52 protein-coding genes, 2 tRNA genes, 1 other RNA gene and 1 riboswitch (2 of these 56 only partly in view) are annotated in these 57,529 nt (G+C 69.1%); of the genes, 18 read left to right on the forward strand and 37 right to left on the reverse strand.

Annotation, left to right across the window (positions count from 1 at the left end):
* Both E6A26_RS11355 and def read left to right on the forward strand, forming a co-directional pair.
* Positions 1–64, forward strand: a tRNA-His gene (locus tag E6A26_RS11355); it begins 9 nt to the left of the window's first position.
* 98 nt (positions 65–162) lie between these two features.
* Positions 163–735, forward strand: coding sequence for a peptide deformylase (gene def, locus E6A26_RS11360; protein WP_136611316.1), 573 nt, complete (start codon positions 163–165; stop codon positions 733–735).
* 101 nt (positions 736–836) lie between these two features.
* On the opposite strand, the gene E6A26_RS11365 is transcribed toward def, so the two are convergent.
* The 3 genes from E6A26_RS11365 to rnpB all read right to left on the reverse strand — a co-directional run bounded on the left by E6A26_RS11365 (position 837) and on the right by rnpB (position 3,193).
* Positions 837–1,046, reverse strand: coding sequence for a hypothetical protein (locus E6A26_RS11365; protein WP_136611317.1), 210 nt, complete (start codon positions 1,044–1,046; stop codon positions 837–839).
* A gap of 33 nt (positions 1,047–1,079) precedes the next feature.
* Entirely contained in the window at positions 1,080–2,561 is a 1,482-nt protein-coding gene (locus tag E6A26_RS11370) for a glyceraldehyde-3-phosphate dehydrogenase (RefSeq protein ID WP_136611318.1), read from the reverse strand.
* Between the two features lie 242 nt (positions 2,562–2,803).
* Positions 2,804–3,193: RNase P RNA component class A (rnpB, locus tag E6A26_RS11375), an RNA gene on the reverse strand.
* Between the two features lie 56 nt (positions 3,194–3,249).
* Here rnpB and E6A26_RS11380 point away from each other — a divergent pair.
* Positions 3,250–4,014, forward strand: a complete 765-nt coding sequence (locus E6A26_RS11380) for a YaaA family protein (protein ID WP_136611319.1) — start codon at positions 3,250–3,252, stop codon at positions 4,012–4,014.
* Positions 4,015–4,033: 19 nt separating this feature from the next.
* Here E6A26_RS11380 and E6A26_RS11385 read toward each other — a convergent pair whose 3' ends face one another.
* The gene (locus tag E6A26_RS11385; protein ID WP_136611320.1) at positions 4,034–4,768 is read right to left on the reverse strand and encodes a zinc ribbon domain-containing protein; all 735 of its coding nucleotides are present in this window, start codon (positions 4,766–4,768) and stop codon (positions 4,034–4,036) included.
* A gap of 43 nt (positions 4,769–4,811) precedes the next feature.
* A complete protein-coding gene (locus E6A26_RS11390; RefSeq protein WP_136611321.1) occupies positions 4,812–5,771 on the reverse strand; it encodes a Nif3-like dinuclear metal center hexameric protein in 960 nt (319 codons plus the stop codon).
* A 54-nt stretch (positions 5,772–5,825) separates the two neighbouring features.
* On the opposite strand from E6A26_RS11390, the gene msrA reads away from it, so the two are divergent.
* The 3 genes from msrA (at position 5,826) to epsC (ending at position 7,997) form a co-directional block, all read left to right on the forward strand.
* Entirely contained in the window at positions 5,826–6,350 is a 525-nt protein-coding gene (msrA, locus tag E6A26_RS11395; RefSeq protein WP_136611322.1) for a peptide-methionine (S)-S-oxide reductase MsrA, read from the forward strand.
* 87 nt (positions 6,351–6,437) lie between these two features.
* Entirely contained in the window at positions 6,438–7,370 is a 933-nt protein-coding gene (cysK, locus tag E6A26_RS11400) for a cysteine synthase A (RefSeq protein WP_136611323.1), read from the forward strand.
* 48 nt (positions 7,371–7,418) lie between these two features.
* Complete coding sequence (epsC, locus tag E6A26_RS11405; protein ID WP_136611405.1) at positions 7,419–7,997, forward strand: serine O-acetyltransferase EpsC; 579 nt, start codon at positions 7,419–7,421, stop codon at positions 7,995–7,997.
* A 56-nt stretch (positions 7,998–8,053) separates the two neighbouring features.
* Here epsC and E6A26_RS11410 read toward each other — a convergent pair whose 3' ends face one another.
* Positions 8,054–9,805: an LssY C-terminal domain-containing protein gene (locus E6A26_RS11410; RefSeq protein ID WP_136611324.1), complete on the reverse strand. Its 1,752-nt coding sequence runs from the start codon at positions 9,803–9,805 to the stop codon at positions 8,054–8,056.
* A 143-nt stretch (positions 9,806–9,948) separates the two neighbouring features.
* Between E6A26_RS11410 and E6A26_RS11415 the strand changes: the two genes are divergently transcribed.
* A complete protein-coding gene (locus E6A26_RS11415; RefSeq protein WP_136611325.1) occupies positions 9,949–11,598 on the forward strand; it encodes a purple acid phosphatase family protein in 1,650 nt (549 codons plus the stop codon).
* Between the two features lie 84 nt (positions 11,599–11,682).
* Here the strand turns inward: E6A26_RS11415 and gndA are convergent, their stop codons facing one another.
* The 3 genes from gndA to E6A26_RS11430 form a co-directional block, all read right to left on the reverse strand.
* Positions 11,683–13,122: an NADP-dependent phosphogluconate dehydrogenase gene (gene gndA / locus E6A26_RS11420; protein ID WP_136611326.1), complete on the reverse strand. Its 1,440-nt coding sequence runs from the start codon at positions 13,120–13,122 to the stop codon at positions 11,683–11,685.
* 221 nt (positions 13,123–13,343) lie between these two features.
* On the reverse strand, positions 13,344–14,111 hold the full coding sequence (locus E6A26_RS11425; RefSeq protein ID WP_136611327.1) for an SDR family oxidoreductase: 768 nt from the start codon (positions 14,109–14,111) through the stop codon (positions 13,344–13,346).
* Complete coding sequence (locus E6A26_RS11430) at positions 14,108–15,070, reverse strand: NAD(P)-dependent oxidoreductase (protein ID WP_136611328.1); 963 nt, start codon at positions 15,068–15,070, stop codon at positions 14,108–14,110. Before E6A26_RS11430 ends, E6A26_RS11425 begins: the two co-directional genes overlap by 4 nt.
* A 39-nt stretch (positions 15,071–15,109) precedes the next feature.
* Here E6A26_RS11430 and E6A26_RS11435 point away from each other — a divergent pair, with 39 nt between their 5' ends.
* Positions 15,110–16,195 (forward strand): D-2-hydroxyacid dehydrogenase, encoded by a 1,086-nt coding sequence (locus E6A26_RS11435; protein WP_136611329.1) that lies wholly within the window; start codon positions 15,110–15,112, stop codon positions 16,193–16,195.
* Between the two features lie 193 nt (positions 16,196–16,388).
* Here E6A26_RS11435 and E6A26_RS11440 read toward each other — a convergent pair whose 3' ends face one another.
* The 5 genes from E6A26_RS11440 to E6A26_RS11460 form a co-directional block, all read right to left on the reverse strand.
* Entirely contained in the window at positions 16,389–17,747 is a 1,359-nt protein-coding gene (locus E6A26_RS11440; protein ID WP_136611330.1) for an MFS transporter, read from the reverse strand.
* A 156-nt stretch (positions 17,748–17,903) separates the two neighbouring features.
* A complete protein-coding gene (locus tag E6A26_RS11445) occupies positions 17,904–18,701 on the reverse strand; it encodes an IclR family transcriptional regulator (RefSeq protein WP_136611406.1) in 798 nt (265 codons plus the stop codon).
* Positions 18,702–19,065: 364 nt separating this feature from the next.
* Positions 19,066–19,138, reverse strand: a tRNA-Val gene (locus E6A26_RS11450).
* A gap of 43 nt (positions 19,139–19,181) precedes the next feature.
* A complete protein-coding gene (locus tag E6A26_RS11455) occupies positions 19,182–19,661 on the reverse strand; it encodes a peroxiredoxin (RefSeq protein ID WP_136611331.1) in 480 nt (159 codons plus the stop codon).
* On the reverse strand, positions 19,658–20,071 hold the full coding sequence (locus E6A26_RS11460; protein ID WP_234865381.1) for a DUF3052 domain-containing protein: 414 nt from the start codon (positions 20,069–20,071) through the stop codon (positions 19,658–19,660). The genes E6A26_RS11455 and E6A26_RS11460 overlap by 4 nt, the downstream gene beginning before the upstream one ends.
* Before the next feature lie 282 nt (positions 20,072–20,353).
* Here E6A26_RS11460 and aceE point away from each other — a divergent pair, with 282 nt between their 5' ends.
* The 6 genes from aceE (at position 20,354) to fabF (ending at position 28,292) form a co-directional block, all read left to right on the forward strand.
* On the forward strand, positions 20,354–23,095 hold the full coding sequence (gene aceE, locus E6A26_RS11465; RefSeq protein ID WP_136611333.1) for a pyruvate dehydrogenase (acetyl-transferring), homodimeric type: 2,742 nt from the start codon (positions 20,354–20,356) through the stop codon (positions 23,093–23,095).
* Between the two features lie 152 nt (positions 23,096–23,247).
* Positions 23,248–24,486 (forward strand): PucR family transcriptional regulator, encoded by a 1,239-nt coding sequence (locus E6A26_RS11470; protein ID WP_136611334.1) that lies wholly within the window; start codon positions 23,248–23,250, stop codon positions 24,484–24,486.
* 110 nt (positions 24,487–24,596) lie between these two features.
* Positions 24,597–25,550, forward strand: a complete 954-nt coding sequence (locus E6A26_RS11475; RefSeq protein WP_211129092.1) for an ACP S-malonyltransferase — start codon at positions 24,597–24,599, stop codon at positions 25,548–25,550.
* Positions 25,547–26,608, forward strand: a complete 1,062-nt coding sequence (locus tag E6A26_RS11480; protein WP_136611336.1) for a beta-ketoacyl-ACP synthase III — start codon at positions 25,547–25,549, stop codon at positions 26,606–26,608. The genes E6A26_RS11475 and E6A26_RS11480 overlap by 4 nt, the downstream gene beginning before the upstream one ends.
* 108 nt (positions 26,609–26,716) lie before the next feature.
* Entirely contained in the window at positions 26,717–26,962 is a 246-nt protein-coding gene (locus tag E6A26_RS11485; RefSeq protein ID WP_136611337.1) for an acyl carrier protein, read from the forward strand.
* A 94-nt stretch (positions 26,963–27,056) separates the two neighbouring features.
* On the forward strand, positions 27,057–28,292 hold the full coding sequence (gene fabF / locus E6A26_RS11490) for a beta-ketoacyl-ACP synthase II (RefSeq protein ID WP_136611338.1): 1,236 nt from the start codon (positions 27,057–27,059) through the stop codon (positions 28,290–28,292).
* Positions 28,293–28,443: 151 nt separating this feature from the next.
* Here fabF and E6A26_RS11495 read toward each other — a convergent pair whose 3' ends face one another.
* From E6A26_RS11495 to E6A26_RS11515, 5 genes are all read right to left on the reverse strand, one after another.
* Complete coding sequence (locus tag E6A26_RS11495) at positions 28,444–28,947, reverse strand: DUF3145 domain-containing protein (protein WP_136611339.1); 504 nt, start codon at positions 28,945–28,947, stop codon at positions 28,444–28,446.
* Positions 28,948–29,184: 237 nt separating this feature from the next.
* The gene (locus tag E6A26_RS11500; protein WP_407695379.1) at positions 29,185–30,120 is read right to left on the reverse strand and encodes a tyrosine recombinase XerC; all 936 of its coding nucleotides are present in this window, start codon (positions 30,118–30,120) and stop codon (positions 29,185–29,187) included.
* Between the two features lie 175 nt (positions 30,121–30,295).
* The gene (dprA, locus tag E6A26_RS11505; protein WP_327407533.1) at positions 30,296–31,345 is read right to left on the reverse strand and encodes a DNA-processing protein DprA; all 1,050 of its coding nucleotides are present in this window, start codon (positions 31,343–31,345) and stop codon (positions 30,296–30,298) included.
* A gap of 179 nt (positions 31,346–31,524) precedes the next feature.
* Positions 31,525–33,078: a YifB family Mg chelatase-like AAA ATPase gene (locus E6A26_RS11510; protein ID WP_136611341.1), complete on the reverse strand. Its 1,554-nt coding sequence runs from the start codon at positions 33,076–33,078 to the stop codon at positions 31,525–31,527.
* Positions 33,075–33,431, reverse strand: coding sequence for a YraN family protein (locus E6A26_RS11515; RefSeq protein ID WP_136611342.1), 357 nt, complete (start codon positions 33,429–33,431; stop codon positions 33,075–33,077). The genes E6A26_RS11510 and E6A26_RS11515 overlap by 4 nt, the downstream gene beginning before the upstream one ends.
* Before the next feature lie 237 nt (positions 33,432–33,668).
* On the opposite strand from E6A26_RS11515, the gene E6A26_RS11520 reads away from it, so the two are divergent.
* Positions 33,669–34,649, forward strand: coding sequence for a DUF998 domain-containing protein (locus E6A26_RS11520; protein WP_136611343.1), 981 nt, complete (start codon positions 33,669–33,671; stop codon positions 34,647–34,649).
* A gap of 57 nt (positions 34,650–34,706) precedes the next feature.
* On the opposite strand, the gene E6A26_RS11525 is transcribed toward E6A26_RS11520, so the two are convergent.
* The 11 genes from E6A26_RS11525 to E6A26_RS11575 all read right to left on the reverse strand — a co-directional run bounded on the left by E6A26_RS11525 (position 34,707) and on the right by E6A26_RS11575 (position 41,725).
* Positions 34,707–35,030 carry a DUF2469 domain-containing protein gene (locus tag E6A26_RS11525; protein WP_136611344.1) on the reverse strand — a complete coding sequence of 108 codons (324 nt, stop codon included), beginning with the start codon at positions 35,028–35,030 and terminating at the stop codon, positions 34,707–34,709.
* Positions 35,027–35,785: a ribonuclease HII gene (locus E6A26_RS11530; RefSeq protein ID WP_136611345.1), complete on the reverse strand. Its 759-nt coding sequence runs from the start codon at positions 35,783–35,785 to the stop codon at positions 35,027–35,029. Before E6A26_RS11530 ends, E6A26_RS11525 begins: the two co-directional genes overlap by 4 nt.
* A 1-nt stretch (position 35,786) precedes the next feature.
* Positions 35,787–36,542 carry a signal peptidase I gene (gene lepB, locus E6A26_RS11535; protein ID WP_407695380.1) on the reverse strand — a complete coding sequence of 252 codons (756 nt, stop codon included), beginning with the start codon at positions 36,540–36,542 and terminating at the stop codon, positions 35,787–35,789.
* On the reverse strand, positions 36,539–37,222 hold the full coding sequence (lepB, locus tag E6A26_RS11540; RefSeq protein ID WP_136611346.1) for a signal peptidase I: 684 nt from the start codon (positions 37,220–37,222) through the stop codon (positions 36,539–36,541). Before lepB (E6A26_RS11540) ends, lepB (E6A26_RS11535) begins: the two co-directional genes overlap by 4 nt.
* Positions 37,223–37,250: 28 nt before the next feature.
* On the reverse strand, positions 37,251–37,610 hold the full coding sequence (gene rplS / locus E6A26_RS11545) for a 50S ribosomal protein L19 (protein WP_136611347.1): 360 nt from the start codon (positions 37,608–37,610) through the stop codon (positions 37,251–37,253).
* Positions 37,611–37,847: 237 nt separating this feature from the next.
* Positions 37,848–38,645, reverse strand: a complete 798-nt coding sequence (gene trmD / locus E6A26_RS11550; protein WP_136611348.1) for a tRNA (guanosine(37)-N1)-methyltransferase TrmD — start codon at positions 38,643–38,645, stop codon at positions 37,848–37,850.
* Positions 38,645–39,301 carry a ribosome maturation factor RimM gene (rimM, locus tag E6A26_RS11555; protein ID WP_136611349.1) on the reverse strand — a complete coding sequence of 219 codons (657 nt, stop codon included), beginning with the start codon at positions 39,299–39,301 and terminating at the stop codon, positions 38,645–38,647. The genes trmD and rimM overlap by 1 nt, the downstream gene beginning before the upstream one ends.
* Before the next feature lie 122 nt (positions 39,302–39,423).
* Positions 39,424–39,666 (reverse strand): RNA-binding protein, encoded by a 243-nt coding sequence (locus tag E6A26_RS11560; RefSeq protein WP_136611350.1) that lies wholly within the window; start codon positions 39,664–39,666, stop codon positions 39,424–39,426.
* 1 nt (position 39,667) lies between these two features.
* Entirely contained in the window at positions 39,668–40,084 is a 417-nt protein-coding gene (gene rpsP, locus E6A26_RS11565) for a 30S ribosomal protein S16 (RefSeq protein WP_136611351.1), read from the reverse strand.
* A gap of 182 nt (positions 40,085–40,266) precedes the next feature.
* On the reverse strand, positions 40,267–40,728 hold the full coding sequence (locus tag E6A26_RS11570; RefSeq protein ID WP_136611352.1) for a hypothetical protein: 462 nt from the start codon (positions 40,726–40,728) through the stop codon (positions 40,267–40,269).
* Positions 40,729–40,831: 103 nt separating this feature from the next.
* Positions 40,832–41,725, reverse strand: a complete 894-nt coding sequence (locus E6A26_RS11575; RefSeq protein WP_136611353.1) for a VOC family protein — start codon at positions 41,723–41,725, stop codon at positions 40,832–40,834.
* A gap of 184 nt (positions 41,726–41,909) precedes the next feature.
* A riboswitch (TPP riboswitch) is annotated at positions 41,910–42,017 on the forward strand.
* 9 nt (positions 42,018–42,026) lie between these two features.
* On the opposite strand from E6A26_RS11575, the gene thiC reads away from it, so the two are divergent.
* The gene (gene thiC / locus E6A26_RS11580) at positions 42,027–43,796 is read left to right on the forward strand and encodes a phosphomethylpyrimidine synthase ThiC (RefSeq protein ID WP_136611354.1); all 1,770 of its coding nucleotides are present in this window, start codon (positions 42,027–42,029) and stop codon (positions 43,794–43,796) included.
* Between the two features lie 98 nt (positions 43,797–43,894).
* On the opposite strand, the gene ffh is transcribed toward thiC, so the two are convergent.
* On the reverse strand, positions 43,895–45,472 hold the full coding sequence (ffh, locus tag E6A26_RS11585) for a signal recognition particle protein (protein ID WP_136611355.1): 1,578 nt from the start codon (positions 45,470–45,472) through the stop codon (positions 43,895–43,897).
* Positions 45,473–45,691: 219 nt separating this feature from the next.
* On the opposite strand from ffh, the gene E6A26_RS11590 reads away from it, so the two are divergent.
* Positions 45,692–47,125, forward strand: a complete 1,434-nt coding sequence (locus tag E6A26_RS11590; RefSeq protein WP_234865396.1) for a glucose-6-phosphate dehydrogenase — start codon at positions 45,692–45,694, stop codon at positions 47,123–47,125.
* A gap of 92 nt (positions 47,126–47,217) precedes the next feature.
* On the opposite strand, the gene E6A26_RS11595 is transcribed toward E6A26_RS11590, so the two are convergent.
* From E6A26_RS11595 to E6A26_RS11605, 3 genes are all read right to left on the reverse strand, one after another.
* Positions 47,218–48,624, reverse strand: coding sequence for an ammonium transporter (locus E6A26_RS11595; protein WP_136611357.1), 1,407 nt, complete (start codon positions 48,622–48,624; stop codon positions 47,218–47,220).
* 673 nt (positions 48,625–49,297) lie between these two features.
* Positions 49,298–49,636 (reverse strand): P-II family nitrogen regulator, encoded by a 339-nt coding sequence (locus E6A26_RS11600; RefSeq protein ID WP_136611358.1) that lies wholly within the window; start codon positions 49,634–49,636, stop codon positions 49,298–49,300.
* Positions 49,633–51,018 carry an ammonium transporter gene (locus E6A26_RS11605; protein WP_136611359.1) on the reverse strand — a complete coding sequence of 462 codons (1,386 nt, stop codon included), beginning with the start codon at positions 51,016–51,018 and terminating at the stop codon, positions 49,633–49,635. The genes E6A26_RS11600 and E6A26_RS11605 overlap by 4 nt, the downstream gene beginning before the upstream one ends.
* Positions 51,019–51,222: 204 nt before the next feature.
* Here E6A26_RS11605 and E6A26_RS11610 point away from each other — a divergent pair, with 204 nt between their 5' ends.
* Positions 51,223–52,431, forward strand: coding sequence for an MFS transporter (locus E6A26_RS11610; protein ID WP_136611360.1), 1,209 nt, complete (start codon positions 51,223–51,225; stop codon positions 52,429–52,431).
* A 25-nt stretch (positions 52,432–52,456) separates the two neighbouring features.
* Here E6A26_RS11610 and E6A26_RS11615 read toward each other — a convergent pair whose 3' ends face one another.
* The 3 genes from E6A26_RS11615 to smc all read right to left on the reverse strand — a co-directional run.
* Complete coding sequence (locus E6A26_RS11615) at positions 52,457–55,081, reverse strand: Ig-like domain-containing protein (protein WP_136611361.1); 2,625 nt, start codon at positions 55,079–55,081, stop codon at positions 52,457–52,459.
* Positions 55,082–55,202: 121 nt separating this feature from the next.
* Positions 55,203–56,405, reverse strand: coding sequence for a signal recognition particle-docking protein FtsY (gene ftsY / locus E6A26_RS11620; protein ID WP_136611362.1), 1,203 nt, complete (start codon positions 56,403–56,405; stop codon positions 55,203–55,205).
* 45 nt (positions 56,406–56,450) lie between these two features.
* Positions 56,451–57,529 carry the end of a chromosome segregation protein SMC gene (smc, locus tag E6A26_RS11625; RefSeq protein ID WP_211129094.1) on the reverse strand. 2,503 nt of this gene lie beyond the right edge of the window, so only the last 1,079 of its 3,582 coding nucleotides appear in the window; its start codon lies beyond the right edge, outside the window — the gene reads right to left on this strand; the stop codon is at positions 56,451–56,453.

A 57,529-nucleotide genomic window follows, 5' to 3' on the forward strand; every position in this document is an offset into this window, starting at 1 on the left:
GCTCAGTTGGCAGAGCGTCTGGTTGTGGTCCAGAAGGTCGCGGGTTCAAACCCCGTTACTCACCCCGAAGTCGGGACCATCCCGCGCAAGAGGCCGCACGGTTCGCCGTGCGGCCTCTCGCGTTGGGAAACCCACTGATTCCGCACGAGCATGAGGGAGCACATGACCGTCCATCCCGTGACCATCTGGGGCGAGCCCGTGCTGCACCGCCGGGCCGTCGAGGTCGCAGAGTTCGACGACGCGCTGCGTGAGCTCATCGCCGACATGCACGAGACGAACGACGCCGCCAACGGCGTCGGGCTCGCGGCTCCCCAGATCGGCGTGGGCTTGAGGATCTTCGTGTACAAATACGAGAACGACGACGGCGTGGCCCCCCGGGGCGTCCTGGTGAACCCGCGCCTCACGCTCTCGAAGGTCCCGGGCACCGCCCCGGATCCCGAGGAGGACGAGGAGGGCTGCCTCTCCTTCCCGGGTGAGAGCTATCCCCTCAAGCGGGCCGAGTGGGCACGCGTTCAGGGCTTCGATGGCGACGGCGCGCCTCTCGACTTCGTGGCAACGGGCTGGTTCGCCCGCGTCATGCAGCACGAGTACGACCACCTCGACGGCAAGCTCTACGTCGACAAACTCCCCGACCGCTACGCGCGCAAGGCCAAGAAGGCGGCCAAGCAGCACGGCTGGGGCGTCCCGGGCCTCACGTGGACGCCGGGGGTCGACCCGGACCCCTTCGGCCACTGACGGGTTCTCCTCAGAGCCACCGACTCAGCGCCACAGACTTCCTCGAGCACGGCGAAGGGCGCCGCACCCCAGGTGCGGCGCCCTTCGCCGTCGTTCGTCCGCTACTGTTCCTTCGTCACCCGGAGGAGGTCCTCCTCGGCGATGCGGAGCAGTTCTTCGAGCTGCGCGACCCGCTCGGGTGTCACCTCGCCGACCGCGAGCTTGGCCCTCGCATGGTCCAGGAGGAGCCGCGCCTGTTTGGCGTTCGCCGTGGCCACGTCGAGTGCGTGTTCGAGGGTGCTCTCGTGCTCAGTTGCTTCCATATCCTGCATCTTGCTCCGCGTCAGGAGGCTAATCCAGTGACATCACCGAGTTGTTGCCAAAAGGACATCGGCGCCGCCAACGGCCTCCGACTTGGCCGGGAATGACGGCGCGTTGACGCCCGCCATCTCCTCGAGCACGCGGACCACCTGGCAGCTGTAGCCGAATTCGTTGTCGTACCAGACGTAGAGGACGAGGTTCCGCCCCGTGCTGATCGTCGCGAGCCCATCGACGATTCCCGCGCGCCGCGAGCCGACGAAGTCCGTGGAGACGACCTCCGGCGAGGCAATGTAGTCGATCTGCTTCCGCAGGTCCGAGTGGAGTGAGAGGTCGCGCAGGTACGCGTTGACCTCGTCCTTCGGGGCCTCGCGCTCGAGGCTGAGGTTGAGGATCGCCATCGAGACGTCCGGCGTGGGGACGCGGATCGCGTTGCCCGTGAGCTTGCCCGCGAGCTCCGGGAGAGCCTTCGCGACGGCCTTCGCCGCACCAGTCTCGGTCAGCACCATGTTGAGCGCTGCGGACCGGCCGCGCCGATCGCCCTTGTGGAAATTGTCGGTCAGGTTCTGGTCGTTCGTGAACGAGTGGACGGTCTCGACGTGCCCGTGCACCACGCCGTACTTGTCGTTGATCGCCTTGAGGACGGGAGTGATCGCGTTCGTCGTGCACGAGGCGGCCGTGACGATGCGGTCCTGAGCCGTGATGTCGCCGTGGTTGATGCCGTGGACGATGTTCGGCAGTCCGCCCTTGCCGGGCGCCGTGAGCAGGACGCGCGAGACGCCGGTGCTCTCGAGGTGCTGGGACAGCCCGGCCTCGTCGCGCCACCGGCCGGTGTTGTCGACGACGATCGCGTCCTTGATGCCGTACCGCGTGTAGTCGACGGTCGCCGGGTTGTCCGAGTAGATGACGTGGATGAGCGTGCCGTTGGCGAGGATCGTGTTGTTCGCCTCGTCCACGGTGATGGTCCCCTCGAACGGGCCGTGAACGGAGTCGCGGCGCAGGAGGCTTGCGCGCTTCACGAGGTCCTTGTCGGAGCCCTTGCGCACCACGATCGCGCGCAGGCGCAAGCCGTGGCCGCCGCCGGCGTGCTCGATGAGGATGCGGGCCACGAGCCGTCCGATGCGGCCGAAGCCGTAGAGCACCACGTCGGTGCTGGGGCGAGGATCGGCGCCATGCTGTCCCACGAGGTCCGCGAGCTCCGCGCGGAGGAACTCGTCGAGAGTGCGCCCCGCGCCTTCGCCCCGGAACTTCTCGTTGAGGCGGGCGATGTCGACGCTGGCGGCGCCGAGCTGAAGCGAGACGAGGGTCCGCAGGATCGGGAGCGTCTCCTCGAGGGCGAGCTCCTCGCTGTCGATCTGCCGCGCCCAGCGGTGGGCCTTGAGGAGGCCGACCACGGACTGGTTGATGAGGCTGCGGCCGTGGACCGAGGTCACGACGTTGTTTTCGCGGTAGAGGCGCCCGATCAGCGGAATCATCTCTTCCGCCGCGGCCTCGCGGCCGATCCACGTAGCGAGGGCGGTATCCGTCATGCTCACACAGGTGCCTTTCTCTGCAGTGTCGCGCACGCCGTCGTGCGCTGGCCCCGCGCCTGGTGCCGGCGCGGGACACAAAAGAGCCGGCACTGCGATCGCAGAGCCGGCTCCAGAACATCCACGTTCACCATCAATTCTACGGGCGGGGCGGGGCCGACGGCCGGCGAGGGCTGTGAAGTCACTCACAGACTCTCATTTCGCAGCAGCCGCGACCACGGCTCCCCACAGGGCGCCCAAGGGGGATGGGACAACCGATACGCCGGGTTCTGTTCTCCCCCGCCGTTGCCGGCGCGGGAGCGACGGCCATCCATCTCGGGACGCCGTTGCCGACGCCCTCCAGCGGCCTACCCGGGCGCTCGGGCGAGCAGCCCTCGATCGCGCCCTGTCTGGCCTTGCTCCGAGTGGGGTTTACCGAGCCTCCCCGGTCACCCGGGGAGCTGGTGGTCTCTTACACCACCGTTTCACCCTTACCGCCGCGCCCTGCCTCACGGCGCGGTCACGGCGGCGGTCTGCTTTCTGTGGCACTGTCCTGCGGGTTGCCCCGAGTGGGCGTTACCCACCACCCTGCTCTGCGGAGCCCGGACGTTCCTCGAGCCACTTGCGTGGCGCGCGGCCGTCTGGTTGTCCCATCCGCCTCTCAGTGTACCGGCGAAGCGGAGGGCGCCCGGGCCGATAGGATTCCGTGGTGCTCATCCTGCTGCCGCCCTCCGAGGGCAAGACCCCCGCGGGCGGGGGCGCCGCCGTCGACCTCGCCACTCTGAGCTTCCCCGGGCTCGAGGCACACCGACGGCTCGTCATGGAGCGCCTCGCGGAGGTGAGCGGGCGGCACGATGCGCTCGAGGCTCTCGGCGTCGGCGCCTCGCTGACGGACGACGTCGACCGGAACCGGCGGCTCCACACGGAACCGGCGGCCCCGGCGCACCGGGTCTACTCGGGGGTCCTCTACGAGGCGCTCGGCTACGCGTCCCTTACGCCCGCGCAGCGCCGCAAGGCGGACGCCTGGATCGTAGTGGTCTCGGCGCTGTGGGGTGCGGTCGGCTTCGCGGACGCCGTACCGGCGTACCGGCTGTCGATGTCCACGGCGCTGCCCGGCCTCGGCCGGCTCGCGTCGTTCTGGAAGCCGCTCCTGCGGGACGCCCTCGCAGAACGCTCGGCCGAGGGCCTCGTGGTGGACTGCCGCTCGAGCACGTACGCCGCGGCGTACGCCCCGCCCCCGGAACGCACGGTGACCGTGGACGTCCTGACCGAACGGAACGGGAAGCGGACGGTCGTGAGCCACTTCGCAAAGCACCACCGCGGCGAATTCGTGCGGCACCTGCTCACACGGCGGGGCAAGGCGCCCGGCACGCCCGCCGCGCTGCTCGCGGCGGCAAACGAGCGCTGGACTGCAGAGCTGGCCGAGGGCACGGCGCGCAGGCCCCACTCCCTCACGCTCATCCTGGAGGGCTAAGACCCGGCGCTCGCGTGCGTCAGCTCCATTCGGGCGAGCGCACCAGGATGCAGCCCGAGTCTGGGCAGAACACGATCTCATCCTCGGAGGCCGCGCGGATGGTCGCGAGGTCCCCCGGGCTCAGGGCCATGCCCGAGCCCTCAGACGTCCCGTGGAACAGCCGCGCCGCCCCCACGCCGCGGCGCGCGAGAGTCTTCTCGTACACCCCGACGAGGCTGACGTCGACGCCCGCCACATAGTCGGCTCGCTCGCGCGACACCGCGGTGCGTTCCTCGGCGACGGCCGCCAGCTCCGCGTCGATTTCGGCCCGGAGCCCGGCCTCGTGGGAAAGGGCCGAGGCCTTTGCCTCGGCGGCGGCGGACTGCTGGGAGCGCAACGCCTCGAGCCGCTCGAGGATCTCGAGCTCGGTGTCCTCGAGGTCCGACTTCCGCGCGGTGAGCCCTGCGATGTCCTGCTGGAGCGCCTGCAGGTCCTTCGACAGGCCACCCGCGTAGAGCCGGGCCTCGTCCTTCTGGATGCGGGCCGTGATCTGCTCGACGTTCTGCTCGACCTTGCTGAGCTCGGCCTCCGCGGACTGAACCGCGTGGTTCGCCTCGTGCGCCGCGTGGGCCGCCTCCGCAACCGCCGTAGCCGCCGGGCCCAGCCGCGGATCCGATTCGAGGGCCCTTCGCCGCACGTCGAGGGAGTGCAGCTTCGCGTCGAGGGCCTGAAGGCCCAGCAACTTGAGCTGTTCAGCGGCGGGGGCCTTCGGCATGGTTCCTCCTGGACGTCGTCGGCGTGCGTTCGTGGCTGCGACTCTATCCCTCGGTCGGCGTCAGGATGAAGTCCCAGGGGTCGGTGTTCACGGTCGAGACCCGCACGTCCACGGCATGGCCCTGGTCCCGGAGCACGTTGTCGAGGGCCTGCGCGGCCGCGGGGAGCCACAGCCACTCGCTCGCGAAGTGGCTCACGTCGATGAGGTACGGGCGCCCGTCGGGGGTGGCCTCACGCGCCTCCGAAGCCGGATGGTGCCGGAGGTCTGCGGTGACGTAGACGTCGGCGCCGGCGGCGCGGACGCTCTCGAAGAGGCTGTCCCCCGCTCCCCCGCACACCGCGACGCGGCGCACGAGCCCGTCCCGGTCGCCCGAGACACGCACTCCCCCGGCGACGGCCGGCAGGAGGCCGAACAGCGTCTCCGCGAAGTCCGCGAGGCTCGTGAGCTCCGCGAGGTCCCCGACCCGGCCGATGCCCTCCTCGGGCAGGCCGTTGGCGGCCTTGGTGAGCGGCTCGACGTTGTCGAGGCCGAGGGCGTCCGCGAGGACGTCGGAGACGCCGCCCACGGCGCTGTCGCCGTTCGTGTGGACCGTGAGCAGGGCCGTCCCCGACTCGATGAGCCGATGGACCGCGCGGCCCTTGGGCGTATTGGCCGCGACCGTGTGGACACCGCGCAGGAGCAGCGGGTGGTGGGTCACGAGGAGGTCCGCTCCCCAGTTGGTGGCCTCTTCGATGACCTCGAGCACGGGGTCGACCGCGAAGAGGATCTTCGTGACCTCTTGGGTGGGGCGGCCCGTGACGAGGCCGACGGCGTCCCACTCCTCGGCGAGCGACTCGGGCCACAGCTCCTCCACGGCGAGGAGCACCTGGGCGAGGGACGCAGCGCCAGCCGTGGCGGCCCCGTCGTCCGTGGTGTCGGTCGCGCCCTCAGCGGGCGACGGCTCTGCGGCCTCGTTCGGCTCGTCGGAGCTGGCGGATTCAGGCGTGCGGCGTCCCTCAGACACTAGGCGCAATCCTCTCTCGGGAATCTTCCGCTTGTCCCGGACATTGTAGGCAGCATGAAGACGTTCATCCTGGGCGGCGGCTGCTTCTGGTGCCTCGACGCCGTCTACCAGAAGACCAAGGGCGTGAGCTCGGTGGTGTCCGGTTACATCGGCGGCCACCTCCCCAACCCGGACTACTACAGCGTGTGCAGCGGGATGACGGGCCACGCCGAGGTAGTTGCCGTGACATTCGACGAAAACACCATTCCGGCCGAGACCGTGCTCGACATGTTCTTCGCGCTGCACGATCCGACCACTCCCAATCGGCAGGGTTATGACGTGGGGACGCAATATCGCTCGTCGATGTTCTACGTGGACGATGACGAGAAGGTCCTGTTCGAGGACGCCATCGTGCGGAACCAGTCGCTCTGGGACCGCCCGATCGTCACCGAGGTGACGCGCGCGAGCGAGTTCTATCCGGCCGAGGAATTCCATCAGAATTACTACGCGAAGAACCCTCAGGCCGGGTACTGCCACGTGATCATCAATCCGAAGCTGGCGAAGGCCCGCAAATATTACTCGGCGTGGCTCGACTCCTAGCTCTCATTTCGCGGCGTAGCTAGGCTGAGCGCGGCCTGCCACGCCGCTCGCCCTGCGAGCGGTCCCCACTTCACACGAAGGAAATCCATGCGCATCTACGACGACGTGACTCAGCTGGTCGGCAACACCCCGCTTGTCCGGCTCAACCGACTCACCGAGGGCCTCGGCGCGGAGGTCGCCGTCAAGCTTGAGTTCTACAACCCGGCCAACAGCGTCAAGGACCGCATCGGCGTCGCCATCATCGACGCCGCAGAGAAGGCGGGTGCGCTCAAGCCGGGCGGCACGATCGTCGAGGGCACGTCGGGCAACACCGGCATCGCGCTCGCGCTCGTCGGCGCAGCCCGCGGCTACAAGGTCATCCTCACGATGCCCGAGACGATGTCGACGGAGCGTCGCGTGCTGCTGCGCGCGTACGGCGCCGAGATCGTCCTGACGCCGGGCTCGGAGGGCATGCGGGGAGCGGTCGAGAAGGCCCAGGAGATCGTGGCGAACACGGAGAACTCGATCTGGGCGCAGCAGTTCGCGAACCCGGCCAACCCGGCGATCCACCGCGCGACCACGGGCGAGGAGATCTGGAACGACACCGAGGGCAAGGTCGACATCTTCGTGGGCGGCATCGGTACGGGCGGCACCATCACCGGCGCCGGCCAGCTGCTCAAGGAGCGCAAGCCAGGCCTCAAAGTGGTCGCGGTCGAGCCGAAGGACTCCGCCATCCTCAACGGCGGCGCCCCCGGCCCGCACAAGATCCAGGGCATTGGCGCCAACTTCGTGCCGGAGGTCCTGGACACGTCCGTCTACGATGAAGTTCTCGACGCGACGCTCGAGGACTCCGTGGCCACCGCCCGTGCCCTCGCGACCCAAGAGGGCATTCTCGGCGGCATCTCCTCGGGAGCGGCCGTCTGGGGCGCGCTCGAGCTCGCGAAGCGCCCCGAGAACGAAGGCAAGCTCATCGTCGCCGTGGTCCCCGACTTCGGCGAGCGCTACATCTCGACCGTTCTGTTCGACGACATCCGCGGCTAGAAGTCGCCCCTGTGGGCGGGCTGCGGTAGAAAGAAGCCTGTGTCACTGATCAAACGCACGTACGCGCGGCTCCTCGAAGACCTCGAGGCGGCCCGCGCGCACGACCCCGCAGCCCGCGGAAACGTCGAGAACTTCCTGGCCTACTCGGGCCTGCACGCCATCTGGATCCATCGCCTCACCCACAAGATGTGGGAGAAGCCCGAGCTACGGTTTCCCGCACGGCTCATCTCTCAGGCGGGCCGGTTCCTCACCGGCATCGAGATCCACCCTGGCGCGACGATCGGCCGGCGGTTCTTCATCGACCACGGCATGGGCGTGGTGATTGGGGAGACGTCCGAGATCGGCGAGGACGTCATGATCTACCACGGCGTGACGCTCGGCGGCCGATCCCTCGCCAAGATCAAGCGGCACCCCACGATTGGCGACGGCGTCACGATCGGGGCCGGAGCCAAGGTCCTCGGTCCCATCACGATCGGCGCCGGAAGCGCCGTGGGCGCCAACGCCGTCGTGGTCAAGGACGCGCCGCCAAACTCGATCGTGACCGGCATCCCTGCCACGTGGCGGCACCGCGACGCGGTCAAGGAGACGAAGCCGGCCGTCGACCCGGCGGAGTACTACTACATCTGAGTCCGCACTGGTACATCTGAGCCCGCACTGGCTGCACTGAGCTGTACCGGGGTTTGCTACCTGAGGCTGACGAGCTCGGCCCTGCCGTCGGTGAAGAACTCGTCCCCGCTTCCGTTGTGGCCCATCTGGGGCGTGGTCAGCGCGACAGGGTCTTCGGGATATCCGAGGGAGCCGATGATGTAGGCCCGTTCCGCGTCGATGTTGGGGTCGATGTGATGCGTGGGGATCTTCGCGGTGCCGGCGAGTTCGATTCCGTCGTCGAAGCTCGCGGTGGCCTCCCACACGGGGCGCCCATCCGGAGCGGTGAAGCCAGAGCGCCAGATGCGGATGTGATGGCGCTGCCGCAGCGAGTTGGACGCCGTTGGCTTCTGGAACGCGATGGCCTCGGGCTGCGAGGCCATGAACGAGGGTGTCACCGGCGCGGTGACGTACTGCCCGCCCTGGAACCCCACAGCGAACGCGCGAAGGGTATTGGCGAACGTCGACGGGTCGGCGCGATCCCAGCCACGGCCCTCGAACGCTCGCACGAGCTGGTCCTCGGTGCCGACGAAAACGAAGCTCGCCGGCTCCATCCTGTCCCCTGTGAGGGTCTCGCTGTACAGGGGAAGGCGCGAGAGCGAGGACGCGTCGAGCGAGGCCAGCGGCTGGGTGTGCGCGACGGCCGGACGGGCTTGGGGGCGGACCAGCAGCGGTGCGGCGACGAGGGCGAAGACAAGCCCCACGGCTGGGACGACGGCGATGACGCGCCCCGGGTTGGCGGCCCGCCGCAGTCCTCTCATGATCGGGTACCGCGCCGAGATCTCCAGGGTCCCCACGACGGCGGCCAGCATCGCGCTGCCCAGCAGCATGCTGCCCCACACGTCCGTCACGTAGTGCGCGCCGAGATAGACCCGGCTCATCGCCACGAGCAGCACCGCCACGAGGTAGCCGGCCACGGTGGCCGCCTTGGCCGCGGCAGAGGAGAACGCCTTGAACACGAGATAGGCGAGGATCCCGTAGGCAACGACCACGCGCATCACGTGACCGCTGGGGAAGCTCGGACCGGTCGTGGCCAGCAGCGCGAGCGACTCGTCCGGACGCGCCCGGCCCACGATGGCCTTGACCGCGAAGTACAGCGCCTCCTGCGCGATCACGGTCGCGACGACGGCGCCCGCGAGGAACCGCTCGCGCCTCCACCAGAGGAACCCCGCTGCGGCCACCGTGACCAGGATGAGAGTCTCGACGTTGGCCAGCATTGTCGCGGTCGCGAAGAACGACGTCTCGCCGGGGGTGCGCACGAGCGGCATGAGGTTCGCGATGCGCTGGTCCATCTGGGTCAGGGACCCGTGCGTGGCCACGGTGACGGCGAGGCCCAGGAAGTCGATCAGCGGAATGGCGGCAACCACGACCGTGGCCGTGAGCCACAGCCCCGTGGGAGCGTCGAGCCGGAAGCGGTTCCGCAGCCAGCGCACCACGGGCACGCCCGAGGTGCGGAAGCCGACGACGTACTCGTTCGATTCGAGTCCAGTCCACGCGGACGCGCCCAGCGATCGGAGCATCGCCGAGGGCCTGGCTAGGGCCCGCAGCACGGCATACACCAGCACCACGAGGAACACGACTTCGAGGAAGACCGCAGCGAGGAAGAGCATCGGCGACACGAAGAGGGACAGCGTCCTGACCGCGTAGAGGGACACGATCATCAGCACGAGGGCGATGAGAGCGAGCAGCAGATGAGCGGCAGCACCGCCACCGCGCCGCCGCGCCCGCCCGCCGTCGTCCGTTCTTGCTGCGTCTCCTGCTGCGTCCGTCTCCATAGCGTCCGTCTCCATGCACCTCCCTTCCCCGGCTACCTGCGAAAAGCCTGCATGCCTATCCTGCTCCGCGGACAGCCCCGAGGCGTGCACCGAACGTGCATCGGGCGTTCACGCACGGTTGGCCCGCTGTCCCGGGCACGAGGTGCATGCTCAGGCCCATGACGACGCCTCCCGAGAATTCCCCCGTCACCCGCCGTCGCCTCCTCATCGGCGCCGGCCTCGCCGCCGCCGCGGGCACCGTGGCCATCGCAACTCCCGCCCAGGCCGACTCCGGCGAGTCCGCCTCCGAAAGGGCCGCCTCCGACAAGGGCCTGCCGGGCTCGCTCTCGGTCACTGACCCGACCGCCACGCCGACCGTCGACGGCCTCCACCTGCAGTTCGGCGCCGATGCAGCACGCGAGGTCGTGGTCTCCTGGCACACCCTCCAGCCCGTCACCGACCCCCGAGTACTGCTCGGCGACGCGCACGGCAACTTCGATGCGGCCGTCGGTGCGACGACGCGGAGCTACGTCGACGCCAAGTCGGGCCGCACGGTCTACGCCCACCACGCCGCCCTCACCGGGCTCGACGCCGCCACCGGCTATCTCTACGCGGCGGTCCACGCCGGCGCGACCCCCGAGTTCGGCACGTTCACCACGGGCCCCCGCGGCCGCGCGCGCGTGACGTTCACGAGCTTCGGCGACCAGGGAACGCCGACCCTCGGCAAGAAGCAGACCGGCACCTCGACGTGGGTGAACGACAACCTCGGCTCCCCCGCCGCCGGCGACACCACGGGCGGAGTGGAGCGCGTCCAGCCCATGTTCCACCTCTTCAACGGCGACCTCTGCTACGCCAACATCGCGACGGACCGTGTCCGCACGTGGTGGGACTTCTGGACGAACAATTCGCGCAGCGCGCGCAACCGCCCGTGGATGCCGTCCGCGGGGAACCACGAGAACGAACTCGGCAACGGCCCGATCGGCTATGCCGCCTACCAGACGTACTTCGAGGTTCCGAAGGCCTCGGGCCAGACCGACGTGACGCGCGGCCTCTGGTACAGCTTCACGGTGGGCGCGGTCCGCGTGATCTCCCTCGCCAACGATGACGTGTGCTACCAGGACGGCGGGAATTCGTACGTCCGCGGCTACTCGAAGGGCGCCCAGAAGGCGTGGCTCGAGGGGGAGCTCAAGGCCGCGCGGGCAAGCCAGGACGTCGACTGGGTCGTGGTCTGCATGCACCAGGTAGTGATCAGCACCGCGAACAACTTCAACGGGGCCGACCTCGGCATCCGCCAGGAGTGGGGCCCGCTCTTCGACAAGTACGGCGTGGACCTCGTGGTGTGCGGCCACGAACACCACTACGAACGTTCGCACCCGGTCCGGGGCGCTGAGGCGAATCAGACGCTCACCCCGAAGCCGGCAGCCACCGACCCGCAATCCGTCGACACGACCAAGGGCACGGTCCACATGATCCTCGGCGGCGGCGGAACGTCCGCGCCCTCGAACCAGCTCCTGTTCACGCCGCCCGAGTGCCGCGTCATCGTCTCCGTCGCGGCGCCAGACCCGACGACGGGCAAGCGAGCGCCGGTGTACGTGCACGAGCCGGCTCCGTGGTCGGCCGTGCGGGACGCCGCGAATTCGTACGGCTTCGGCGCGTTCGACGTCGATCCCGGCGAGCCGGGCGGTGAGACGACCATGAAGGTCACGTACTACAACGTCACCGGCGTGGGCGGCGGCCTCGAGGCATTCGAGACGTTCACGCTCCGCCGTCCGCGCTCGGACGCGCGCCGGGCGGCGACGTCCGACGCAAGCCAGGGCGCTCAGAACTGACCCACAGACGACGGCGCCGCACACCCTGAGGTATGCGGCGCCGTCGTTCGTCGTTGCCTGCGGGACGCTGCCCGCGGGAGGCGACTAGTGCGTGTCGACCGCCGAGATCTCGGAGCGGTCCTCGCCCCACAGCGTGTGGAACGTGCCCTCGACGTCGACGCGCTGGTAGGTGTGTGCGCCGAACAGGTCGCGCTGGCCCTGGATGACGGCGGCCGGGAGGCGCTTGCGGCGCAGGCCGTCGTAGTAGGCGAGCGAGGAGGAGAACACCGGCACCGGGATGCCGAGCTGGACGGCAGTGGCCACGACGCGGCGCCACGCGGGGACGGCCGCGCCGACGGACTCGACGAACGCGGGCGCGAAGAGGAGGTTCGCGGGCTTCTCGCCGCCCTTGTACGCCTCCATGATGTCCTTGAGGAGTTCGGCGCGGATGATGCAGCCCGCGCGCCACAGCGACGCGATCTCGTCGAGCTTGAGGTCCCAGCCATACTCCTTCGCGGCGCCCGAGAGCATGTCGAGGCCCTGGGCATAGCTCACGAGCTTCGAGGCGTAGAGCGCCTGGCGCACGTCCTCGATGAAGTTCTCGGGGAGCGCGACCTCAACCTCGTGGCCGGCCAGGGTCTCCTGCGCGATCGCGCGCTGACCGCGCTGCGACGAGATGCCGCGGGCGAACACCGACTCGGCGATGCCCGAAACCGGCGATCCGAGGTCGAGGGCGGACTGAACGGTCCAGCGGCCCGTGCCCTTCTGCCCCGCGGAGTCCACGACGACGTCGATGAACGGCTTGCCGGTCTTCGCGTCGACGTGACGGAGCACCTCGGACGTGATCTCGATGAGGAACGAGGAGAGCTCGCCCTTGTTCCACTCCGCGAAGATCTCGGCCTGCTCGGCGGGCTCGATTCCCGCGCCGCTGCGCAGGAGGTCGTAGGCCTCGCCGATGACCTGCATGTCCGCGTACTCGATGCCGTTGTGCACCATCTTGACGAAGTGGCCGGCGCCATCGGTGCCGATCCAGGCGCAGCACGGCGAGCCGTCGCTGGCCTTCGCCGAGATCTTCTCGAGCAGCGGGCCGAGGGCCGCGTAGGACTCCTTCGAGCCGCCGGGCATGATGGACGGGCCGTTGAGCGCGCCCTCCTCCCCGCCCGAGACGCCGACGCCCACAAAGTGGAGGCCCTTCTCGGCGAGGGCGGACTCGCGGCGGCGCGTGTCCTCGTAGTGCGAGTTGCCCGCGTCGATGACGATGTCGCCCTCTTCGAGGAGCGGCACGAGCTGGTCCACGACCGCGTCGACGGGCGCACCGGCCTTGACCATGATGAGCACGCGGCGCGGCTTCTCGAGCGAGTCGACGAGTTCCTGGAGCGTCTCCGTCCGGACGAAGTTGCCCTCGTCGCCATGCTTGGCGAGAAGCGTGTCGGTCTTCTCGACGGAGCGGTTGTGCAGCGCGACGGTGAAGCCGTTGCGTGCGAGGTTTCGAGCGAGGTTGGCGCCCATCACCGCGAGTCCGGTGACGCCGATCTGTGCAGACATGTACTCTCCTTCTCGAGCCGGGCCCGCGGGGGTCCGCGGACGCGCGGCTTTTGCCAGTGCCTGAAGTCCACGCTAATGGACCGCGCGCCGGCATGCCCTTTCTTGACAGCCTATTTCGGTGGGCCTAACTTCTGGCAATCGCTTGCCACGATTGCCGCGCAGGCGGCCCGCCCGCGCGGAGTCGCCAGCCGACCCGCCGCGGACCAGGGGGGTGGGGCGACTCAGACCACGACCGTCATTCCGCCGTCGACGAAGATCGTCTGGCCGTTGACGAAGTCTGACGCGCCCGAGGCGAGCCACACGACCGGGCCGGCGACGTCGTCGACCGTCCCCCAGCGCCGGGCCGGCGTTCGCCCGAGGATCCATGCGTTGAACTCGGGATCGTCGACGAGGTTCTGAGTCATCTCGGTGTGGATGTAGCCGGGGGCGACCCCGTTGATCTGGAGCCCCGAACCGGCCCACTCGGCCGCCATGGCGCGGGTGAGATTGCGCAGGCCGCCCTTCGCGGCCGTGTACGCGCCGATCGAGGGCCGTGCGAGGTCCGTCTGGACGGAGCAGATGTTGATGATCTTGCCCGCGCCCCGCTCCGCCATGCCGCGCGCGGCCTCGCGGCCCACGAGGAAGGCACTCGTGAGGTCGGTCCGGATCACGCGGTCCCAGTCGGCCGGGTCGAGGTCGAAGAGCGGCACCCGGTGTTGGATGCCCGCGTTGTTGACGAGAATGCCGAGGGGCCCCGCCTTGGCCTCGGCCTCGGCGACGCCCGCCGCCGCGGCCTCGGGATCGGTCACGTCGAACGCGACGGCGAAGACACGTTCCTCGCCGTAGACGTGCGCCATCTCGAGGCGGGTCGCCTCTGCGCGCGCGGCGTCGCGGCCGTGGATCACGATCGTGGCGCCGGCGTCCGCGAGCCCGCGCGCGAGCGCCGAGCCGATCCGGCTCGAGCCGGTCACAAGGGCCGTGCGGCCGCTCAGGTCGAACAGTGCGGTCATGGGCGGGAATCCTCCTGAAGCGGGCTGGTTGCGAGTCCCGCGCGGCGGCGCGCGAGCTCATGGACGGAAGCGAGATCGAGGTCGCCCAGCTGTTCGGCAACGAGATCGCCGTAGACCTCGAGCGCGCTCTCGGCGATCGGCAGCCGGGCGCCGGCCTCCGTGGCGGCGGCTTCGACGAAGCGGAGGTCCTTGAGCATGAACTTCGCGGGGCCCGTGGGCGTGTAGTCCCGGGCGATCATGCGCGGGGCCAGCTGATCCATGACTCGGCTGCCTGCGAGCCCGCCCGCGAGCACGCCGAACAGCGCGCCGACGTCGAGCCCCTCTGCCTCGGCCAGTATGGCGGCCTCGGCGAGCGCGGCCGCCGTCGTCCCCACGATGAGCTGGTTGCACGCCTTGGCGAGCGACCCCGCACCCAGGCCCCCGAGGCGGACCACGGTGTCCCCCATGGCGCCGAAGAGCGGGCTGAGCGCCGTGAAGTCGTCGGGCTCCGCGCCGACCATGATGGCCAGGCTCCCGGCGATGGCGCCGGCGCGCCCGCCGCTCACGGGAGCATCGACGACGACGGCGCGCCCCGCGCTCGCGCTGGCCACGGCGGCACCGAAGCGTTTGACGTCGACCGGCGAGACGCTGCTCATGACGACGACGCGCGTCCGCCCCGCGGGCGGTCTCGCCGCCCAGGCCGCGAGCAGCGGCGCCGCGGCCTCCTCGATCATGGGCAGATCCGGGAGCATGAAGATGATCGTCTCCACGTCCGCAAGCTCGGTGACAGCTCCGACCCTTTCGCCGCCTGCCGACTCGAACGGCTTGTAGGCGTCAGCCGAACGGTTCCAACCGCGGACGCGCCATTCCGCCCCGAGGAGGTTGGCCGCCATGGGCCCACCCATGAGCCCGAGCCCGACGAACCCGACGGTTCGCGATGCATCGTCGTTTCGTGTCACGTGGGTCTCCTCTCCCGACATCTGTTCAGTATATTAGCCAGATTTCAGTAGAGTGGACATATGAGTCGTGAATTACCTTCCGCCGGATGGCCCGCGGGCGAGCCTCTCACGGTGGCGATTGCCGTCCCCCTCGAACCGGAGTTCGTCGACGCGATCCGCGCCGTCGACCCGGCCGTCACCGTCCTGTACGAGCCGGATCTCCTCCCGCCGGAGCGATTCCCCGCCGACCACGCTGGCGATCCGGCCTTCACGCGGGACCCCGAGGCCGAGGAGCGCTACTGGAAGCTCCTCAACTCCGCCGACGTCCTGTACGGCTTCCCCAACGAGTCGGCCGCCGGTTTTGCGCGCATCGTGGCGGAGAACCCGAAGCTGCGCTGGGTCCACGCGATGGCAGCGGGCGCGGGCGCCGCGGTCAAGGCGAGCGGAGTCTCCAGCGCCGAGCTCGAGCGCGTCACGGTGACGACCTCAGCCGGCGTGCACGCACTCCCCCTGGCCGAGTTCGCCATGCTGGGCATCCTCAACGGCCTCAAGCGCACCGCCGAACTCGCCGCCGACCAGCGGGCCAAGCACTGGCCCGCGCTGCGGACGCCGACGCGGCTTGCCTCGGGCTCCCATCTGGTCATCGCGGGCCTCGGCGAGATCGGGCTCGAGACGGCGCGGCTCGCGCGGGCGCTCGGCATGACCGTGAGCGGCACGAAACGCAGCGCCGAACCGATCGACGGCATCGACGAGGTCGCCACCGCGGACCGGCTCCCCGAGCTCGCCGCGCGCGCGGACGCCCTCGTCAACACCCTTCCCGGCACGGCCTACACAGACGGCCTCATCGGCCGCGAAGTCTTCGCCGCGATGCGGCCGGGAACCATCCTTGTCAACGTGGGCCGGGGAACGGTCGTCGACGAGGAAGCCCTGCTCGAGGCGCTCGAGTCCGGGACCGTGGGCTACGCATGCCTCGACGTCTTCGCGGTCGAACCGCTCCCGGCGGACTCCCCGCTGTGGGACCATCCCCGCGTCCTCGTCTCGCCGCACACGTCCGCCCTGAGCGCCGCGGAGAATCGGCTCATCGCCGAGCGCTTTGCCGCCAACCTCCGCAAGTACCTCGACGGGGTGACGCTCCCCCACCGCGTGGATCCCGTGCACTTCTACTGATCGGCTCGCCTACTGATCGGCTCGCCGCGTGCCCCGGCCGCGGCGTGCCCCGGCCGCGGTGTGCGACGCACACGAAGGAGGCCCCGCCGCGGCGGGGCCTCCTTCGTGTCGCCAAGGGGCCGGTCTTCCTATGACAGCCAAGAGTGACAGCCAAGAGGCCAGTCTTCATGTGCCGTCCAGAGGACCAGCCGGATCAGGCGCCGTCCTCGAGGGCGGTCAGGTCGCGGCCCTTGGTCTCACGGATGGTGAACGTCGTGGCGAACGTGATGACCGCAAGGGCACAGGAGAACCCCGCGAGCACCAGCCATGAGTTGTGCGTCGCGGCAAGGAAGATCCCGATGAGCACCGGGACGAGGCCCGAGGCCACCATGGCCGAGATCTCTCGGCTCAGGGCGACGCCAGTGAACCGGCGCGTTGCGCCGAACATCTCAGGCATGAGCGAGCACTGAGGACCGAGGCACGCCTGGACGCCGATGCCCGTGCCGATCGCGATGACCACGTACACGAGCCATGTCTGCCCGAGCGTCACGAGGTAGAAGGCCGGGAACGCGATGATCGCCTGGAACAGGGCGCCGTAGCGGTACACCTTGACGCGGCCCACCCGGTCCGAGAGCGCGCCGAAGGCGACGACCGCGACCGCGGCGACGCCGGCCGCCACGAGGAGGGACGCCGGGCCGATCGCCTTGTCCGACTTGAACGCCGCGACAGTGCCGAGGAAGGAGACGACGACCGCCGAATAGATCGACGAGTTGCCGTTCTCCGCCATGCGGATGCCGATGCCCTTGAGGACAGTCCGCCACGACGAACGGACCACCTCGCCGATGGGGTTCTTCGCGACCTCGTTGTGCTTCTCGAGCTCCCGGAAGACCGGGGTCTCCTTGAGCCGGAGCCGGATCACGACGGCGGCCACGATGAGGACGAACGAGCAGAGGAACGGGACGCGCCACAGCCATTCCTGCACGATCTTCGGGTCCACGAGGCCCAGAAGGGCGAACGTCCCGGCGCCGAGCAGCGTGCCCAGCTGGATGCCGACAAACGGGAGGGCCGCAAAGTATCCGCGTCGCTTCGCGGGCGCCACCTCCGAGATGAGGGTCGTCGCGCCAGCCTGCTCGGCGCCGGCGCCGAGCCCCTGCATGATGCGCAGCGCGATGAGCAGGATCGGCGCCGCGGCGCCCACCTGGCTGTACGTCGGCAGCACACCGATGAGGAAGCTCGCCGAGCCCATGAGCAGGATCGTCCCGAGGAGCACCATCTTCCGACCCCAGCGGTCGCCGATGAAGCCGAAGATGAAGCCCCCGAGCGGGCGCGCGACATACGCGACGCCGAACGTCGCGAGCCCCACGATCATGCTCGCGTTGCCGAACGGCGCAAAGAACAGCGGCCCGAAGACGAGGGCGGTCGCGAGGCCGAAGATGTAGAAGTCGTAGTACTCGAGGGCGGATCCTATTGAGCTCGCGAGCGTTGCGCTGCGGAGCTGGACTGGATCGACGGCAACCTCATCGCTTCGCGGGCTCGTCGCCGGACGCGCGCTGCCGAGTGGGCTGGTGTGCATGTGTACTCCTTTGGACTCGACGGCCCGGAGCGCCCGAGGGGCTCACACGAGGCCGGCGTGACACCGATCACTGTACTGAATAGCGTACAGAATTCTGAACGTTTGTCCAGTGGAGTGGATTCAGTTCACCATGCTGGCCACATGATGGCGCGGCTGCTACCCCATGGGGTTGCCGAGCGCGCGCGCAAGCTCCTTGAGCTCCGCGACCATCGCAGCCTTCTGCTCCTCGGTGAACGTCGCCTTGAGGGCCGTGACGCTCACACCGAGGTTGGGGCCATGCGCGCCGCGTGTCGGCACGGGGACCGCGAGGCACACGACGCCGAGGGTCGACTCCTCGTCCTCGAAGGCATAGCCCTGCTCCCGGATGCGGTGGAGTTCCTCTTTGAACGCCTTGCCCGTGCGGATTGAATGCGGAGTGAGGACGGGCAGCTCGGCGTCGTCGGGGTACATGTCCTCCCAGTCGTGCTCGTGGAGGCGGCCGACGAGGGCCTTGCCCACGGCGCACAGCGATGCGGGCATCTTGTCGCCGATCGTCGACGTGAGGCGCACGGCCGGATGGCCCTCGTACCGGGCCAGGTAGATGACGTGGTCCCCGTCGAGGAGCGCGATCCGAACGGTCTCCCGCGAGAGCGCAGGCGCCTGAGCGCAGAACTGGTAGAACTCGCGGATCTCGTCGCGGCGGCTCAGATAGGACGCGCCGAGCTCCACGAGCTTGCGGCCAAGGAGGAAGTCGCTGCCCTCACGGACCACGAGGCCCGCATCCTCGAGGGCCTGGAGGATGTTCGACGTCGAGGACTTCGGGATGCCGAGCTCGCGGGCCAGATCACTCAGGGTCGCCCGCCCGCTCGAGGCGGCGGCGAGAACATCGAGGACAGCGGCCGCGCGCGTCACCGCCGGGGCAGGCGAGGACGACGACGGCGCCTCCTCGCGCCCGCGGCGCTCCGCCTCCGGGATGACTGCAGACCTGCTCGGTGCCACGATGCTCCTAACCTGTGCGGGCGAGTGCCCGCAGCTCGTCCAACATACTGAACACAGATCATGATACTGAGTTGGGCGCGGCCTGGGGAGCTCCGGGCGAGCGCCCAGCGCCGTCACAGCGACGACACAGATTTGTTGAGACACCCGCAGTTCACCTAGTATTCACGGCAGAGCCTCCCACCGCGGCAACCCCCCAATGGCTGCGGCGGGAGGCTCTTTCCATGCCCGATCGATCGGATGGGGCGCGGCCGGCGCATCGAGCTGGCGGACCGCGAAGGACGACGACCCTCAGAATGCCGGGCGTGAGGGTGCCAGGCGAAGACTGGCGGCCGAGGAGCGGTGGGTCCTACCGGGATCGAACCGATGACATCCACGGTGTAAGCGTGGCGCTCTACCAGCTGAGCTAAAGACCCGTGCCGGCGATGCCGGCGAGGTTCCACTCTACCCGATGCGCCCCTAGCCGAGGCCCACCAGCGCGGCCGCGTACTCGTCCAGATCACGGGCCTTCCCGCGCGGATTGACCACGCTGTACCGGACGATCCCCGCCGAGTCGAGGATGAAGGTGCCCCGTAGCGCCATGCCGCTTGCGTCGTCGAACACCCCGAAGCGCCTTGCCACCTCGCCGTGCGGCCAGAAGTCGGCCAGGAGCGGGAACCTGTACCCCTCGGCCTCCGCGAAGGCACGAAGCGCGAACTTGCTGTCCACTGACACCGCGATGACTTCGGCGTGAGCGTCGGCGAAGACGTCGAATCGATTGCGGATCTCGGCCAGCTCGCCGGTGCAGATCCCGGAGAACGCGAACGGGTAGAACACGATCACCACGGGCCTGCCGCGCAGCGCAGAGAGCCGCACGGGCTCGCCGAATTGATTCGGGAGCTCGAAGTCGGGAGCCTCGTCGCCGATCTGAGGAGGGTGCGCCAGAAGGGCGCCGGTCACTTCTTGCGCGCCAAGCGCGTGGCGTGCCAGTCCTTCGAGACGCCGGCGGTCGACGTCGAGTGAAGGCCTGCCGTGGGCGCTGCTTCCTGGACCTCGGCCGGCGGCACGTACCCGGGCCGCCCCTGCTTCGGCGTCAGGAGCCATACGACCCCTCCGTCCTCGAGGGTCGTCTGGGAATCGACGAGCATGTCCACGAGGTCACCGTCGCCATCGCGCCACCAGACGACGACCGCATCGACCACGTCGTGATCCTCTTCGTCCAGAAGGTCAGAGCCCACTGTTTCCTCGATGGCCTCCCTGAGGTCGAAGTCGACGTCCTCGTCGTAGCCGAACTCCTGGATCAGGTCTCCCCCCTTGAAACCCAATCGCCCCGCCACATTGCTTTCCGCGGCGGTGTCGGTCTCGCCCACGTTCTCCTCCTCTAGCAGACCCCGCACGCCTTGTGCCGCGGGGAATGTATCTATAAGCCAACACCGTTTGGCGCGTAGCATCAAGCGCACGCGCTGCGCGCCCCCGGCCGACGCCGCTAGAGTGACATGGAGCGCGCCGCTGCTCCGGCTGGGGAACCCGGCTGCCTGATGAGGGGCGCTTACACGAAAATGGGCCCGAACGTTGGGGTCCAGCAACGATATTGCCCGGCGTCCGGCAGCCACCAGCTGGCGGTCCTACGGGCTCGAAGAGAGGTTTTGGACGTGTCTGTAGGAGAGGAAACCTCGCACATCCTGAGCGGCCTGACGAACCAGCTGCCGGACCGCGATCCTGAAGAGACCGCCGAGTGGATCGAGTCTCTCGACGCCCTGATCGAAGAGCAGGGCACCGAGCGCGCGCAGTACATCATGCGCAGCCTCCTCCAGCGAGCGGGATCGCGGAGTGTGGGCGTTCCCATGGTCACGACGACGGACTTCGTGAACACGATCCCCGCGGACCAGGAGCCCGAGTACCCGGGCAACGAGGAGTTCGAGCGCCGCTACCGCGCGTACATGCGCTGGAATGCCGCGATCATGGTGCACCGCGCGCAGCGGCCCGGGATCGGCGTGGGCGGCCACATCTCCACGTACGCCGGTGCCGCGACGCTCTACGAAGTCGGCTTCAACCACTTCTTCCGCGGCAAGGACCACCCGGGCGGCGGCGACCAGGTCTTCTTCCAGGGCCACGCGTCCCCCGGCATGTACTCGCGTGCCTTCATGGAGGGCCGCCTCAGCGAGCAGGACCTCGACGGGTTCCGGCAGGAGAAGTCGCACGAGGGCCACGCGCTCTCCTCGTACCCGCATCCGCGCATGATGCCGGAATTCTGGGAGTTCCCGACCGTGTCCATGGGCATCGGCCCCATGAACGCCATCTACCAGGCCCAGACGAACCGCTACCTGCACAACCGTGGCCTCAAGGACACGTCAGACCAGCACGTGTGGGCGTTCCTCGGCGACGGCGAGATGGACGAGCCCGAGAGCCGCGGCCTGCTCCAGCTCGCCGCGAACGACAACCTCGACAACCTCACGTTCGTGGTCAACTGCAACCTGCAGCGCCTCGACGGCCCGGTGCGCGGCAACGGCAAGATCATCCAGGAGCTCGAGGCGTTCTTCCGCGGGGCGGGCTGGAACGTGATCAAGGTCATCTGGGGCCGCGAGTGGGACACCCTGCTCAAGAAGGACGACAACGGCCAACTCGTCAAGGTCATGAACGAGACGCTGGACGGCGACTACCAGACCTACAAGGCGGAGTCCGGCGGATTCGTCCGCGAGCACTTCTTCGGCAAGACCCCGGAGACCAAGGAGCTCGTCGCCGACCTCACCGACGAGGACATCTGGAACCTCAAGCGCGGCGGCCACGACTATTGGAAGGTCTACGCCGCCTACAAGGCCGCGACCGAGTTCAAGGGCAAGCCCACGGTCATTCTCGCCATGACGGTCAAGGGCTACGGCCTGGGCCCGCACTTCGAGGGCCGGAACGCGACCCACCAGATGAAGAAGATGACGCTGCAGGACCTCAAGGACTTCCGCGATCACCTGCGCATCCCGATCTCGGACGAGCAGCTCGAGGCTGACCCCTACCAGCCGCCGTACTACCACCCCGGGCAGGACGCCCCCGAGATCGAGTACATGATGCAGCGTCGCAAGGCGCTGGGCGGCTTCCTCCCCGAGCGCCGCGATCCGCGCCGCGGCATCGCGCTGCCGGCGGACAAGTCGTTCGAGGTGGCAAAGCGCGGGTCGGGCAAGCAGCAGGCCGCGACGACCATGGCCTTCGTGCGGCTGCTGAAGGATCTCATGCGGGACAAGGACTTCGGCAAGCGCATCGTGCCGATCGTCCCCGACGAGGCGCGCACGTTCGGCATGGACGCGTTCTTCCCGACGGCCAAGATCTACAACCCGAAGGGCCAGAACTACCTCTCGGTGGACCGTGACCTCGTGCTCGCGTACAAGGAGGCCCCGGAGGGCCAGATCCTGCACGCCGGCATCAACGAGGCCGGCTCGATCGCGGCGTTCACGGGCGCTGGCACCTCCTACGCGACGCACGACGAGACGCTTGTCCCGGTCTACGTCTTCTACTCGATGTTCGGCTTCCAGCGCACGGGAGACGGCATCTGGGCGGCGGCGGACCAGATGGCCCGCGGCTTCATCATCGGCGCGACCGCGGGCCGGACCACGCTCACGGGCGAAGGCACGCAGCACGCCGACGGGCACTCGCCGCTCCTCGCCTCGACCAACCCGGCCGTCGTCACGTACGACCCGGCGTACGGCTACGAGATCGGCCACATCGTCAAGGCGGGCATCGAGCGCATGTATGGGGGGAACCACCCGGATCCCAACGTCATGTACTACCTCACCGTGTACAACGAGCCGATCGTGCAGCCGGCCGAGCCAGAGGAGCTTGACGTCGAGGGGCTCGTCAAGGGCATCTACCTCCTCGCGCCGGCCAAGATCGACGGCCCGCGGACGCAGCTGCTCGCCTCAGGCGTCTCGGTCCCGTGGGCGATCGAGGCCCAGCAGATCCTCGCCGAGGAATGGGGCGTCTCCGCGGACGTGTGGAGCGTGACGTCCTGGACCGAGCTCCGCCGCGACGGCCTCGCGGCCGAGGCAGAGGCGTTCCTCAACCCCGGCCAGGAGCCGCGGGTGCCGTTCGTCACGCAGCAGCTCGCCGGGGCCACCGGTCCGATCGTGGCCGTCACGGACTACATGAAGGCCGTGCCGGACCAGATCCGCCAGTTCCTTCCGAACGAGTTCGCGACGCTCGGCGCCGACGACTTCGGCTTCGCGGACACGCGCGCCGCCGCTCGCCGGTACTTCCACATCGACAGCCACTCGGTGGTGGTCCGCGCCCTCCAGATGCTCGCCCGCCGCGGCGAGGTCGACGCCGACGCCCCGCGTCAAGCGTTCGAGCGCTACCGCCTCCGCGACGTCAACGCGGGCACGACCGGCAACGCGGGCGGCGACAGCTAGCCTTTCGTCCCCTAAGGCACCACGAACGACGGCGGCGCTCCCCCACGAGGGAGCGTCGCCGTCGTCGTCCGCTGGCCAGCGCCCCGCGCAGCCCCCGGGTTGTAGCCTTCGCACAAATTCGGGCCGTGGGAGCCCGCGGCTATGCTCTTCACATGCCCCACCAGACGCACGCGTCCGGCGGCCCCCGCAGGGGCCGACTGACGGCCTCCCCCGCCAAGGCCGAGACGCTCAAGAAGCTGCGCAACAGCGTCGGCCAGCTCTCGACGACCACGACGCGCGAACTCGAGCGCGCGCTCCCCTGGTACGGCCGCCTGAGCGCGGACGAGCGCTCCGCGCTCGGACTTGTGGCGCAGAACGGCATCGCGGCGTTCGTGACGTGGTACGAGCGGCCGAGCCTGCCCTCGTGGGTCCTCTCCGACGTCTTCGGGAACGCACCGACCGAGCTCACGCGCTCGATCAGCCTGCAGAAGGCGCTGCAGCTCATCCGCATTGTCGTGGAGGTCGTCGAGGATCAGGTGCCCAACCTCGCCTCGGAAGAAGACCAGCCTGCCCTCCGGGAGGCCGTGCTCCGCTACTCGCGGGAGGTCGCGTTTGCGGCGGCGGACGTCTACGCGCGGGCGGCGGAGACGCGCGGCTCGTGGGACACCCGGCTCGAGGCGCTCATCGTCGACGCCATCCTGCGGGGCGAGAACACGGACGCCCTCCGCTCGCGCATCGCCGCCCTCGGCTGGAAGGCGCAGGAGCGCTTCTCGGTCATGGTCGGAGGTTCGCCGCTCGAGCCGAGCCCAAGCTATGTGGGTGAGGTGCGGCGAACGGCCGGCCGCTACGCCCAGGACGCCCTCGTGGGCATCCAGGGTGACCGCCTCATCCTCATCCTCGGCGGGGTCACGGAGGACGAGACAGCCTACGCGCGGCTGAGCGAGATCTTCGCCCCCGGCCCGGTCGTCTTCGGCCCGCAGGCCGAGAGCATCCCCGAGATCAGCGCCTCGGCGCAGGCCGCGTTCGCCGGACTTTCCGCCGCGCGCGCCTGGCCCAACGCCCCGCGACCCGTGTCCGCGGACGACCTGCTCCCCGAGCGCGTGGTTGCGGGCGACGACGCGGCGCGGCGCGCGCTCGTCCAGAAGATCTACCGGCCGCTTCTCGCCGCCTCGAACGGGCTGGTCGAGACGCTGAGCGCCTACCTCGAACTCGGGCACTCCCTGGAGGCGACCGCACGCGAGCTGTTCGTCCACGCGAACACCGTCCGTTACCGGCTGCGGCGCGTGTGCGACGTCACCGGCTGGGATCCACTCCTGCCGCGCGAGGCGTTCGTGCTGCAGACCGCCCTCGTGGTGGGGCGGCTCGCGGCCCACCCTCCGGGCCGCGAGAGACAGGCCCGCCAAGGGGCCTGAAACGCCCCGCGCGGCCTCAACCCTCGTTGTAGACTTCCTACAATCCGCGTTCTGGAGCTTGGTGCGCGCGGGCACCGCTGGAACTGTCCACCCTTTGGAAAGCTGGAATCGTGCTAGCAATTGTCTGCCCTGGACAGGGCTCCCAGACGCCGGGCTTCTTGGCGCCGTGGCTTGAGCTGCCCTCCGCCGTCGAGCATCTCGGCTCGCTCGGCGAAGTGGTGGGCCTCGACCTCATCGCGCACGGGACGACCTCGACTGAAGAGACCATCAAGGACACGGCTGTCGCGCAGCCCCTCATCGTGGCCGCTGGGCTCGTCGCCGCACGGACCCTCTTCGACGTCGAACTCTCGACTCTCCCCATCCTGCTCGCCGGCCACTCCGTCGGCGAGATCACCGCCTCGGCCCTCGCCGGCGTCCTGAGCGAGTCGGACGCCATGAAGTTCGTGGGCCTGCGTGCCCGCGAGATGGCGAAGGCCGCGGCCGTGACGCCGACCGGCATGAGCGCGGTGGTAGGCGGCGACCCGGACGAGGTCCTCAAGGCCATCGAAGCGGCTGGCGCCTCGCCCGCCAACGTCAACGGCGGCGGCCAGGTCGTCGCGGCCGGGACCACGGAGCAGCTCGCGCGCCTCGCCGAAAACCCGCCTGCCAAGGCCCGCGTCATCCCGCTCAAGGTCGCGGGCGCGTTCCATACCCAGCACATGGCTCCCGCCGTCGCCGCTCTCGACGAGCTGCGTCCCCAGCTCGGCGTGTCCGATCCGGAGGTGCCGCTCCTCTCCAACTTCGACGGACGCGAGGTCGTCTCCGGCCCCGCCGCGGTGGAGAGCCTCGTCGCGCAGGTCTCCCGACCCGTGCGCTGGGACCTGTGCATGGAGACCATGAAGAGCCTCGGTGTGACTGGGCTCATCGAACTTGCCCCGGCCGGCACGCTCGCGGGGCTCGCGAAGCGGGGGCTCCCGGGCGTGAAGGCCGTCGCGGTCAAGACGCCGGCAGATCTCTCTGTGGCGCTCGAGCTGTTCGCCGCGGACGCCGAGCAGAACCCTTCGACGGAAGATGAGACGGTATGAGCGTCCCCACGCTGCGCCAGACCCAGACGCGCGAGTACTCCCGCATCATCGGGCTGGGCGTCTACCGCCCGTCCGTGCTCGTCACGAATGACGACGTGTGCCAGTGGATCGACTCCTCCGACGAATGGATCCGACAGCGCACGGGCATCGTGACGCGCCACCGGGCCCCTGCCGAGGTCGAGCTCATCGACATGGCCGAGGCCGCCGCGCGCGAGGCCCTCGAGAAGGCCGGGATCGAGGGATCCCAGCTCGGCGCCGTCATCGTCTCCACGGTGACGCACCCGTACGCGACACCGTCCGCGGCAGCCCTTCTGTGCGACCGGATCGGCGCGACCCCAGCTCCTGCCTACGACATTTCAGCGGCGTGCGCCGGCTACTGCTACGGCATCGCGCAGGCCGACGCCCTCGTGCGCTCGGGCTCGGCCGACTACGTCCTCGTGGTCGGCGCCGAGAAGCTGAGCGACTTCATCGACAACAGCGAGCGGAGCATCTCGTTCCTGCTCGGGGACGGCGCGGGAGCCGTCGTCATCGGCCCGTCGGAGACGCCGGGCATCGGCCCTTCGGTGTGGGGCTCGGACGGCAGCAAGTGGAACACGATCGGGATGACCCACTCGCTGCTCGACGTGCGCGACCTGTCCGACGAGGCGGAGCGCGACGGCGCGGGCAACGCCGCGGCGGTGCTCGGGACCGAGGCGAAGATCTGGCCGACTCTGCGCCAGGATGGCCAGTCGGTGTTCCGATGGGCTGTCTGGGAGATGGCGAAGGTCGCAAAGCGCGCGCTCGACGCCGCGGGCATCGGGCCCGAGGACCTTTCGGCGTTCGTGCCGCATCAGGCGAACATGCGTATCATCGACGAGATGGTCAAGCAGCTCAAGCTGCCGGAGAGCGTTATCGTGGGCCGCGACATCGCGGACGCCGGCAACACGTCGGCGGCCTCGATTCCGCTTGCCACTCACCGGCTGCTCGAGGAAAACCCCGAACTGAGCGGCAAGCTTTCCCTCCAGATCGGTTTCGGCGCCGGGCTCGTGTTCGGCGCCCAGGTCGTCACCCTCCCCTAGTCCCCCAACGCGCCGGGCGGAAGCGGTCGGCGCGTGCGAAGCCAAGCCGCACAAGCGGCTTGCCCAGCAAAGCCGGCGGAAGCCGGCAAACCCAGAAAAGGAGCCGACATGGCTAGCAACGAAGAGATCCTCGCCGGCCTTGCCGAGATCATCAACGAGGAGACCGGCCTGGCCCCTGAGGCCGTTCAGCTCGAGAAGTCCTTCACCGACGACCTCGACATCGACTCGATCTCGATGATGACCATCGTCGTGAACGCCGAGGAGAAGTTCGGTGTGCGTATCCCCGACGAGGAGGTCAAGAACCTCTCGACCGTCGGCGACGCCGTGGACTTCATCTCCAAGGCCCAGGCCTGATCTTTCCCGCGCGACGGCCGGTACCCCTTGGTGCCGGCCGTCTGCTCCATCCGGGCAGCCGTCCTGGCTCCAAGACTCGTCGAAAGAGGGAAGCATGGCCCGCAAAGTTGTCATCACCGGTCTGGGCGCCACGACCCCCGTGGGCGGAGATGTCCCGACGTTGTGGCAGAACGCCCTCAAGGGAGTCTCTGGCGTCGTCAGGCTGACCGATGACTGGGTCGAAGAGTACGACCTCCCGGTCAAGATCGCGGCCAAGCTCGCCGTGCCCGCGGAGAACGTCCTGGGCCGCGTCGAGATGAAGCGCATGGACCCGTCCACGCAGTACGGCGTCATTGCGGCCCGAGAGGCGTGGCGGGACTCCGGGATCGAGGAGATCGACCACGACCGGCTCGCCGTGGCCTTTGCGACGGGAATCGGCGGCGTGTGGACGCTGCTCAGCGCCTGGGACACGCTCAAGGAGAAGGGCCCGCGTCGAGTTCTCCCGATGACTGTGCCGATGCTCATGCCGAACGGCGTTGCGGCGGCCGTGAGCCTCGACCTCGGTGCCCGCGCCGGGGCGCACACGCCGGTCTCGGCTTGCGCCTCGGGAACGGAAGCCATGGCCGTGGGCCAGGAGCTCATCCGGTCCGGCAAGGCGGACGTCGTCATGGTGGGCGGCGCTGAGGCGGCTATCCACCCCATGCCTCTCGCGGCCTTCGCGTCGATGCAGGCGCTCTCGAAGCGCAACGATGACCCCGAGCACGCGTCCCGCCCCTACGACATCGACCGCGATGGCTTCGTCATGGGCGAGGGAGCAGGTGCGCTCGTACTCGAGGCCGAGGAGCATGCGCTCGCTCGCGGTGCGCGGATCTACGCCGAGCTCGCCGGCACGTCCGTCACGGCCGACGCGTACCACATCACGGCACCGGATCCCGAAGGCCTCGGCGCCACGCGAGCACTCAAGGCCGCGATGTTCGATGCCCGCGTCCAGCCCGAGGACATCGTCCACATCAACGCGCACGCGACGTCGACCCCGGTCGGGGACAAGCCCGAGTACACGGCGCTTCGCGCCGCGCTTGGTGCCCAGGTGGACGATGTCGCCGTCTCGGCCACGAAGTCCCAGATGGGCCACCTGCTCGGAGCCTCCGGCGCAGTGGAGGCCGTTCTGACGGTCCTCGCGGTCTACGACCGGAAGGCTCCCGCAACCATCAACCTCGAGCACCAGGATCCCGAGATCCCGCTCAACGTGGTGACGACCGCGCGCGATCTGCCCCAGGGCGACATCGTCGCGCTGAGCAACTCGTTCGGCTTCGGTGGCCACAACGCAGTCCTTGTGGTGCGAAACCACTGACGCCTGTGCGGCTTGATGCGTGCAAGCCTTGATGCAAGCAGGCTCTGACGCATGCGAACGGCCGTGGGGCTCGCCGGATTGGCGGGCCCCACGGCCGTTTGCGCGATGGAGTGTTCTCGGCGCCGGGCAAGCGCCCGGCGCGATGGTGTTGCTAGCCGACCTGGTGCAGCCAGCGCACGGGGGCGCCTTCGGCTGCATGGCGGAACGGCTCGAGTTCCTCATCCCAGGCTTCGCCAAGGGCGAGTGAGAGTTCGTGGAACACCGCGGCGGGGTCGCCAGCACCGGATTCGTAGGCGTACCGAATGCGGTCCTCGGTCACCATGATGTTTCCGTGGACATCGGTGGTCGCATGGAAGATTCCGAGTTCGGGGGTGTGCGACCAGCGCGCTCCATCAACCCCAGGGCTCGGCTCCTCCGTCACCTCGTAACGGAGATGTGCCCACCCCCGAAGCGACGACGCCAGTTGGGCCCCCGTCCCGGGAGCACCCACCCATGAGAGCTCGGCCCGGAACATTCCGGGCGCGGCAGGCTGCGCCGTCCACTCGAGATCTGTCCTCTTCTCGACGACGGAGCCAATGGCCCACTCGACATGCGGGCACAGCGCACTCGGTGACGAGTGCACGAACAGCAGACCACGGGTCATCACTGCAGACATTCCATCCTCCATCGCTGTCGGTACGTCTTCCCCTACGACCGTCAGCACATGGAGCGTGTGTGATCCTGTGGCGATTGAGTTTTCTGGGTCGCGATACAGAACGCTGCACACGGCCGCCACGGTCATTCTGCCCGACGGTTGGCGATTCCGCCAGCACCGTGCCGCGACACGCGGCGTGTCTCACGGCGTGTCTCGCGGTGGGTCCCCTCTGGGCATCGCCTTCGGCTGATGCGGCCATCAAGCCCGCGGATGCGCCTGGACGTAGCTCGCGCGGAGTCTTTCGACCGAGACGTGTGTGTAGAGCTGGGTCGTCGCTAGGCTCGAATGACCCAGCAGCTCCTGCACGGATCTGAGGTCGGCGCCACCGTCCAGAAGATGCGTCGCGGCCGTGTGCCGGAGGGCGTGCGGGCCGCTCGCCGCGGTGTCGCCGAGGGCCCGGAGCGCGGCGTCGACCGATTCCCGCGCCTGGCGCTGCCCGAGCCTTCCCCCGCGCTTGCCGAGGAACAACGCTGCCCCGCTTGCGGCAGTGGCGAGCGCGGTCCGCGCCCCCATCCAGCGCACGAGCGCGTTCGCCGCCGGGACGCCGAACGGAACCGTCCGCTCCTTGTTGCCTTTTCCGAGGACGCGCACCGTGCGAGCCGAGAGATCGACGTCGTCCAGATCCAGGCCCACGAGTTCAGACACGCGGATACCGGTGGCGTAGAAGACCTCGAGGAGCGCCCAATCGCGAACAGCCACGGGATCGCCGCCCTCTGCCGCCGACTCAACGTCCGAGAGCATCCGGCGGGCCTGGTCTTCATGCAGCACGTCCGGAAGATCCCCGTGCCGTTTGGGAGAGGCGAGCCGCAGGGCGGGATCCACTTCAAGGAGTCCCTCTCGGACGGCCCACGACGTGAACGAACGGACTGCCGCCGATCGGCGGGCAAGGGTCGCACGGGACAACCCGCCCTCGCTCTGCTTCCCGAGCCACCGGCGGAGACTCGCGAGGCCGACGTCGCCGAGCTCCCTAGCGCCATCCTGCTGGGCGGATTCGAGCATCGATGTGAGATCGCCCTCGTAGGCTCGCAAAGTGTGCTCGGACCGGCCCCGGCCCAGCGAGAGGTACCTGAGGAAGCCCTCAAGGGGTTCCCTCAGGCCCAGGGCCAGGGGTTGGCGATCGCGCACAAGCCCCACTGTGGTGGCCCTCAACGCGCCGCACAAGCCGACACCCCTCTCGTAACAAGAACGAGACCACGACCGGACAATCGTCCGCGGGCGACCGACCGGACAGTTGTCCGCGGGGCGATGAGGACGATCGTCCACGCGGCGACGAATGGCTGGGCGGCCGCCCTGCGCCCGAGGGCGGGTCTCACCGCCCCGCGCGTCGCCAGCCCGTGCCCGAGTCGGTACACAGCCCGAGGAGCTCGAGTCTGCCGAGGCCGGCCCGTACCTGGGCTGGCTTGAGCCCCGCGACGTTCGCGAGCCGCTCGATCGTCGTTCCCTGCTTCAGCGGAAGCGCGTCGAGCAGCAGGACATCTTCCACGGACAGCCCGTCGTGGACGGCCCGCCTCGCGACCTTCTCGTTCTCCAGGCCGACTCCGACCGGCGCAATGAGCTCGTAGACCTCGTTGACGTCGGTCACGCACACAGCGGCCCCATCCCGCAGGAGCCGGTGGCACCCGGCTGAGCTTGGGCTGAAGACGGAGCCCGGCACGGCCCCGACCGGCCGCACGAGATCGGCCGCGTGGTTCGCGGTGCTCAACGCGCCCGATCGATAGTTGGCTTCCACCACCACAGTCGCGCCGGCGAGGGCCGCGATGAGTCGGTTCCGGCGCAGGAACCGGTGCCGCGTCGGCGCACCGCCTGGTGGCAACTCGGACGCAAGGAGCCCTTGGCGCGCGATGGCACGCAGCAGCTCTTCATTGCCTGAGGGATAGTAGCGATCGAGGCCGCCCGCCATGATGGCCACCGTCGGCAGCTGCGAACCGTCCGAGGTGAGCGCCGCCCGGTGCGCCTGAGCGTCGATACCGTAGGCGCCGCCGCTCACCACGGTGACGCCGCGGACCACGAGGCCTCTAGAGATCTCGCCGGCGACCTCAAGTCCGTAGTTCGTCGCATCGCGGGATCCGACGACTGCAGCGCATCGGCGCACGCTCGGGAGATCCTCCTCGCCGCGGACCCACAGAGCGATGGGCGCCTGAGCCCCGAGGTCCGCGAAGCCATCAGGCCACTCCCGGTCCTCCGGCGTCACGAGCCGGCCCCCGAACCGTGCGATCGTCTCGAGATCCCGTTCTGGGGCCAGATCCGCGACCCGGCCGCGCCAACGCTCCTTGGCACTCGCGAGCCCTTCCCACGACTTGGCTCCGCCCCCAAGAACGATGCTCCCCACCGCAGCGTCCAGCCGGGGGCTGGATCCCACGCGGCCGGAAGCAACAGCGAGCGCCTCCACAGGTCCCAATACACCCACGAGCGCAGATCCCGTGGCATCGCCGGGCTCCATGAGGCGGGTCAACGCAGCCCGCGCGACCCTTGACGTGGCGAGGGCATCGCGGTCTCGGGGCGCTCCCAGCCCGCCGCCGCGCGCTCGCAGTTCCCCGCTCACGCTGCTGGCTCCGCGGCGCGCAGGAGGAGCCCCTGGGCGACTTCGTCGCTCCCCGGCCGTTCGACTCCGGTGACGTCGGCAATGGTCCACGCGATCCTCAGCACACGGTCGTAGCCGCGGGCGGTCAGCTTCTGATTCACCATCGCCTGCTCGAGCGAACGCGTCGCCGACGATGGGAGCCGCAGCGCCCCGCGAAGTATGCGGCCCGGCACCTCGGCGTTCGTCGCGAACCCGTAGGGCTGAAGCCGCTCGGCCTGCCGGAGCCTTGCCCCACGAACGCGCTCCGCGACCTCGGACGACGACTCCCCCGGCTGCCCCACGCCGAGATCGACCATCGATACGCGACGCACCGCGAGCTGGATGTCGACCCTGTCGAGCAACGGCCCTGAGAGCTTGGCCTTGTAGCGACGTCGCGCTTGAGGGGTGCACGTGCACTGGAGGCCCTTGCCCGTGGACTGCCCGCAGGGACACGGATTTGCAGCAAGGACGAGCTGGAACCGCGCCGGATAGGTGGCCGCGCCCGCGGCACGGTCGATCCGCACCTCCCCGCTCTCGAGGGGCTGACGCAATGCCTCCAGCGCGCGAGAGTCGAATTCGGGCGCTTCGTCGAGAAAGAGCACCCCACGGTGCGCGCGCGAGGCGGCCCCGGGTCGAGGAATCCCCTGCCCTCCCCCGACAATCGCCGCTTGAGTAGCGGTGTGGTGCGGGTTCTCAAATGGCGGCCTCCGGATGAGTTCGCGCGTGGCACTCGGATGGCTCGAAAGCGAATGAATGGCGGTGACCTCCATCGCCGCCTCGTCGTCAAGCTCGGGCAGAATCCCGGGAAGCCGTTCGGCGAGCATCGTCTTCCCGGCGCCAGGTGGTCCCATCATCAGAAGATGGTGCGCGCCCGCAGCGGCCACCTCAAGCGCTGCCCGAGCCTCATGCTGGCCGGCAACATCACGCAGGTCGAGGCTCCCGCTTCGTGGTTCCGCCTCGCTCCCGTGGTCGACCTGGCCGCCCGGCCGGCCCTCCTGCTCGGCGAGGATCACGCTCAGTGGATCCGCACCGAAATCGAGGACGAGACTGCCCAGGGACTCGTAGGAGTGGACCCGCGCGCCGGGCACGAGCCGCGCTTCGAGGGCGTTGTCAGTCGCGACGACGACCTCTGGACAGCCTGCCCGCACGGCCGCCATGACCGCTGGCAGGATGCCTTGGACGGGGCGCAGGCGTCCGTCGAGGCCGAGCTCGGCGATGAAGACCGTATCCGCGGGCGGCCGGATGTCGCCCGCGGCAGCAAGTGCCGCGACGGCGATCGCCAGATCGAACGCCGTGCCGCGCTTGGGCAATGAGGCCGGAATGAGATTCACCGTGATCTTGCGTCGGCTCAGCGGCAGCCCGGAGTTCTGCGCCGCCGAGCGCACCCGCTCCTTCGCCTCGTTGAGCGCCGAGTCCGGCAACCCCAACAGCACGAAGGCCGGGAGCGTTTGACCGATGTCAGCCTCGACCTCGACCACATAGCCGTTGAGCCCCACGAGCCCGATTCCCAAGGCCCGGCCTACGCCGCTCATGCGACACCCCGCAGGTGCTCGAGAACGGGCGACTCAAGCTGGGCGCCGGTCACGGCAATGACGTCGACGCGCCTCCCCAAATGCGCCACCGGATGCTCGCGAGCCCACGATGAGGCGAGCCGTGCCACCCTGCCCAGTTTGGCGGCGTCGACCGCTTCGAACGGGTGCCCGTAAGCCCACGACGACCGAGTCTTGACCTCGACGGCGACCAACACGCCGCCGTCGAGCGCCACGAGGTCCAGCTCCCCCTCCTTGCAGCGCCAGTTCCTGTCCAAGATGACCGCCCCGGCGGCCCTGAGATAGTCCTCCGCAAGCCGCTCACCGCGCTGCCCGAGCCTGTCTTTCGCCCTCATGCGTCCAGACTGCCGTGCGGAGCGCGGGCGGATCGGGCCGGAAGCCACGGTTGTGGACGATCCTCGGGAAGGAGTTAATGTTGAGGACCAAGCCGAGGCTCCAGCGCCGGAGAAGCAGCCTCGATCCGTGACAGAGAGCGTGATCAAATCGACAGCGCGCCCCCGCGCATCGCACGATATCCGTCATCTGGCGCGAATCGCTTGAGGTTTATCCATCGAAGCGCGTTAATCGTCGCCATGAGCGTCATCTCCTGGGCGGCCGACCAGTTGGACGACTGGTCGAAGGGCCGAAACCCCAACCCGGCAGACAGCCGGCACCTCATCGGCTCGTGGGCGGCGAAGAGCCTCCTGCAGTACTTCGCCGTCGAGTGGATCGTGTTCCTCTCGTGGAGCGACTACGCCTACCTGCGCAATGTCGTGAGCGACCTGGGCGCTCGCGGGTGCCATTCGGTCGACGGCCAGACGACGTGCCGCTCAGCGTTCGTCGCAGCCGATCTCTCGTTCATCCTCATCGGCGTGGGCGTGACCGTTGCCGCGCTGCTCACCACCTCGACGGTTCTCCGGGTGGGCGGCCGATTCGCGCGGCATGAGGAGGAAGCACGCCTCTCGAGATCCGAGGGCAACACCGACCTCACGGCGGCAAAGCGTCTCATCCGCCACCTCGGCGGCGAACACGAGGGACGCAAACTCACGCGAGCACACCACCTCACGACCGCGACCCGATGCGCCATGGCCATCGCAGGGCTCGCGGTGGTGGGCGTCGGAGCCTTCCCCGAGGATCTCGACGGCTGGGGCGGCGTGCCGTGGGGACATCTGATCAGCACGTCCGTCTTCCTGGTGTGCGCCGTCCTCACGCTCGTCCTGCTCGGTCTCCTGTGGCTCGAGCCGCGCCCCTGGCCCGCCCGAATCCTCCTTGCCCTCGCGGGCATCGCCACGATCGATGGAGCGCTGTTCCTGATCAAGACCGTCGCATCCATGGCCGGGCACCCTGAAGTTCTGGGCGACCTCACTGGGCTCTACGAGCGCGGTGTCATCTACGGATTCATCTTCGGAATGGCCGTCATGGGGTGGACGCTCAGCAGCGGGGCCCACAGGCGCCCAGTCGCAGCAGGCTCCGGAAAGCACCGCGTCGCCGAAGACTGTGTCACCTCGCTGAACGGAAAGCGCCGGCCGGACTCCGGATCGACCACGGTCCCGGTGAGCTCAACGGCGGCGTAGCCACATCCGGGGCCCCCGGGTCAATCGGGATGACACTCGCCCCCGGCGGAGCAGAATCTAGTTGCCCAGTCCGTCCTTCGGGAGGGCGAGGTCCTCGACCTTCGGCAGTTCCTCGACGTTGACGTCCTTGAACGTGATGACCCGGACGCTCTTCACGAACCGCGCGCTGCGGTAGACGTCCCAGACCCATGCGTCCTGCAGGGTAAGGTCGAAGTACACCTCGCCGTCGGCCGAGCGGGCCTGGAGGTCGACATGGTTCGCGAGGTAGAAGCGGCGCTCCGTCTCGACGACGTAGCTGAACAGGGAGACGACATCCCGGTATTCGCGGTAGAGCTGAAGCTCCATGTCGGTCTCGTAGTTCTCGAGGTCTTCTGCGCTCATAGTCCTATCTTCCTCCCGCCCTCGAGGGGGTCCCCTGCGAACCCTTCGAGGTTCCAACTCCTGCGGTGCCACACCGTTGGCCCGTAAGCGGCCAGCGCGGCCCGGTGGTCCGGCGTCGCATACCCCTTGTTGATCGCCCAGCCGAACCGGGGGTCGTCCTCCCCGACGCGCATCATGATGCTGTCCCGCTCGACCTTGGCGAGAATACTCGCAGCGGCGACCGCCTGGCATTTGAGGTCCGCTTTGATCATCGTCTGGACAGGGACAGCTGGCCCGGCGACGACGTCGCCGAACAAGGCCTCCTGCCCGCCCCTCCGAAGCCAGTCGTAATTGCCGTCGAGATGGACGACGTCGGGCACGACGCCCGCCGCCGCGATGTCACCGAGCGCCCGGGTCCCGGCGAGGCGCAGCGCCTCCATGAGCCCGAACTCGTCGATCTCCTCCGCGGCCGCGTGCCCGACCGCGCTCGCGACGCCCCAAGACCGCACAAGCGGGACGAGCTCCACCCGCTTCTCGGGGGCGAGCAGCTTGCTGTCACGCAGGACAGTCCTGGTCCGAACGGTCCGCACGTCGATCACGACGACGCCCACGCTCACGGGCCCCGCCAGCGCTCCCCGTCCAACCTCGTCGCACCCGGCCACGAGGGGCCCGTACTCGCCCGCGAGGCGACGCACGTAGCGCAGCGTGGGGGCGGCGGCTGGGGGTCGCCGGGCCGCGGGCTGCCGTCCGGGGACGGCGGGCTGAAGTGCTGTCATGTCACTTGGGTGAGGGGATGTTCGCGAACGTATTCGGATAGTTGCCTAGGGTGCTGAGCCTGTTGAGGGGCCACGCGATGACGGTGGCCTGGCCCTCGATGTCTCCCATGTCGATGAAGCCGTTTCCCGGCTGCGAGGCGTTGTGGAAGCGGGAATCTGATGAGTGATTCCTATTGTCGCCCATGACCCACACCTTGCCCGCGGGCACCGTGACGTCGAACGGCACCGCCCGCGGCGCCTCCGCCGGGTTGACGTACGGCTCGCTGAGGGCCACCCCGTTCACCGTGATGCGCTGCTGCGCGTCGCAGCAGATCACATGGTCGCCCGGGAGACCGACAAGACGCTTGATGAGGTGCTGCTGGGACGTGTCCGGAAGCAGGCCGATGAACTCCAAGCTCTCCTGGAACCAATTCTGCTGCGAATCCCCGGACGGGGGCAGCCATCCCTTCGTGTCCTTGAACACGATCACGTCCCCGCGCTGAAGCGCGAAGTTCCGCGGGACCATGAGATTGACGAAGATCCTGTCGTTCTCCTCGAGAGTGGGCACCATCGACTCGGAAGGGATGTAGAACGCCTTGAAGAAGAACGTCTTGATCACGAAGGAGAGCACGATCGAGATGACGAGGATGAGGGCGATCTCGCGGAGGAGCGCGAGGATTCCGCTGCGACGCGGCCTGGGTTGGTGACCCGATTCCCCGTCCTCGTGGGGTGCCGCGGCGTCCGCGGCGTCTGGTCCGGTTCCGGCCTCGCGCGTCACTGATGTCCCTTCGTGATATCCACCGGCCCCAATCTATCAAGCGGCCAGAGTATCGAGATCGGTTCGCCGATGACGCGATCGGTGCGGATGAGGCCGCCACCGGGTGCGCCGAGGAGCGACCTCGAGTCGACGGAGTCCGAGCGGTGGTCGCCGAGCAGCCACAGCCTGCCCTCGGGAACCACAACGTCGAACTTCATGGTGCTTGGCGCATCGCCCGGGAACACGTACGGCTCGTCGAGTGGGGTGCCATTGACTGTAAGCCGCCCGTCCGCCGTGCAGCACTGGACGTGGTCGCCTGCCACGCCGACCACGCGCTTGACGTACACCGTCTCGTTCGGGACGAGGCCGAGCCACTCCCCTGCGCCCCGAGCGGCATCGCCCAACCAGCCGCGCCCGCTGTCGAGCGGAGCGAACGAGCCGCGCCCGTCGAACACCACGAGGTCTCCCCGCGCGATGGGACGGCCCGCGAACGCCGTGCGCGAGACCGCGATGCGGTCGCCCGGCTGCAGAAGCGGCTCCATCGAGCCCGAGGGGATGTAGTAGACGTCGACGATGAAGGCGCGGAGGAGCCCCCACACCACAAGGGCAGCAAGCACCGCGAGAAGGACCGAGCGCCAGCCCAGAATTCTGGACCGGCGCTCGGTACGGGTGCCGCGGCCGAAGTCTGACTGAACGGTCACGACGCGTGGCGGCAGAAAGCCGTGAGGCTTACTTGGAAGCGCTGTAGTCGCGCTTCTCCTTGATCTTCGCGGCCTTGCCGCGGAGCTCGCGCATGTAGTAGAGCTTGGCGCGACGGACGTCACCCTTGGTCACGACCTCGATCTTGTCGATGATCGGGGAGTGGACCGGGAACGTACGCTCGACGCCCACGCCGAAGGAGACCTTGCGGACCGTGAACGTCTCGCGGACGCCGTGGCCCTGACGGCCGACGACGAAGCCCTGGAAGACCTGCACGCGGGAGTTCTTGCCTTCGATGATGTTGACGTGCACCTTGATGGTGTCGCCCGGCGCGAAAGACGGGATGTCGGAGCGCAGGGACGCGGAGTCAACCGAGTCGAGAATATGCAATGTGCTTCTCCTGACGACTGCCACAGGTCAATCGCTTCAGTCACGGGCCGCAGCGGCCCGGGCTCTCACCCGCCGTTGCCGATGATCCGGAGGCGGGACGCCCAATCCGTTGGCCGGCTCCCCTGTGGCAGAGTCCGGGCCCGGCGGGCGCAACGCTCTATTCTGCCACGCGCGAACCCCGGCGCGCGAATCGCGGCCCGGCACCACGGCAGTCAACGACCGACGACGGCGCGCGGCTCAGCCCCGCACGAGGCGACCGGCGACGACGTCGTACCCCAGCTCCCTGAGGACGGCCCGCTCGTCGCGGCCGAACGGCGCTGCGTCCGCGCCGTCGAGGAGCTCGGGGCGGCGAGCCGCCGTGCGGCGCAGCTGCTGCTCCCGGCGCCACCGCGCGATGAGCCCGTGGTTCCCGCTCAAGAGGACCTCGGGCACGTCGTGGCCGCGCCACGACGACGGCTTCGTGTAGACCGGGTACTCGAGCAGCCCGTCGGAATGCGACTCCTCGACGAGTGACTCAGGGTTGCCCACGACACCGGGCAGGAGACGCCCGATCGCCTCGACCATCGCCATGACGGCGACCTCTCCCCCGTTCAGCACGTAGTCGCCAAGGCTAACAGGGCGCACGCGGAAGCGCTCTCCGGCCCAGTCGAGCACGCGCTCATCGATGCCCTCATAGCGCCCGCAGGCGAACGTGAGCGTGGGTTCCTCAGCAAGCTCGTAGGCGAGGGCCTGGGTGAACACCTCGCCGGCTGGCGAGGGGACGATGAGGGTCGGCTTGTCCTCGCTGGCATCCCGCCCGGCGAGCACGGACCCAAGCACGGACTCGAGGGCGAGGCTCCACGGCTCGGGCTTCATGACCATGCCCGCCCCGCCGCCGTACGGCGTGTCGTCGACGGTCCGGTGCCTGTCGAACGCGAAGTCGCGGAGGTCGTGCACTTCGAGCTGGAGCAGCCCGTCCTCCTGCGCGCGGCCGAGGAGGGAGAGACGGAGTGGGACGAGATACTCGGGGAAGATGCTGACGACGTCGATGCGCACTAGCGGTCCTTGCCGGGGGCGGGATTCCCGCCGTCGGCGACAGCGCCGTCGTCGACCGCGTCTTGGGTGTCACCGCCGGCGCCAGCGGCTCCCCCGCCGGCGGCGGCGTGGTCTGCGGCCTCATCGTCGACGGCGTCGGCGGCTTGCGCCTCGGCGTTGAGCTCGAAGAGCCCGGGGGGCGGGACGAGGGTGACGAAGCCTCCCTCGACGTCCACCTCGGGCACAATCTCGTCGACGAAGGGCACGAGGACCTCACCGGTGGGCGTGTCGACGACGAGCAGGTCCTGGGCGGGCATGACGTGAAGGGCCGAGACGGTGCCGACCGCGTGCCCGTCGACGCGCGCCTGGAGGCCTACGAGCTCGTGCTCGTACCAGCCCTCATCGTCGGCGTCCTCGAGCTCCTCGGTCTGGACCGAGAGCGTGGCCCCACGCAGCTCCTCCGCGCGGTTGCGATCGGCGACCTCGTCGAAGCCGAGCACAAGGATGTCCTTGTTCCAGCGCGCCGAGCGGATGGTGAGCGGGCCGTGGGAGCCTGGGTCGACGTCGAACGCGGCACCCGGCACGAACCGCTCCTCGGGAGCGTCGGTGAGGATCTGCACGGTCACCTCGCCGCGGATCCCGTGCGGCTTGCCGATACGTGCGACGCGCACCTTCATGGCGTGTCCCTTCCTTGTGCCGCTGGCCCTGCCCGCGGCAGTCATCGTTAAAGGCTCCGGCCCCTCAGCCTTCCAATCGGGCGGAGGGGCCGGAGCCTCATGCTGGTTGCCTTGCGGCGGGCCTAGCGGCGACGGTCCGTATCGACGACGTCGACGCGGACAGACTCGCCGTCGGCGAGGGCCGCGACCACCGTGCGCAGCGCGCGGGCGGTCCGACCCTGACGGCCGATCACTCGGCCCAAGTCCTCCTGATGCACACGGACCTCAAGGACGTCGCCGCGGCGGCTGTTCTTCGCCTCAACCGCGACGTCATCCGGATTGTCCACGATGCCCCGGACGAGGTGCTCGAGTGCGTCGGCCAGCAAACTACTCAGCCTCGGTGGTCTCGGCCGGAGCCTCGTCAGCAGACGCGGTCTCCTCGGCCTTCGCCGCCTTGGGGGCCTCGGGGAGGATCACGGAATCCTTCTCGGGGGCCACGAACGGCTCCTTGCCCTTCGGGTACTTGAGCGTACCCTCCTGGCCCGGGAGGCCCTTGAACTTCTGCCAGTCACCGGTCACCTTGAGCAGCGCGAGGACCTGCTCGGTCGGCTGGGCGCCGACGGACAGCCAGTACTGGGCACGCTCCGAGTTGACCTCGATGAACGAGGGCTCCTCGATCGGGTGGTACTTGCCGATCTCCTCGATCGCACGGCCATCGCGCTTGGTGCGCGAGTCGGCGACGACGATACGGTAGAACGGCGCGCGCATCTTGCCGAAGCGCTTGAGACGAATCTTAACGGCCACGGTTGTGGTCACTCCTGTATCTGCACACGGTCGAACCCATACTTTCCGCTCCCGTGGGGCGGGCCGTACTCGTAGAGCTCTGAGGGAACACGACGCGCGCGGAGAGAGGGGCCACGCGGATCGGGTACCCGACTATTGTGCCAGACGCAGGCAAGAAGCGCGATTCGCCGCACCGGGGCGGCTCAGGACCCCGCCCAGACGAACAATTCCTGATGATCCGAGTCGTCGACGTCCGCCGCGAGCTTCGCCAGCTGCTCGACGTATCCGTACGCTTCCTGGGCATCAAAGGGCAGGTCCTGCTGCTCGACCCACGCGGCGGCGACGCGCTCCACCGCATCCCCCTCGCCCTCGTCCGACTCGTAGGCGAGGAGCTCCGCGAGGGCACGGATCAGGGCCGGCGGCACCGCCAGCAGCGTGTCGCTCGAGACGTCGACCATCGTGAGCTCGTAGTCGGCACCAGAGGCGTGGACGGCGGCACCGACGAGCGTGCCAAGCTGCTCGATCTCGTAGTCGGACACGCCCGGGATGCGGACGCCATCGCCATTGGCCTCCGGGCCGGAACCGGAATCGAGCCTTGCGGCTCGCTGGAGGGCCTCGGAATGGGTCGAAACGAACACTTCGGCAAACGGGTTGGGACCTGACACGGTATCCCCCTCGGTAGGGCGAGTGCCGGGCCGCACAAGGGCCGCGGCGTACGGACTACGCGCCCGCGGGACCGCGGACACGTTGAGCGTAGCGCAGGCAGAGTCAGCCTGCTACGACCGCCATGCGGATGCTGTTGCGCCACGGATCGTCGAAGCGCAGCTCGAGCCCCGTGTGCTGGGTCGCGACACCCGCTGCCTTCAGGCGATCGGCCGCGGCGAGGATGTCCTCGTGCCCGGGAACGTGGATGAGGACCTCCCCGAGGCCCAACGTGTCTTTCCGCGGGCCCGCGCCACAGCTGTTCCAGACGTTCATGGCCATGTGGTGGTGGTACCGGCCAGCGGAGACGAAGAGCGCCTGGCCGTGCCAGCCAGCAGTCTGCTCGAAGCCGAGCGTCTCGACGTAGAACTTCCGTGCCGTCTCGACGTCGCCGACCTGGAGGTGGACGTGGCCCACACCCGCCGTCGACTCGTGCTGTCCCTCGAGCGCACTCTCGGTGAGGTTCGCCTCGAGGAAGCCCTGCGGCGGGAGCGGGAGGCTGTCCATGACCACCTGGCTGCCGTTCCAGCCCCATGTGTCGCGCGGCTTGTCGAAGTACAGCTCGACGCCGTTGCCCTCGGGGTCCGTGAAGTAGAAGGCCTCCGAGACGAGGTGGTCGGCGCTGCCGGCGAACAGGCGCGGATCGTACTGAGCGGCCGTCGCGACCGTGGCCGCGAGATCGGCGCGGCTCTCGAAGAGGATGGCCGTGTGGAACAGGCCCGCCTCGCCCCGCCCCGGCAGCTGGAGCCCAGCGGCCGGGCTCAGGTGGATGACCTGGCGGCCCTTGCGTCCCAGGAAGACACCGCCGAGCGACTCGGCAAGGGGCACGAGACCGAGGGCGCGCTCGTAATAGTCGAGCATGAGCTTCATGTCTCCGACCTTCAGCATGACCGTGCCCATGCTGAGCTGGGCGGGCAGAAGGTCCTGGGACGACGCGGAGAGTTGTGCGGGGTTCGACATGATGCTCCTCTGAAGGGGAATCCAGCTTCAAGACTACATTTAGTTGAAGGTTCAATCAAGCCGGATTATTCCTGCGGCGACCCTCCGTCGGCGGCCAGCGCCACGGGCCGGCTCGGTCATTCCGAGGCGCGCGTCACGAGCGGCTCCTTCGTTCCGTCGCCCAGCCCGCCCGTGCTAACGTCCAGTTCGTCCACACGGGTGCCCTCGCAAGGGCTGAGATCAGGCTGACGCGGCCTGCGACCGTCGAACCTGTCCGGGTCATGCCGGCGTAGGAAGTGAGAACTCTCCTTTGGAAAACCCCATGAGCACATCTGAAATCGAAACCGCCCAGGGCCAGGAGCAGCACCCCGCCCATTCGCTTGCGTTCCTGGCGGACGCCGAGCACGGCCTCCGGGTCCCCGTCACGGAGATCGCGCTCGACGATTCCCCGAACGGCCAGCCTAACGAGCCGCTGCGCGTGTACCGCACCGCCGGCCCGGGCAGCGATCCGGTCGTGGGGCTGCCGCCGTACCGTGCCGCGTGGATCGCCGAGCGCGACGACACCGAGGCCTACGACGGCCGGGAGCGGAACCTGCTCGACGACGGCCGATCGGCCCTGCGTCGCGGCACGGCGTCAGCCGAGTGGAAGGGCGCCAAGCCCGTTCCGCGGCGCGCGAAGGAGGGCCGACGCGTCACGCAGATGCACTATGCGCGCCAGGGCGTCCTCACGCCCGAGATGCGCTACGTGGCGCTGCGGGAGAACTGTGACGTTGAGCTGGTGCGCAGCGAGGTCGCCGCTGGGCGCGCGATCATCCCGAACAACATCAATCACCCCGAATCCGAGCCGATGATCATCGGCAAGGCGTTCCTCGTGAAGATCAACGCGAACATCGGCAACTCGGCTGTGACGTCGTCGATCGCGGAGGAAGTCGACAAGCTCCAATGGGCCACCAAGTGGGGCGCTGACACCGTCATGGACCTCTCGACCGGCGACGACATCCACACGACACGCGAGTGGATCATCCGCAACTCCCCCGTGCCGATCGGCACTGTCCCGGTCTACCAGGCGCTCGAGAAGGTGAACGGGGACGCCTCCGCGCTCACGTGGGAAGTCTTCCGCGACACGGTCATCGAGCAGTGCGAGCAGGGCGTCGACTACATGACGATCCACGCGGGCGTGCTCCTTCGCTACGTGCCCCTCACGGCCAACCGCGTGACCGGGATCGTCTCGCGCGGCGGCTCGATCATGGCCGGCTGGTGCCTCGCGCACCACGAGGAGAACTTCCTCTACACGCACTTCGACGAGCTCTGCGAGATCTTCGCTCAGTACGACGTCGCCTTCTCCCTCGGCGACGGGCTCCGCCCCGGCTCCACGGCGGATGCGAACGACGCCGCGCAGTTCGCCGAGCTCGACACGCTCGCCGAGCTGACGAAGCGCGCGTGGAAGTACGACGTGCAGGTCATGGTCGAGGGCCCGGGCCACATCCCGTTCCACCTCGTGCGCGAAAACGTCGAGCGGCAGCAGGAGCTGTGCGACGGCGCGCCGTTCTACACGCTCGGCCCGCTCGTGACGGACGTGGCCCCCGGCTACGACCACATCACGAGCGCGATCGGTGCGACCGAGATCGCCCGGTACGGCACGGCGATGCTGTGCTACGTGACGCCGAAGGAGCACCTCGGCCTGCCGAACAAGGACGACGTCAAGACAGGCGTCATCACCTACAAGATCGCCGCGCACTCCGCCGACCTCGCGAAGGGTCACCCCGGCGCCCACGAGCGGGACGACGCCCTCTCGAAGGCCCGCTTCGAGTTCCGCTGGAAGGACCAGTTCTCGCTCTCACTCGACCCGGCGACCGCCGAGGCGTTCCACGACGAGACGCTGCCCGCGGAACCGGCCAAGACGGCGCACTTCTGCTCGATGTGCGGCCCGAAGTTCTGCTCGATGCGCATCTCGCAGGACATCCGGGACGAGTACGGCTCGAGGGAGGCACAGGAAGCCATCGCAGGCATGGCGGCCAAGAGCGCCGAGTTCATCGCGCACGGAGCGAAGGTCTACCTGCCGGAGACGATCACGGTGGGCTCGCCCGAGTAACCGTTCACCGGCCGCGTGACCGGCCCGGAGCCGCATATCCGCTGCTGCTCAGCAGCAGTTATGCGGTCAGGGGCCGGTCATCGCGGTTCGGGTGAAACCTAGTTGCCGAGGAACTTGTCGAAGCCCTTCGGCAGGTTGAGCGCGGCAGGGTCGAAGTCCTGCTGGGTCTGCTGACCGAACGCAGAGCCGCCCTGGAGCGCGTTCGCGGCGCCCGCGGCACGCTTCTCCTCGGCCTCTCGGCGCTGTTGCGCGGCCTTCGCCGGGTTGCCCGAGCGGGCCTTCTTCTTGTTGTTCTTCCCAGCGGGTTTGCGGGACGCGCCGCCGCCCGGCAGGCCCGGCATCCCCGGGATGCCGCCTCCGGACGCCATGCGGCGCATCATCTTCTGCGCCTGGCCGAACCGCTCGAGCAGTCCGTTGACCTCGGAGACGTGCACGCCGGAACCCTTCGCAATGCGGGCCCGGCGCGAGCCGTTGATGATCTTGGGGGCCACGCGCTCGTGCGGGGTCATGGACCGGACGATCGCCTCGACGCGGTCGATCTCGCGCTCGTCGAACTGCTCGAGCTGCTGCCGGAACTGGGCTGCACCCGGCATCATCATGAGCATCTTCTTCATCGAGCCCATCTTGCGGATCTGCTGCATCTGGGCCAGGAAGTCCTCGAGCGTGAAGTCCTCCTGGTCGGCGAACTTCTTCGCCATCCGGGCGGCTTCGTCGCGGTCCCAGCTCTTCTCCGCCTGCTCGATGAGCGTCATGACGTCGCCCATGTCGAGGATGCGCGAGGCCATGCGGTCCGGGTGGAAGAGCTCGAAGTCGTCGAGGCCCTCGCCGGTGGACGCGAACATGACCGGGCGGCCAGTCACCGACGCGACCGAGAGCGCGGCACCGCCGCGCGCGTCGCCGTCGAGCTTGGTGAGGACGACGCCGGTGAAGTCGACGCCCTCCTCAAAGGCCTTGGCCGTGTTGACCGCGTCCTGGCCGATCATCGCGTCGATGACGAAGAGGACCTCGTCCGGGTTGACGGCGGAGCGGATGTCCGCGGCCTGCTGCATGAGCTCGGCATCAATGCCGAGGCGTCCCGCGGTATCGACGATGACCACGTCGTGCAGCTTCTGGCGCGCCTGCTCGACGCCGCCGCGGGCAACTGCCACCGGGTCTCCGGTGGGAGCCTCGAACTCGGACTGGATGCCCGGGTGCGGCGCGTAGACGGCGACGCCGGCGCGCTGGGCCACGACTTCGAGCTGCGTGACGGCATTCGGGCGCTGGAGGTCGGCGGCGACGAGGATGGGCGAGTGGCCCTGGCCCTTGAGCCACTTCGCAAGCTTGCCCGCGAGCGTCGTCTTGCCCGCGCCCTGGAGGCCAGCGAGCATGATGACGGTCGGCGGCGTCTTCGCGAGCCGAATGCGACGCGTCTCGCCACCGAGGATCGTCACGAGCTCGTCGTTGACGATCTTGACGACCTGCTGGCTCGGGTTGAGTGCCGCGGCCACCTCCGCGCCGAGGGCCCGTTCGCGGACCCGCGAGGCGAAGTCCCGCACCACGGGCACGGCCACATCCGCGTCGAGCAGGGCGCGCCGGATCTCGCGGACGGTGGCGTCGACGTCTGCTTCGCTCAGGCGGCCCTTGCCGCGGAGGTTCTTGAACGTCGCAGTCAGACGGTCCGAGAGGGAGTTGAACACGTGACGGAGTCGCTTTCGGTGGAGTAAATAAACCGCCCGGGGGCGGTTCTGCCATCTTCAAGAGTATCAACCGCCGTAGCCGCCACAATGTCGCAGGGTGTCGGCGCCGCACGCCCGGGTGGCATGCTTGGCACCGTGACGACGCAGACAGCAGACCAGCAGCACGTCCCCCAGACCTCCCCCTCCCCCCAGAAGCGCGACGCAGACGCTCCCCAGCCCGTGAGGAGCCTCCTGATCCTCGGCGCGTCGGGCGATCTCACGGGGCGCCTCCTCTTCCCGGGACTCGCGCGTCTCCTCGCGACGGGCCGCCATGCCGGCCTCACCGTGGTGGGCGGGGGCCATGACGATTGGTCGGCCGACCAATGGTCGGATCGGGTCCGCCACGCAACCGAGGATGCACTGGCCGACGCGACGCCGGAGGGCCGCGGCGAACTGGAGCGGATCCGCAAGGAATCGACGTATGAGCAGCTCGACGTCACGGCCCCCGGGGTGCTCGCGGGCGCCATCTCCCGCCTCACGCCGCCCGTGGCCGTCTACTTCGCGCTGCCGCCGCAAGTCGCCCAGGACGCGTGCGAGGTCCTCAGCCCGGACGAGCTCCCCGAGGGCACGCGCCTCGTGCTCGAGAAGCCGTTCGGAACGTCCGAGGCCTCGGCACGGCAGCTCAACGACACGCTGCGGGCCCTCGTCCCCGAGCAGCAGATCCACCGCGTGGACCACTTCCTGGGCAAGGGAACGGTGCTCAACATCCTCGGGCTCCGCTTCGCGAACAACTTCCTCGAGCCCGTGTGGAACCGGGACCACATCGAGAAGATCGAGGTCTTCTTCGACGAAGACTTGGCGCTCGAAGGCCGGGCGGGCTACTACGATCACGCCGGCGCCCTGCGCGACATGATCCAGAGCCACCTCCTGCACGTCATGGCGATCCTCGCGATGGACGCCCCCGCCCGGCTCGACGAGCGCGACCTCCGCGACACCATCAGCTCCGTGCTGCGCGCGGCCCGCGTCGAGGGGCCGTTCGCGGAGACGACGCGCAGAGCGCGCTACACGGCAGGCTCGATCGGCGGCCGCGACGTCCCCGACTACACGGCCGAGAACGGCGTCGACGCCTCCCACGGAACCGAGACACTCGCCGAGCTCACGGTGACGCTCGCTAGCTGGCGCTGGGCGGGCGTGCCGTTCGTCCTCCGGTCCGGCAAGGCCCTGGGCGCCAAGCGCAAGGAGGCCGTCATCACGTTCAAGCCGGTCCCGCACCTCCCAGAAGGCTTCGTGGGCGTCGACGAGCCCAACCGGCTCCGGATCGGCTTCGGGCCGGATGTGCTCCAGCTCGACGTCGACGTCAACGGTCCGGGCGACATCCTGAGCCTCAACCGTGTGACCCTCGACGCCGACCTGAGCGCGACCGATCTCCTCCCCTACGGCGAGGTGCTCGACGGTGTCCTCAACGGAGACCCGACGCTCTCGGTCCGCGGCGACACTGCCGAAAGCTGCTGGCGGGTGGTCGAGCCTGTCCTCGCGGCGTGGGCGGCCAACGAGGTCCCGATGGACGAGTACCCGGCCGGTTCCCGCGGGCCCTCCTCGTGGGCGACTTCGGCGGTAGGCGCCGATGGGACGACCTCGCCGGAGACGGGCCCGGACTCGGGCGAAGACGGCTGACCGGGGAGCCCCAGCACGGCGGGCGGACGACGGCGGGTCAGTCCCGCCGTCGTCCGCCCGGCTTTTTCAGGGGGATGGAAGCCTGGGCCCGGCTAGGAGGACGAAGGCGCCGCCGGGGCGCCGGCTGTTTGGAGCTCGCGCGCCCGGCGCGCCTCGGCGAGCAGTTCGTCGACCTCGTAATGGAGCGCCGGCACGGGCGACTTGTGTCCGAGCGGGTGGAACGCGCGGGCCGTCGACTCACCCGAGTGGTACGCGGTCTCGGCGTGGATGACCAGGTCGACGCCAGTCTCCTCGATGTCCTTCGACACCCGGAAGCCCATCGTGGCCTTGATCGCGTAGCCGACCGCGAGCGAGATCGCGAACGAGTAGCCGAGGACCGCGACGGTCCCCAGCGCCTGCTTGCCGAGGAGGTCGAAGCCGCCGCCGTAGAAGAGGCCCTGGCCGGGCACCGGCGCGCCGGGGCTCGCGGCGAGGCCGATGAAGAGCGTGCCCACGATGCCGCCCACGAGGTGGACGCCCACGACGTCGAGCGAATCGTCGTAGCCGAACTTGTACTTGAGCCCCACCGCGAGCGAGCACACGGTCCCGGCCACGAGGCCGAGCACGATCGACCAGAGCGGCGAGAGCGACGCGCACGACGGCGTGATGGCCACGAGGCCCGCGACCGCGCCGGACGCCGCACCGAATGAGGTCGCGTGTCCATCGCGGATCCGCTCGACCACGAGCCAGCTCAGGATCGCCGCGCACGGCGCCACGAGGGTGTTGATCCACGCGAACGCCGCCTCGCCGTTCGCCGCGAGCGCCGAGCCCGCGTTGAAGCCGAACCACCCGAACCACAGGAGGCCGCAGCCGAGCATGACGAGCGGGAGGTTGTGCGGCCGGTGGTTCGGGTCCTTGCCGAAGCCCAGGCGTTTGCCGAGCACGAGCGCGAGCGCGAGGCCCGCGGCACCCGCGTTGACCTCGACCGCCGTGCCGCCCGCGAAGTCGATGAGGCCGAGCTGGTTGAGCCAGCCGCCGACGAACGTCCCGTTCGGATCCTTGTTGGCGTCGAACACCCAGTGCGCCACGGGGAAGTACACGAGCATGGCCCACACGCCCGCGAAGACAAGCCACGAGCCGAACTTCGCGCGGTCGGCGATCGCGCCGGAGACGAGCGCGACCGTCACGGTCGCGAAGACGCCTTGGAAGCCCACGAACACGAGCTCGGGGATCGTGCCGACCAACGGCATGTCCTTGCCGGTCGAGAGCAGGCCCTCGAGGCCGAAGTTCTGGAACGGGTTGCCCACGAGGCCGCCGAACGCGTCCCGGCCGAACGACATCGAGTAGCCGAAGAGCACCCACAGCACGCCGACCAGCGCGAGGGCACCGAAGCTCATCATCATCATGTTGAGCATCGACTTCACACGCGTCATGCCGCCGTAGAAGATCGCGAGTCCGGGGGACATGAGCAGCACGAGTGCAGCTGAGACGAGGACCCAGGCTGTGTCGCCAGCGTTCATGGGGGCTTGCCTTCCGAGGGGCTCCGACTTGTCTGCTGGCCCGGCCGTCCGTCGGTTTCCCGCCGGCCGTCGGGCCACTCGGAACAGACTCTCCCGCCCGTGTTTCATGCTTCGGGCGCCTATGTTGCTCGGAAGTTACAACATTGCCACCGACGTTAAGAGCGCGTCTCAGACGTGTTAACGGCGTGTTTCATCCGCTTGTTTTCGGGGTTTTTGGAGGCCTACCCGCTCCCCTCCCGCTCCTGTGTTTCGGGTACAGAAACTCCTCCTCACACGCGTTTCGGGTACAGAAACTCCTCCTCACACGCGTTTCGGGTACAGAAACTCCTCCTCGCACGCGTTTCGGGTACAGAAACCCCTCCCCACATCCGTTTCGGGTACAGCTAACTCCACCCCAGAGGCCGTATCGGCCCAGTTATCTGTACCCGAGAGGCCCTACCGGCTGAGTATCTGTACCCGAGACGCCGTATCGGCTGAGTACCTGTACCCGAGACGCCGTGACGGGCGAGTATCTGTACCCGAGACGCCGTGACGGGCGAGTATCTGTACCCGAGACGCCGTGGTGGGCGAGTATCTGTACCCGAGACGACGGACGACGGCGGGTGGGCACCCGCCGTCGTCTGTCGTCTGCTGCTCTAGCCCAACTTCTGTTCGGGCCCTCGGAGCCTCTGGGTCAGATTGCTGCTGACCCGCGCTCGCCGGTCCGAACCCTGATCGCCTCGTGCACGTCGACGGTCCAGACCTTGCCGTCGCCCGCCCGACCGGTGTTCGCGGTCGTGATGATGACGTCGAGGATGTCGTCGGTCTGCTCGTCCGTCGCGAGGATCTCGACCCGGATCTTGGGGAGGAGGTCCACGCTGTACTCGGCGCCGCGGTACACCTCGGTGTAGCCGCGCTGCTGGCCGTAGCCGCTCGCCGTGCTGACGGTCAGGCCCTGGACCCCGTAGGACTCGAGCCCTTCCCTGATGGCGTCGAGTTTCTCGGGCCGCACGATCGCGGTGATGAGCTTCATGAAGTGACCTTCCCTGACTTGGCGGAATCGCTGAGCAGATCATCGGCGTTGAACCTTGCGATTTCCTCCGCGGCGGCCTTTCCGCCGAGCGGGTGGAACGCGTTGCCCGAGGACGAGGCCGAGGAGTACGCGGTCTCGGCATGGATGGCGATGTCGACGCCGGCCTCCTCCGCCTCGGTCGTGACGCGGAACCCGATCGTCACCTTGATGAGGAGGGCGATGAGGAGCGAGACCACGAACGAGTAGCCGAGCACCACGAAGGCGCCAATCGCCTGCTTGCCGAGCTGGTCGAAGCCGCCGCCGTAGAAGAGGCCGGTGCCGGCAGACGGGGCGCCCGGGCCGGCCGCGAGGCCGATGAAGAGCGTGCCCACGACACCGCCGACCATGTGGACGCCCACGACGTCGAGCGAGTCGTCGTAGCCGAACTTGTACTTGAGGCCGACCGCGAGGGCGCAGATGGCACCGGCGAGGACGCCGAGGATGATGGCCCAGAGCGGGGAGATCGCGGCACACGCGGGGGTGATGGCCACGAGGCCCGCGACCGCGCCGGACGCCGCCCCGAGAGACGTCGCGTGGCCGTCGCGGATCTTCTCCACGATGAGCCAGCCGAGCACCGCGGCGCAGGGGGCCACGAGGGTGTTGATCCAGGCGAACGCGGCGACGCCGTTGGCGGCGAGGGCCGAACCGGCGTTGAAGCCGAACCAGCCGAACCACAGGAGGCCAGCGCCGAGCATGACGAACGGGAGGTTGTGGGGACGGTGGTTCGGGTCCTTGCCGAAGCCCTTGCGACGGCCGAGGACCAGAGCGAGGGCCAGGCCGGCCGCACCCGCGTTGATGTGGACCGCGGTGCCGCCTGCGAAGTCGATCACGCCGAGGCCGTTGAGCCAGCCGCCGATGAAGTTGCCGTTCGCGTCCTTGTTCGAGTCGAAGACCCAGTGCGCGACCGGGAAGTAGACGAGGACCGCGAACAGGCCGGCGAAGACCATCCACGAACCGAACTTCGACCGGTCAGCGATGGAGCCGGAGATGAGCGCCACCGTGATGATGGCGAACACGGCCTGGAAGCCGACGAACGCAAGCTCGGGGATAGTGCCGGAGAGCGGCATATCCTTGCCGGTCGAAAGGACGCCGTGGAGACCGAACTTGTCGAAGTTGCCGACGAGGCCGCCGAACCAGTCGGTGCCGAACGACATCGAGTAGCCGAAGAGCACCCAGAGCACGCCCACGAGGGCGATTGCGCCGAAGCTCATCATCATCATGTTCAGAACAGACTTGGCGCGGGTCATGCCGCCGTAGAAGAACGCGAGCCCGGGCGTCATGAGCAGCACGAGGGCCGCCGAGGCGAGCACCCAAGCGGTGTCGCCAGCACTGAATGTGGGCATGGGGGTTGCCTTTCGAGGGGTGGACGGATCTTTTCTGGTCGGTTCCCGCCGCTGCACCGGCAGTCCCTCCCGACCACTGAGAAAAGATTGCCGCCCGGGTGTTTCAACCGCTCGCGGCGCAAATTGCTCGCGTGTTACAACTTCGTCCCGCGAGTTAAGCGCTCGTCACCGGCTCGTTACCGTCATGTTTCGTAGGGTTGTGGCATGCCCCGTTCCCCCTTCGGCGCCCTCGCGCGGGTCGCGAGCCCGCGCGTCGCCGTACCCCGCGACGTCTGGGTCCTCGTCGTTGCGGCGTTCGCGATCGCGATCGGCTTCGGCCTCGTGGCCCCCGTGCTCCCCCAGTTCGCCACGAGCTTCGGCGTGGGGGCGACGGCGGCGTCCGTGATCGTCAGCGCGTTCGCGCTGACCCGGCTAGTGCTCGCCCCCACCGCGGGCGCGCTCGTGGACCGGTGGGGCGAGCGGCCCGTCTATGTCACGGGCGTCCTCACCGTCGCGGTCTTCACGGGCGCGTGTGCGTTCGCGGCCGACTATTGGCAGCTCCTGCTCTTCCGCGGACTCGCGGGCATCGGCTCCACCATGTTCACGATCTCGGCGTCAGGCCTCATCGTGCGGCTCGCGCCGCCCGAGGCCCGCGGGCGTGTGAGCGGGCTCTACGCGTCGTCGTTCCTGCTCGGGAACATCGCCGGGCCGCTCGTGGGAGGCCTGCTCGCGGGATGGGGCCTCCGCGTCCCGTTCCTTGTCTATGCGGGAACGCTGGTCGTCGCGGCGTCGGTGGTGGGGTTCCTGCTCGGGCGCGAGCGGTCCGCCGCTCCCCGGGTCAGCCTCCCGCCGCTCGAGCTCTCGGAGGCGCTGGCGCTCCCGCCGTACCGGGCGGCGCTCGTCTCGAACTTCGCCAACGGCTGGGCGACTCTCGGCATCCGGATGGCCCTCGTGCCGCTCTTCGCAGCGGCGGCCCTGCACGCGGCCCCGAGCGCGGCCGGACTCGCGCTGACCCTCTTCGCGCTCGGCACGGCCTGCGCCCTGACCTTCTCGGGGCGGCTCGTCGACGCGTGGGGGCGCCGGCCGCTTGCGCTCGCCGGACTCGGAATCGCCGCGGTCGCGACGGCCCTCATGGGGCTGAGCACCTCGGAGTGGACCCTGTTCGCGGTCTCCGCCGTGGCGGGGTTCGGCTCGGGGCTCTTGACCCCGTCTCTCCAGGCCACGGTGGCGGACGCGATCGGCCGCGAGCGCAGCGGCGGAAAGCCCCTCGCGGTCTTCCAGATGGTCTCCGACGTGGGCAGCATCGTCGGCCCGCTCCTCGCGGGTCTCCTGGCCGACGGCGTGGGCTACCCGTGGGCGTTCGCGGTCTCGGGCGCGTGCCTGCTCGCCGCGATGCCCGCGTGGGCGGGCCGCCGCCGTCGTCCGCCCGCCTGAGCCGTCGAGGCGGACGACGGCGCCATCAGGCGCCTGACCCGACGAGCTCCACGGCCGCCAGGTCCCACTGGTCGGCCGTAGGAGCGGAAGCTCCGACCTTGACCTGAGTTCCCGCCGGGCCGGCGGTCTGATTCGTGTATTCGCTCCACGAGGTGTCCCCCAAACCGGTGTCGATCCACTGCTCGAGGAAGACGAGCCCCGTGGGGAGCGTTCGCGCGCGAGCGTTGTCCCAGTCGTGGCCCACGGCGAAGACCAAGGACGCGGCCGAAGTGGTTGTGACCGTCAGGGTCGGCGCTCCGCTCGCCGCGGAGCCCGAGGCCACGGCACCGGCACCCTTCGCTCCCTCGTAGGCGACCACGGTCAGCTCCTGGGCGTAGCCGGCCGCAGCAGGCGTGGAGGTCACGGTTGCGTTCGAGATCGTATTCGTCGCGGTGGCCGTCCACACCTCGGCGTCACCGTATTGGGCGTTGGAGCGGGCCAGAAGCTTCCACGAGAGGCCTGCCCCTGAGACGGTGGCAGACTGCGAGTTCAGCTTGGCAGGGCCGTCCTGCGAGACGAAGGCCAGCAGGACCTCGCCCGGGACCACGGTGCTGAAGGAGGGCGTCGTCACCTTGCCGGCCCCGCGGACATCGATCTCAGCCTGCTGCACGAAGCACGTCATGGACGGGACGGGATTCTGGACAGTGACGCCTACCCCGCCAGAAGTACCGATGTTGCCTGCGGGATCGGTGGCCTTGGCCGTCAGGGTGTGCGAGCCGTTCGCTGTCTTGGTCGTGTCCCAGCTGATCGCGTACGGAGAGGCACTCAGTGCGGTGCCGAGGGGCTGACCGTCCAGATAGAACTGGACCGAGGACACCGACACGTCATCGGTGGCGTTGGCAGCCACCGTCGCCGTGCCTGAGACCGTCTGGCCCGCGGTCGGGTTGGTGATCTGGACCGTCGGGGGCGCGGTATCGGCCGGTGACGTGCCGCCAGACGCCGGGACGATCTCGATCCCCGCCATATTCCACGAGTCCGCAGTCGGGGCCGTGTCTGCGAGGGTGACCGATTGGCCGGCAGAGGTAGTCGGCGCGTTCGAGGCCTGAACCCAGAACGTATCGCCCATGGGGCTGTCAACCCATTGGGCCACCTGCGTCTGCCCTGCTGCGTAGGTCCTACCCGTCGCCGAATCCCAGTCGCTGCCCACGGCGACGGTCAGCGAGCCCGCAGCCTTGGCGGCCAGATGCACAGCGCTGGCCCCAGACGGCGCGTTGGCCGCCGAGGACGCGCCGACGCCGCCCGAATTGGCGAAGGACTCCACCACGAGCTGCTGATCGTACCCGCCCTCCCTCGGGGTGGAAGTCACCACGGCCCCGCTGAGCACGGAGGGCGCGGTTGCGGTCCAGATCTCGGCGTCGCCGTGCTGTACGTTGCTGCCGGTCACCCGGGTCCACGTGAGCCCCGCGCCGCTCACAGTCACGGCCTGGCCGCCGGTCGACGCGCCGTCGCTGGAAACTGCGGCCAGCAGCGTCTCCCCCGCGGCCGCCGTCGTGAAGGCCCCCGTGCTCACGGCGCCCGAGCCACGCGCGGTCACCGTCTGATCGATGTACAGGCCATTCGACGCGACGGTGATCGGAACCACCGGGGCGGTGCCGGCGCCGCCCGAGCTGTCGATGACCCGGGCGCTCAGCCGATGAGATCCAGGAGAGGTGCTGCCGACGGTCCACGAAGTCGTGTACGGGGCCGCCGTGATGGGATTCCCCAACGCGCTGCCGTCGAGGAGGAACTGCACGGAGGCAACGGTCGCCGGTGATGCCGCTGAGGCCGTCGCCGACAGCGTGACCGTGCCAGACACCGAGGCGCCCGCCGTCGGGGACGTGACGGAGGCGCTCGGCGGGACGACGGTCGGGTGGGTCTGCGCGCCCACCGTCACGGCCGTCCCCTTGATGGTCAGCACGGTGTCGGTGACGTTGTTCGTCGCGTCGCTCTCGACCAGGACATGCAGAGGGTCTGCCACGGCCCGCAGGATGTACGTGCCGTCCGGTACACCGTTGAGGTCGATAGGTTGCCCGGCGTCGGTCTGGTCGTACTGGTCGCCCCACCCGACGGACCAGCCGAGCGGCGACGTCGGGCTCGCGCAGTTGGACACCGGGATGAACGTGCTCGACGGGGTGTTCGGCACGCCGCCGACCTTGGTGTCACCGGTGATGCAGTAGTCCGTCTTGGGGCTCGTGGCAACAACTTGGCCAATCGACCCATCGGCGTTGACGCCGTTCAGCGTGAACTTGGTCAGGGGGAACTGGTAGTCGTCCGGCGGATCGAACACGCCGAGCACGGCAAGCGGGACCACGTGGTCGAGAGACCAGGCGCCCGGGCTCGGACTGTTGTAGATCGCTTGGACGAAGCTCGCGGTCCCAGTCGCCGAGTTATAGGTCGGATCGATCTCGAACGGGCCGGTGCCCGCGTCCCAGGTGATGTGGGTGTACCGCAGCATCCGATGGTTTGTCGTCGCGTCGATCCCAATCGAGATCTGGTTGGTCGGGACGGCGATCTGCAGATCTGGCGGGGTGACCGTGGCGGCGGAGACCGGGCCGGGAAGGCCTGCCACCGGCCCGAAGGCGAGCGCGACGGCGGCGGCAAGCGTCCACGCGAGAGATCGGCTTCTGGACATGGGGCCCTCCTGTGACGGCCGTCTCGCGACGGCATCAGGACCCGGCGAGACCGACGCGAACTAGGAACGCCCCGGGGATGTCACCGACCATCTTGGCCCTGCTCGGGCCAGGCGACAACCCCTAGGCGAGGATCGCGTCCACAAACCCCTCGACGTCGAACGGCGCGAGGTCGTCCGGCCCCTCGCCGAGGCCGACGAGCTTCACGGGAACCCCGAGCTGCTTCTGGATGGCCACGACGATGCCGCCCTTCGCGGTGCCGTCGAGCTTCGTGAGCACGATGCCCGTGATGTCCACCACCTCGGAGAAGACCTTCGCCTGGTTGAGCCCGTTCTGGCCGGTCGTCGCGTCGAGGACGAGGAGCACCTCGTCCACCTCGGCCTGCTTCTCGATGACGCGCTTGACCTTGCCGAGCTCGTCCATGAGCCCCACCTTGTTCTGGAGGCGCCCGGCGGTATCGACCATGACCACGTCGACTTCCTGCTCGATGCCCGCCTTGACCGCCTCGAAGGCGACGGAGGCTGGGTCCGCGCCGTCGACGTCGGACTTCACGGTGGGGACGCCCACGCGGGCGCCCCACGTCGCGAGCTGCTGGGACGCCGCCGCACGGAACGTGTCCGCGGCACCCAGGATGACGTCCTTGTCCTCGGCGACGAGGACGCGGGCGAGCTTGCCGACCGTGGTCGTCTTGCCCACGCCGTTCACGCCGACGACGAGGACGACGGCGGGCTTCCCCGACTTGCGGTCGACCCGGAGCTCGCGGTCGAGGGTCGGATCCACGAGCTTGACGAGCTCCTCGCGGAGCATCGATCGGACCTCGTCGGGGTCGCGGCTCCCCATCACCCGGACGCGGGCCTTGAGCGTCTCGACGAGCTCGAGGCTCGGCTCAGTGCCGATGTCGGCCAGCAGGAGCGTCTCCTCGACCTCATCCCACACGGTGTCGTCGACGCGGTCGCTCGAGAGGAGGGCGAGGAGGCCCTTGCCGAAGACGTTGTTGCTCTTGGCGAGCCGCTCGCGCAGGCGCTGGAGGCGGCCGGCCACGGGGGCCGGAGTCTCGGTCGGGACGGCCTCGACTGGGGGCTCCTCGAGGAGCTCCGCGGGAACCTCGACGGTGGCGGAGGGTGGCTCCGCGACCGCGGTCGGCGCGCCGGACTCGCCGTCGGCCCCGGACGGGGTGGTCGGGAGGGCGGGGTCGTTGGCGTCCCGGGTGCCGGTGTAGCGGACCTTCGAGCGGCGGCCGCGGACGAGCCCGATGATGGTCCCGGCGACCACGAGGACCACGATCACGGCGATGACGATGGGCAGCAGGACGGAGAGGTCTGTCACGGACCTAGCTTCTCACAGGCTCGGTGGCCGGCCCGCGGTCCGGGCTCACACCCGTTCGAGCTTCTGGCTCACCACGGTCGAGACGCCGTCACCGCGCATCGACACCCCGTAGAGCGCGTCCGCGACCTCCATGGTGCGCTTCTGGTGCGTGATGACGATGAGCTGGCTCGACTCCCGCAGCTCCTCGAAGATCGTGATGAGCCGCCCGAGGTTCGTGTCGTCGAGCGCGGCCTCGACCTCGTCCATGACGTAGAACGGCGAGGGGCGCGCCTTGAAGATCGCCACGAGCAGCGCCACCGCCGTGAGCGATCGTTCCCCGCCCGAGAGCAGCGAGAGGCGCTTGATCTTCTTGCCCGCGGGCCGAGCCTCGACCTCGATCCCGGTGGTGAGCATGTCCGCGGGGTCGGTGAGCACGAGGCGCCCTTCGCCGCCAGGGAAGAGCCGGCCGAAGACGCGCTCGAATTGGGCAGAGGTGTCCGAGAACGCCTCCGTGAAGACGCGCTGGACGCGCTCGTCGACGTCCTTGATGATCGCCAGGAGGTCCCGCCGGCTCGACTTGAGGTCCTCGAGCTGATCGTTGAGGAAGCGGTGCCGCTCCTCGAGGGCCGCGAACTCCTCGAGCGCCAGCGGATTGACCTTCCCCAGGGCCGAGAGGTCCCGCTCCGCCTTCTTGAGCCGCTTCTCCTGCTCGGACCGCACGAAGGGCGCACCGCCCACGGGCTTGCCGTCGTCGTCGACCTCGACGCGGAGCGCGGCCCACTTGTCGCCACCCTCCTCCGGGACAGGCACGGGGAGGTGCGGGCCGAACTCGTCCACGAGCTGCTGGGCCGAAAGCCCCAGCTCCTCGACGGCGCGGTCCTCGAGGGCCTCGAGCCGGAGCACGAGTTCGGCCCGCGCCAGCTCGTCGCGGTGGGCCGCGTCGCTGAGCCCGGCGAGCTCCTTGGCGAGCGCCTCGGTCGAGGTCCGCAGCGCGGCGAGCCGCTCGTCGAGCGCGGTCCGTCGCTCCTCGGCGGCGTCGCGCTCCTCGGCGGCCTCCTCGACGGCGCGGTCCATCGCCGCGACTCCGAGCACGGCGGCGCGCGCGACGGCGCCCGCCTGCGCGGCCTTCCGGGCGCGCTCCGCCG

It is taken from the genome of Sinomonas albida, assembly GCF_004919045.1.
GTDB classification, from domain to species: Bacteria; Actinomycetota; Actinomycetes; order Actinomycetales; family Micrococcaceae; genus Sinomonas; species Sinomonas albida.

Coding starts and splice junctions, on each gene's coding strand:
- def (WP_136611316.1), top strand. CDS start 163: ATGACCGTCCATCCCGTGACCATCTGGGGCGAGCCCGTGCTGCACCGC.
- E6A26_RS11365 (WP_136611317.1), bottom strand. CDS start 1,046: ATGCAGGATATGGAAGCAACTGAGCACGAGAGCACCCTCGAACACGCA.
- E6A26_RS11370 (WP_136611318.1), bottom strand. CDS start 2,561: ATGACGGATACCGCCCTCGCTACGTGGATCGGCCGCGAGGCCGCGGCG.
- E6A26_RS11385 (WP_136611320.1), bottom strand. CDS start 4,768: ATGCCGAAGGCCCCCGCCGCTGAACAGCTCAAGTTGCTGGGCCTTCAG.
- msrA (WP_136611322.1), top strand. CDS start 5,826: ATGAAGACGTTCATCCTGGGCGGCGGCTGCTTCTGGTGCCTCGACGCC.
- cysK (WP_136611323.1), top strand. CDS start 6,438: ATGCGCATCTACGACGACGTGACTCAGCTGGTCGGCAACACCCCGCTT.
- E6A26_RS11410 (WP_136611324.1), bottom strand. CDS start 9,805: ATGGAGACGGACGCTATGGAGACGGACGCAGCAGGAGACGCAGCAAGA.
- E6A26_RS11415 (WP_136611325.1), top strand. CDS start 9,949: ATGACGACGCCTCCCGAGAATTCCCCCGTCACCCGCCGTCGCCTCCTC.
- gndA (WP_136611326.1), bottom strand. CDS start 13,122: ATGTCTGCACAGATCGGCGTCACCGGACTCGCGGTGATGGGCGCCAAC.
- E6A26_RS11425 (WP_136611327.1), bottom strand. CDS start 14,111: ATGACCGCACTGTTCGACCTGAGCGGCCGCACGGCCCTTGTGACCGGC.
- E6A26_RS11430 (WP_136611328.1), bottom strand. CDS start 15,070: ATGTCGGGAGAGGAGACCCACGTGACACGAAACGACGATGCATCGCGA.
- E6A26_RS11435 (WP_136611329.1), top strand. CDS start 15,110: ATGAGTCGTGAATTACCTTCCGCCGGATGGCCCGCGGGCGAGCCTCTC.
- E6A26_RS11440 (WP_136611330.1), bottom strand. CDS start 17,747: ATGCACACCAGCCCACTCGGCAGCGCGCGTCCGGCGACGAGCCCGCGA.
- E6A26_RS11470 (WP_136611334.1), top strand. CDS start 23,248: ATGCCCCACCAGACGCACGCGTCCGGCGGCCCCCGCAGGGGCCGACTG.
- E6A26_RS11480 (WP_136611336.1), top strand. CDS start 25,547: ATGAGCGTCCCCACGCTGCGCCAGACCCAGACGCGCGAGTACTCCCGC.
- E6A26_RS11485 (WP_136611337.1), top strand. CDS start 26,717: ATGGCTAGCAACGAAGAGATCCTCGCCGGCCTTGCCGAGATCATCAAC.
- fabF (WP_136611338.1), top strand. CDS start 27,057: ATGGCCCGCAAAGTTGTCATCACCGGTCTGGGCGCCACGACCCCCGTG.
- E6A26_RS11495 (WP_136611339.1), bottom strand. CDS start 28,947: ATGTCTGCAGTGATGACCCGTGGTCTGCTGTTCGTGCACTCGTCACCG.
- E6A26_RS11510 (WP_136611341.1), bottom strand. CDS start 33,078: ATGAGCGGCGTAGGCCGGGCCTTGGGAATCGGGCTCGTGGGGCTCAAC.
- E6A26_RS11515 (WP_136611342.1), bottom strand. CDS start 33,431: ATGAGGGCGAAAGACAGGCTCGGGCAGCGCGGTGAGCGGCTTGCGGAG.
- E6A26_RS11520 (WP_136611343.1), top strand. CDS start 33,669: ATGAGCGTCATCTCCTGGGCGGCCGACCAGTTGGACGACTGGTCGAAG.
- E6A26_RS11525 (WP_136611344.1), bottom strand. CDS start 35,030: ATGAGCGCAGAAGACCTCGAGAACTACGAGACCGACATGGAGCTTCAG.
- E6A26_RS11530 (WP_136611345.1), bottom strand. CDS start 35,785: ATGACAGCACTTCAGCCCGCCGTCCCCGGACGGCAGCCCGCGGCCCGG.
- rimM (WP_136611349.1), bottom strand. CDS start 39,301: ATGAAGGTGCGCGTCGCACGTATCGGCAAGCCGCACGGGATCCGCGGC.
- E6A26_RS11575 (WP_136611353.1), bottom strand. CDS start 41,725: ATGTCGAACCCCGCACAACTCTCCGCGTCGTCCCAGGACCTTCTGCCC.
- thiC (WP_136611354.1), top strand. CDS start 42,027: ATGAGCACATCTGAAATCGAAACCGCCCAGGGCCAGGAGCAGCACCCC.
- E6A26_RS11595 (WP_136611357.1), bottom strand. CDS start 48,624: ATGAACGCTGGCGACACAGCCTGGGTCCTCGTCTCAGCTGCACTCGTG.
- E6A26_RS11600 (WP_136611358.1), bottom strand. CDS start 49,636: ATGAAGCTCATCACCGCGATCGTGCGGCCCGAGAAACTCGACGCCATC.
- E6A26_RS11605 (WP_136611359.1), bottom strand. CDS start 51,018: ATGCCCACATTCAGTGCTGGCGACACCGCTTGGGTGCTCGCCTCGGCG.
- E6A26_RS11610 (WP_136611360.1), top strand. CDS start 51,223: ATGCCCCGTTCCCCCTTCGGCGCCCTCGCGCGGGTCGCGAGCCCGCGC.
- E6A26_RS11615 (WP_136611361.1), bottom strand. CDS start 55,081: ATGTCCAGAAGCCGATCTCTCGCGTGGACGCTTGCCGCCGCCGTCGCG.